The organism is Faecalibacterium sp. An121, assembly GCF_002160915.1.
Classification (GTDB): Bacteria; Bacillota; Clostridia; order Oscillospirales; family Ruminococcaceae; genus Faecalibacterium; species Faecalibacterium avium.
This window is the reverse complement of record NZ_NFLM01000021.1, coordinates 1-42,623: the sequence shown is the minus strand read 5'-3', so window position 1 is coordinate 42,623 and position 42,623 is coordinate 1. Positions and strand designations below refer to the sequence as shown.

The 42,623-nt window shown below is 58.2% G+C and carries 38 protein-coding genes, 3 tRNA genes and 1 riboswitch; of the genes, 28 read left to right on the top strand and 13 right to left on the bottom strand.

The annotated features are described in order from the left end of the window. Nucleotides 1-211 precede the first annotated feature (211 nt). Both B5E66_RS10650 and B5E66_RS10645 read right to left on the bottom strand, forming a co-directional pair. Nucleotides 212-1,513 (bottom strand): McrC family protein, encoded by a 1,302-nt coding sequence (locus B5E66_RS10650; protein WP_087232693.1) that lies wholly within the window; start codon nt 1,511-1,513, stop codon nt 212-214. Continuing rightward, nucleotides 1,510-3,882 carry an AAA family ATPase gene (locus B5E66_RS10645; RefSeq protein ID WP_242958159.1) on the bottom strand — a complete coding sequence of 791 codons (2,373 nt, stop codon included), beginning with the start codon at nt 3,880-3,882 and terminating at the stop codon, nt 1,510-1,512. Before B5E66_RS10645 ends, B5E66_RS10650 begins: the two co-directional genes overlap by 4 nt. A 272-nt stretch (nt 3,883-4,154) precedes the next feature. Between B5E66_RS10645 and B5E66_RS10640 the strand changes: the two genes are divergently transcribed. From B5E66_RS10640 to B5E66_RS10625, 4 genes are all read left to right on the top strand, one after another. Then, the gene (locus B5E66_RS10640) at nt 4,155-4,841 is read left to right on the top strand and encodes a Type 1 glutamine amidotransferase-like domain-containing protein (protein WP_087232690.1); all 687 of its coding nucleotides are present in this window, start codon (nt 4,155-4,157) and stop codon (nt 4,839-4,841) included. A gap of 13 nt (nt 4,842-4,854) precedes the next feature. After that, nucleotides 4,855-5,520 (top strand): DNA/RNA nuclease SfsA, encoded by a 666-nt coding sequence (gene sfsA, locus B5E66_RS10635; RefSeq protein WP_087232687.1) that lies wholly within the window; start codon nt 4,855-4,857, stop codon nt 5,518-5,520. A gap of 1,995 nt (nt 5,521-7,515) precedes the next feature. Then, nucleotides 7,516-8,481 carry a hypothetical protein gene (locus B5E66_RS10630; protein WP_087232682.1) on the top strand — a complete coding sequence of 322 codons (966 nt, stop codon included), beginning with the start codon at nt 7,516-7,518 and terminating at the stop codon, nt 8,479-8,481. A 229-nt stretch (nt 8,482-8,710) separates the two neighbouring features. Then, nucleotides 8,711-10,540: a recombinase family protein gene (locus tag B5E66_RS10625; RefSeq protein WP_087232679.1), complete on the top strand. Its 1,830-nt coding sequence runs from the start codon at nt 8,711-8,713 to the stop codon at nt 10,538-10,540. Between the two features lie 242 nt (nt 10,541-10,782). Here B5E66_RS10625 and B5E66_RS13430 read toward each other — a convergent pair whose 3' ends face one another. After that, nucleotides 10,783-11,118, bottom strand: a complete 336-nt coding sequence (locus tag B5E66_RS13430; RefSeq protein ID WP_242958158.1) for an aldo/keto reductase — start codon at nt 11,116-11,118, stop codon at nt 10,783-10,785. A 175-nt stretch (nt 11,119-11,293) separates the two neighbouring features. Between B5E66_RS13430 and B5E66_RS10615 the strand changes: the two genes are divergently transcribed. The 23 genes from B5E66_RS10615 (at nt 11,294) to B5E66_RS10505 (ending at nt 35,943) form a co-directional block, all read left to right on the top strand. After that, the gene (locus tag B5E66_RS10615) at nt 11,294-12,037 is read left to right on the top strand and encodes a sigma-70 family RNA polymerase sigma factor (protein ID WP_087232676.1); all 744 of its coding nucleotides are present in this window, start codon (nt 11,294-11,296) and stop codon (nt 12,035-12,037) included. Further along, on the top strand, nt 12,034-12,909 hold the full coding sequence (locus tag B5E66_RS13115; RefSeq protein ID WP_158098354.1) for an anti-sigma-I factor RsgI family protein: 876 nt from the start codon (nt 12,034-12,036) through the stop codon (nt 12,907-12,909). The genes B5E66_RS10615 and B5E66_RS13115 overlap by 4 nt, the downstream gene beginning before the upstream one ends. 325 nt (nt 12,910-13,234) lie before the next feature. Next, nucleotides 13,235-14,350: a glycosyltransferase family 2 protein gene (locus B5E66_RS10605; protein ID WP_087232670.1), complete on the top strand. Its 1,116-nt coding sequence runs from the start codon at nt 13,235-13,237 to the stop codon at nt 14,348-14,350. Nucleotides 14,351-14,406: 56 nt separating this feature from the next. Further along, on the top strand, nt 14,407-15,843 hold the full coding sequence (locus B5E66_RS10600; RefSeq protein ID WP_242958157.1) for a lipopolysaccharide biosynthesis protein: 1,437 nt from the start codon (nt 14,407-14,409) through the stop codon (nt 15,841-15,843). Nucleotides 15,844-16,071: 228 nt separating this feature from the next. Further along, nucleotides 16,072-16,169, top strand: a riboswitch (cyclic di-GMP riboswitch). A gap of 70 nt (nt 16,170-16,239) precedes the next feature. After that, nucleotides 16,240-16,968 carry a sugar transferase gene (locus tag B5E66_RS10595; protein ID WP_087232664.1) on the top strand — a complete coding sequence of 243 codons (729 nt, stop codon included), beginning with the start codon at nt 16,240-16,242 and terminating at the stop codon, nt 16,966-16,968. Next, the gene (locus B5E66_RS10590; protein ID WP_087232661.1) at nt 16,892-18,067 is read left to right on the top strand and encodes a glycosyltransferase family 2 protein; all 1,176 of its coding nucleotides are present in this window, start codon (nt 16,892-16,894) and stop codon (nt 18,065-18,067) included. The genes B5E66_RS10595 and B5E66_RS10590 overlap by 77 nt, the downstream gene beginning before the upstream one ends. A gap of 24 nt (nt 18,068-18,091) precedes the next feature. Next, complete coding sequence (locus tag B5E66_RS13110; RefSeq protein ID WP_158098353.1) at nt 18,092-19,435, top strand: hypothetical protein; 1,344 nt, start codon at nt 18,092-18,094, stop codon at nt 19,433-19,435. A gap of 109 nt (nt 19,436-19,544) precedes the next feature. Then, a complete protein-coding gene (locus B5E66_RS10580; protein WP_087232654.1) occupies nt 19,545-20,651 on the top strand; it encodes an aldo/keto reductase in 1,107 nt (368 codons plus the stop codon). Between the two features lie 195 nt (nt 20,652-20,846). Beyond that, complete coding sequence (locus B5E66_RS10575; protein ID WP_242956015.1) at nt 20,847-22,145, top strand: hypothetical protein; 1,299 nt, start codon at nt 20,847-20,849, stop codon at nt 22,143-22,145. A gap of 17 nt (nt 22,146-22,162) precedes the next feature. Continuing rightward, nucleotides 22,163-22,858, top strand: coding sequence for a response regulator transcription factor (locus tag B5E66_RS10570; RefSeq protein ID WP_087232651.1), 696 nt, complete (start codon nt 22,163-22,165; stop codon nt 22,856-22,858). 54 nt (nt 22,859-22,912) lie between these two features. Continuing rightward, nucleotides 22,913-24,334, top strand: a complete 1,422-nt coding sequence (locus B5E66_RS10565) for a sensor histidine kinase (protein ID WP_087232702.1) — start codon at nt 22,913-22,915, stop codon at nt 24,332-24,334. 32 nt (nt 24,335-24,366) lie between these two features. After that, nucleotides 24,367-25,314 carry a DUF1385 domain-containing protein gene (locus tag B5E66_RS10560; protein WP_087232648.1) on the top strand — a complete coding sequence of 316 codons (948 nt, stop codon included), beginning with the start codon at nt 24,367-24,369 and terminating at the stop codon, nt 25,312-25,314. Continuing rightward, on the top strand, nt 25,308-26,282 hold the full coding sequence (locus B5E66_RS10555; protein WP_087232646.1) for a N5-glutamine methyltransferase family protein: 975 nt from the start codon (nt 25,308-25,310) through the stop codon (nt 26,280-26,282). Before B5E66_RS10560 ends, B5E66_RS10555 begins: the two co-directional genes overlap by 7 nt. Nucleotides 26,283-26,386: 104 nt before the next feature. Next, complete coding sequence (recA, locus tag B5E66_RS10550; RefSeq protein ID WP_087232643.1) at nt 26,387-27,577, top strand: recombinase RecA; 1,191 nt, start codon at nt 26,387-26,389, stop codon at nt 27,575-27,577. Nucleotides 27,578-27,580: 3 nt separating this feature from the next. Then, entirely contained in the window at nt 27,581-28,081 is a 501-nt protein-coding gene (locus B5E66_RS10545) for a regulatory protein RecX (protein ID WP_087232641.1), read from the top strand. Between the two features lie 23 nt (nt 28,082-28,104). Continuing rightward, on the top strand, nt 28,105-29,448 hold the full coding sequence (rimO, locus tag B5E66_RS10540) for a 30S ribosomal protein S12 methylthiotransferase RimO (protein ID WP_087232638.1): 1,344 nt from the start codon (nt 28,105-28,107) through the stop codon (nt 29,446-29,448). Between the two features lie 104 nt (nt 29,449-29,552). Beyond that, nucleotides 29,553-30,134 carry a CDP-diacylglycerol--glycerol-3-phosphate 3-phosphatidyltransferase gene (gene pgsA, locus B5E66_RS10535; protein WP_087232635.1) on the top strand — a complete coding sequence of 194 codons (582 nt, stop codon included), beginning with the start codon at nt 29,553-29,555 and terminating at the stop codon, nt 30,132-30,134. 51 nt (nt 30,135-30,185) lie between these two features. After that, a complete protein-coding gene (locus B5E66_RS10530) occupies nt 30,186-30,821 on the top strand; it encodes a hypothetical protein (RefSeq protein WP_242956018.1) in 636 nt (211 codons plus the stop codon). Between the two features lie 80 nt (nt 30,822-30,901). Then, complete coding sequence (locus B5E66_RS10525; RefSeq protein WP_087232632.1) at nt 30,902-31,918, top strand: NAD(P)H-dependent glycerol-3-phosphate dehydrogenase; 1,017 nt, start codon at nt 30,902-30,904, stop codon at nt 31,916-31,918. 199 nt (nt 31,919-32,117) lie between these two features. Further along, nucleotides 32,118-32,840 (top strand): LytR/AlgR family response regulator transcription factor, encoded by a 723-nt coding sequence (locus B5E66_RS10520; protein ID WP_087232629.1) that lies wholly within the window; start codon nt 32,118-32,120, stop codon nt 32,838-32,840. Continuing rightward, nucleotides 32,833-34,101 (top strand): sensor histidine kinase, encoded by a 1,269-nt coding sequence (locus B5E66_RS10515; protein WP_087232626.1) that lies wholly within the window; start codon nt 32,833-32,835, stop codon nt 34,099-34,101. Before B5E66_RS10520 ends, B5E66_RS10515 begins: the two co-directional genes overlap by 8 nt. A gap of 78 nt (nt 34,102-34,179) precedes the next feature. Then, nucleotides 34,180-34,980, top strand: coding sequence for an aldo/keto reductase (locus B5E66_RS10510; RefSeq protein WP_087232623.1), 801 nt, complete (start codon nt 34,180-34,182; stop codon nt 34,978-34,980). A gap of 30 nt (nt 34,981-35,010) precedes the next feature. Next, a complete protein-coding gene (locus B5E66_RS10505) occupies nt 35,011-35,943 on the top strand; it encodes an ROK family protein (RefSeq protein ID WP_087232620.1) in 933 nt (310 codons plus the stop codon). Nucleotides 35,944-36,007: 64 nt separating this feature from the next. Here the strand turns inward: B5E66_RS10505 and B5E66_RS12930 are convergent, their stop codons facing one another. The 8 genes from B5E66_RS12930 to B5E66_RS10470 form a co-directional block, all read right to left on the bottom strand. Then, nucleotides 36,008-36,154 carry a FeoB-associated Cys-rich membrane protein gene (locus B5E66_RS12930; protein ID WP_143406980.1) on the bottom strand — a complete coding sequence of 49 codons (147 nt, stop codon included), beginning with the start codon at nt 36,152-36,154 and terminating at the stop codon, nt 36,008-36,010. A gap of 16 nt (nt 36,155-36,170) precedes the next feature. Continuing rightward, nucleotides 36,171-38,225, bottom strand: coding sequence for a ferrous iron transport protein B (feoB, locus tag B5E66_RS10500; protein WP_242956016.1), 2,055 nt, complete (start codon nt 38,223-38,225; stop codon nt 36,171-36,173). Further along, nucleotides 38,218-38,451: a FeoA family protein gene (locus B5E66_RS10495; RefSeq protein WP_087232617.1), complete on the bottom strand. Its 234-nt coding sequence runs from the start codon at nt 38,449-38,451 to the stop codon at nt 38,218-38,220. The genes feoB and B5E66_RS10495 overlap by 8 nt, the downstream gene beginning before the upstream one ends. A gap of 215 nt (nt 38,452-38,666) precedes the next feature. Beyond that, nucleotides 38,667-38,742 (bottom strand) — tRNA-Thr (locus B5E66_RS10490). A 3-nt stretch (nt 38,743-38,745) separates the two neighbouring features. Continuing rightward, a tRNA-Asp gene (locus B5E66_RS10485) sits at nt 38,746-38,822 on the bottom strand. 135 nt (nt 38,823-38,957) lie between these two features. After that, nucleotides 38,958-39,911 (bottom strand): phosphatase PAP2 family protein, encoded by a 954-nt coding sequence (locus B5E66_RS10480; RefSeq protein ID WP_087232614.1) that lies wholly within the window; start codon nt 39,909-39,911, stop codon nt 38,958-38,960. A gap of 107 nt (nt 39,912-40,018) precedes the next feature. Continuing rightward, nucleotides 40,019-40,094 (bottom strand) — tRNA-Trp (locus tag B5E66_RS10475). A 56-nt stretch (nt 40,095-40,150) separates the two neighbouring features. Beyond that, the gene (locus tag B5E66_RS10470) at nt 40,151-40,621 is read right to left on the bottom strand and encodes an RrF2 family transcriptional regulator (RefSeq protein WP_087232612.1); all 471 of its coding nucleotides are present in this window, start codon (nt 40,619-40,621) and stop codon (nt 40,151-40,153) included. A gap of 360 nt (nt 40,622-40,981) precedes the next feature. Here B5E66_RS10470 and B5E66_RS10465 point away from each other — a divergent pair, with 360 nt between their 5' ends. After that, nucleotides 40,982-41,410, top strand: coding sequence for a hypothetical protein (locus B5E66_RS10465; protein WP_087232609.1), 429 nt, complete (start codon nt 40,982-40,984; stop codon nt 41,408-41,410). A 71-nt stretch (nt 41,411-41,481) separates the two neighbouring features. On the opposite strand, the gene aroD is transcribed toward B5E66_RS10465, so the two are convergent. Both aroD and B5E66_RS13245 read right to left on the bottom strand, forming a co-directional pair. Continuing rightward, nucleotides 41,482-42,249: a type I 3-dehydroquinate dehydratase gene (aroD, locus tag B5E66_RS10460; protein WP_087232607.1), complete on the bottom strand. Its 768-nt coding sequence runs from the start codon at nt 42,247-42,249 to the stop codon at nt 41,482-41,484. 182 nt (nt 42,250-42,431) lie between these two features. Next, on the bottom strand, nt 42,432-42,623 hold a 192-nt coding region (locus B5E66_RS13245; protein ID WP_206393069.1), incomplete at its 5' end, for a hypothetical protein.

The following is a 42,623-nucleotide window of genomic DNA, read 5'->3' as shown; positions in this document are numbered from 1 at the left end:
ATTTTTGAGACTTCCGGCACTTCTTAGACTTCTGAGACCTCTGATCTCATTTGTCTCTTTTTCTTATTCTCTCACTTCTTCCGCCGCTTTGCTAGACGGGGGATTATGGGGCGGTTACAATTCAACAGAACGTCAAGGAGATTTTGACCGGGCCATTTTTTCATCCTAAATACAAAAAGGCTGCTGCGATGTGTTTTCGCAACAGCCTTTTTCAATGCGCAAATGTTTCTGCAAAAGCAGCGATGCTCTGCTTCGCATCCAATAGATCAATCCACCTCAGGTGGACGGTCAGCCCATCCTTAGACGTGAAGGAGACAGGCTTAGACAAATCAACAGAGCTGGATCTTGGATAAAGAAGGGTAACATTTTGGGCGTGGTACTTATACTGATAGACAGCCATTTGGTAGAGATCGGACTGTGAGACGCCATAGTGCGGTTTTCTTACATCCAGCAGCTTCCACTTGGTATCTGCTACAAAAACGGTATTGTCCGTTTTTCTTCGGATCACAAGGTCCGGCCGTAATTGGAATGCTTTTTGGGGGCTGTCAAAGAGATGGTGGGTCGTGTCTTGTATGGAAAGGGAATAGGGTTTTCCAGCAAGTTGCTTCTGAAGAAGCACGGCGATATAACTTTCAAAAAGCTTTTCCATCGGGAAGAGAAGGGCTAACGCCAAGTGAGACCCCGAATAAGAAGTAAAACTCTTGCCCTCCAGAAAAACGCGGCTCCACAACAGAGAATTTTGATATTCACGAGCTGTCCGGTCAGAACTGCATAGGGCGAAGTCGGAGATAAAATCAGTGGAGGGGGACACGTTCAAAAAGGACTGAAGAAGAACTTTGATATCGGTGCGATTTTTCAGAGAGCGGGAATAGCGATATAAATACAAAAGGGTGGCCTTGAGAATACGGTTTTCTGGGCGATTGGCGGTGAACTGGTCATGCTGGATGTAACTTCGCTCCTGATGGGCGAAATTGAGTCGAATGTGCTGGGAAACCATTAGCTTTCCTCGAAAAAATGCGGAGTTTTCCTCTGCAACCTCATATCCACAGGGGAGCCCACGTTTGACCAGCGGAAACACTTCATCCAGGAACATCCGCACAAAAATCTCGAAGAGATTCATTTGGGCGGAGCCAACAGAGGAAATTTGAAAACTCTTGAAGGGAGCCTCCCGTAGGGTCTTCAGCATCTCAATCAGGAGTTTTTTGGTCCGAGCCCCGTCCGGGTCACAGTCCATGGCCGAGTGAATTTTGGGAAGGATCTCTATCAGAGTGCCATCCTCCATTAAGATGACGCCGACGTAATTCTGGACCGTAATGACTTTGCCGAACCCTCTGCGAATGGATAAGGTCATCCAAAAAGTTTCCTCTGACCCGGAAGAGCTGCGCTCCAAAAGAAAATGTTCAAGCTGAGAAAACACAGCAGGGGGCAGGGCATGGTATCCGGGCATTTCTCTGCCGGAGCCTTCTGAGAAAAAAGATTCAAATTCACAGATTTGATAAACCCTTGCTTTCATGGCTCATCCTCAGATTGCCCTTGGGACAGACAGATAGAAAGGTAGGCTTCTGGGTCATAGAAGGCGGCCGAATTGATGCGGTAGAGGCAATCCTCTTCTGTGCCGAGCTCCGCATTGCCAAACAAGGCCGTGTAGTTGACAGGCTCGGCCTGGATAAATTGCTTTGCAGAATCCGGCTTGCGGTTGTCGCCCAAAATCAGTCGTATTTTTTGGTAGTCATCAAAGAAGTATTCCTGCAGTAGAGGAAAGACTTTGTCTTCAAAGATGCGCCCCAGGGTATCCATACTGGGGTCGTCTTTGAGAGGAATAAAATAGGAGTGACCGATGGTGTGCTCGCGGTCGTACAGAACGGCGATTCGCTGGTTCATGGTGGCCAGCATTTCCTGAATGGACATTCCCTCTACGCTGATGCCGGAAAGAAGCTTTGGGTCAGGAAGCATCTCCCGGAAGGAAAAACGACGGCGCAGCGCTGTGTCCAAAGCGGTAACAGACCGGTCTGCGGTGTTCATGGTGCCGATCAAATAAACATTTTTGGGTACGCCGAAAGGTTTCTGAGAATAGGGAAGAAGAGCGAGGATACCCTCTGGCTGTCCCTCCCGCTTGGAAGGCTCAATAAGGGTGATTAGCTCGCCGAAAATCTTGGAGATATTTCCGCGGTTGATTTCATCAATAATGAACACATAACGGGTTTCATCGGGCGAGGCGTGGGAAGTTCCGCCCGACTGGACGGCCTTGGGAGAATATTTTTCAATCATCCGATATACGTCTGCCAGCGTGATGTTGGACATACGGTAGACGGTGGACAGGGTCATGGATACCCCGCCGTTGCTCTCTAGAATGTTTTCCTGGATGTTTTTCACGATCCAGTTCACCTTTCGCAGCCGCTTGTATTGTTTATATTCATTGTGCCATTCATAGTCACCGGTTATAACGCCGATGGCGTCAATGGTAGAAGCGCTGTAGCAAGAGAGAACCACGTCGCCGATCTGCATTCGGTTGATAAAGGCATTCAGAGGATTTTTCCCGCCATATACGGAAAAGTCGGTTTGGTCTGTGATTTTTTCTTTATACTCATCCCATCCGATTCGGATGTGCCCATTTTTCAGACACTCGGTTCGGGTGGGGTTATCCCCGGTTCCTTCGAGCGAAACCTTCCAGATGTTGGGGAGGGAATTCATTCCAAAATCTTTCACCTGGACGGCTGAAGCGGCAGTTGCCTGACAGGCGCGCTCACAAAATGATTTAAAGATGCCGGAGGACACTTTGTAGCGGATTTCTGACGAGCTGCCATCGGAATCATCATCAAGAACATCAGGCTTGATTCCCTCGATAAATTCCTCATACCCATAGGACTGATGGAAGGTTGTAAAGGCGATTTGATGATTTTCTTTGTAGCGGTTGTAGCGCTTGATAACCTCGCTGTAAGGCTCGGAGCGAACCGTGTCCAGTTCCTTGTCCTCAATGATTGCGACAGCATAAATGACTGTATAATAGGTTTTTCCGGTACCCGGCGGCCCGTACAGAATGGTATTCAGGGGAATATCCGTCCCGGATGTGACCGTATCATCGAAAGAATTCTCAGGTACAGCTGCAACTGCAAGCTCTTCCGGTTCATCGGAAGCAGCAAATAAGGTAAAGTCGCTCTCCTGCATATAGTTCGCCCCATAAAATGCGATATCAGCGGCAAGAATGTGCAGGTCGGGATCGTTGTAGGTATGAAATTCTGCGGCGCGTTTCTGGTTGAGCGCAAGGAGTTCCGGGTCTTTTTGAACCTCTTCCAAAATGCGCTGGTGAAGGCGGTTGTTTGCTTCCAGTCTCCAGACGGAAGAACTGCGCTTCGACTTTTCTTCATGATAGCCAACCCGGGCGCAGAATGCAGTGTAAACGCTGTATTTGTAAAAGAAATACCGGTTTGGATATTCAAATGTAAGGTAGACGGAGATGGCATGAAGATCCTGGTAGTGGTTTTTTCCTAGTGGTTTTACATAGCTGTCGAATCCTCTGCGAAAAATTTCATACCGTTCGGCAAGAGGCCGGATCTCATCGTACAACACCAGAAAGGCTTCGCGGGCCTTCTCTGTCATGTCTCGGGCAAATTCGGTTGCCATGGGATAAGCATAGTACATCCGTGCTGCCAGCAGGTTGCCGGATTCGCCCAGCGCAGTTTCAACCATTGTTGGAAATTCGGACAGAGGAACGCTAAGATCCCATTTTTGCCGGTACCAGTCGATGGCTTTCCATTTATAATGTTCCTGTAAATCAAGCTCAGCAAAATGATCTTTATAATGGCGAAGAATAAAACGGATTTTTTCGCTCACCAGATCGGATGAGCCGCGTGGGGAGGAAACGGCGTTCTTTTCGTCTGTCATCGTGTCATCTCCTAACAGGAAATAAGAAACCAGATGTAAATATGGTTTTATTATACTATTTCCTAATGATCCCTTCAAGAAAATCTCTGGTAGAATAGACACACGAGCAGAATTCGATGATAAGGATATAAGAAAAATGTGATATAGCTTGCATGGTCTCCCGATTTTCGGTATGATTTGGGAAACAGGGCCGTTTTGCATGATGCTGTTTTTATACAGGACCGGACAAATCGGTGACGGCTCAAGATTGCATCGAATTGGTGGAGGCCGCCATGATCAATATTTTATTGGATACACTGGATTTTTCCGCCGATTTTCTCTATGAACAGCTCAAGCGCTACATCCATCCAGAGGACAAAGTGGCTGTTCTGGCTTTTTCCTATCGGGACAGGGATGTCAGCTGCCTTGCAGACTGGAATGCGCTTTATAGAAAAAGAGACGGGCTTTATTATCAGAATATGGTGTCCCCGTTCTTACGATACGGGATTCCAGAGGACCATATTAAGTGGATCAATTATTATACAGATTCAAAATCCAAGGCGGCAGAACTCATTCGTGGCGCGGACATTCTTTATCTGCCGGGAGGCCTGCCGGACCGGATGATGGAGCGGATCGACGAGTTCAATTTGAGAAGCACGCTACTTGAGTTCCAGGGAGTTGTGCTGGGATACAGTGCCGGTGCACTCATTCAGTTAGAGGAGTATCATTTGTCCCCAGATCAGGATTACCCGGAATTCTGTTATTTCAAAGGACTTCCGATTCTGAAAGATTTTTATTTGGAAGTGCATTATGAGGGCAGCGATGCCCAAAATGAGGCGATCCAGCGTGTTCTGAAGGAACGCAGGAAAACTGTCTATGCGATGGTTACAGACCGCGCAGCCATCGTTATTGACGGATCAAAAGTGAGGCTGCTGGGGGAGGTAAATGTGTTCACCCCTCAGCTTGAGACTATTGAATGAAAAGGAACCTTCTATGCAATACAAAACCATCCTGGATGCCACCTTTCTCTCCCGCCCCAACCGTTTCATCGCCAAGGTGCTGCTGGAGGGCAGGGAGGAGACCGTCCATGTCAAAAACACTGGCCGCTGCAAAGAATTGCTGCTGCCAGGGGCGGATGTCCGACTGGAAGTGTCGGATAACCCTGCCCGCAAGACAAAATATGACCTGGTAGCAGTCCGGAAGGAAGGCCTGGGCTGGGTCAACATTGACAGCCAGGCTCCCAACAAGGTGGTGAAGGAGTGGCTGGAAACCAAGGACTTCGATGCGATTCACCCCGAGTTCTCCTATGGAAAGTCCCGGATTGATTTCGCTATGGAAAAGGCGGGCCAGCTTTATCTGCTGGAGGTGAAGGGCTGCACCCTGGAAGTGAACGGGATCGGCTACTTCCCGGATGCCCCCACCGAGCGGGGCGTCAAGCACCTGCAGGAACTGACCCGGGCTCAGCAGGCCGGGGTCTGCTGCGGGGTGGCCTTTGTGATCCAGATGGAAGGAATCACCGAGGTGCGGCCCAATGTGGACACGCACCCGGCTTTCGGTGAGGTTCTGGCACAGGCAAAGGCGGTTGGGGTGAAGGTTCTCTTTTTGCTCTGCCGGGTAGGCAGAGATTCTCTGGACATTGTAGATCAGAGAGAAGGATAAAACAAAACGCTGCCCGGTAAGGCAGCATATGGAATACTGGCAGATAGAAGCAGTTTGGATGAGACTGCGACTGTCTGCCGGCATTTTTTGTGCCTGAAAAATGAAAGACTTGGAAGGTGTGACAACCCGTCACAGGAAACTGTGACAGATAGTTACTCCCGTCAAAGAGGAACCTAAGTTATCATTGTAATGGGCACTTTCACAGAAATGTGTACTAAGAGTACCCAAATTGGATGAAAATGGGTACAGCTGGTTACTCCCCAAAAGAATCGTTTTAATGTATAATTTTATCACAGCAAGAGCCTCCCACAAAAAGGGAGGACAAGCCCGAAGCTGGTGGACCTTGAAAGGTGAATAAGCAGCCTCCTGGTACTTCCAGACAATGATACTTCCGTAACTCGCGGCCCGGCCATGAAGAAGGCGGGGCGGCCGAAAGGCCGATGGAGCGGTGCAAATCCGCCGCCAGAAGGTTCCTAACCCTCCCCGGGGCGTCGAGGACAAATGGGGGAGACCCCAGGATCATAAGAGGCAAAACGTGGCGAAATGTGATTGTTTCGTGAAATCTTAAAATTGATGCTATAAAAAGGCCCTTCTCGATGGCTCGTAAGTGTAGGGATCTTTTCTCCAGACCGAAGAAAGAGAAAATTCCAAGAGGTGTCTCCAAAGATAAACGGCTCCCAGGGGGTCTACGAGATCCCCCTAAGGGGTACTACGAGGCACTCCCAAAGAGGAAAACCTTCTGGTATGCTTTTGCCAAAGACCATCGCAGCACCTTGAAAACCGAATAGTTCAGCCTCCTGGTACTCCCAGACAATGGTACTTCCGTAACTCGCGGCCCGGCCACAAAGAAGGCGGGGCGGCCGAAAGGCCGATGGAGCGGTGCAAGTCCGCCGCCAGAAGGTTCCCAACCCTCCCCGGGGCGTCGAGGACAAATAGGGGAGAACCTAAGATCATAAGAGGCAAAACATGGTGAAGTGTGATTGCTTTGTGAAATCCTAAAATCGAGGTTGCGAAAGGGCCCTTCTCGATGGCTCGTAAGTGTAGGGATCTTTTCTCCGGACAGGAGAAAGAGAAATTACAAGGGGTATCTCCAAGATAAACGGGCCCCAGGGGGAACTACGAGTACCCCCTTAAGGGCTCTTAGGGGGTACTACGAGTCACTCCCAAAGAGGAAAACCTTCTGGTATGCTTTTGCCAGAGACCACACGGCACCTTGAAAACCGAATAGTTCAGCCTCCTGGTACTTCCAGACAATGACACTTCCGTAACTCGCGGCCCGGCCACAAAGAAGGCGGGGCGGCCGAAAGGCCGATGGAGCGGTGCAAATCCGCCGCCAGAAGGTTCCCAACCCTCCCCGGGGCGTCGAGGACAAATAGAGAAGAACCCAGGATCATAAAAAGTAAAACACGACGAAATGTGATTGTTTTGTGAAATCCCAAAATCGAGGTTGCGAAAGGGCCCTTTTCGATGGCTCGTAAGTGTAAGGATCTTTTCTCCAGACCGAAGAAAGAGAAAATTCCAAGGGTTGTCTCCAAGACAACCAAAGGCTATCTACGAGAGAGTCCCGCTTGCTGAATAAGTGTGATATCTTGTTTACAGGAATCCGACTTGAACGTCCAACCGTGACAAACAAGCCCGGTACCGTGACAACCAGTCACTCCCGGAGAGGAAAAACTTCTGGTATGCTTTTACCAGAGACCAACGCAGTACCTTGAAAACTGAATAGCTCAACCTCCTGGTACTTCCAGATAATGATACTTCCGTAACTCGCGGCCCGGCCACAAAGAAGGCGGGGCGGCTGAAAGGCCGATGGAGCGGTGCAAATCCGCCGCCAGAAGGTTCCCAACCCTCCCCGGGGTGTCGAGGACAAATGGGGGAGGAACCCGCAAAACCAATTTCAAACCACTGGCCGGAATGGAAAGCTCCAGGGCAGTGGGCCTTAAAGTCCGACTGAAATGGAATTCACACCCGATAAAAGAGAGGAGGCGAAAGCAGATGCTACAGAATTTGCGCATTGACCCGGAGTTTGAGAGCAAGATTCCTCCGCTTCGTGAGGAAGAACTGAAACAGCTGGAGGAAAACATCCTGGCAGATGGGGTGGTTATCAACCCGCTGATCGTCTGGGACGGCATCATCGTGGATGGTCACAACCGCTACCGCATCCTTCAGCAGCACCCGGAGATTCAGTTCACTATCTATGAGAAGGAGTTTCCCGATCGGTACGCAGTCATCGCCTGGATCTGCAAAAACCAGCTGGGGCGGCGGAACCTAACGTCCCAGCAATTCAAGTATCTGATGGGACAGCAGTACAAGGCGGAGAAGATTGCATATGGCGGAGATCGTAAAAACAATGCACCAAAATCAAGTTACCAAAATGGTAACTTGATCTTGAAAGAAAAAACCTGTGAACGCATTGCAGCCGAGAATGGCGTAGCCAGAAATACTGTTATCCGTGCAGAGCAATTCGCCAACGGCGTAGATGCCGCTGAGGAGGCCGTTCCCGGCATCAAACAGGAAATCCTGACCGGCAGCATCAAACCCACAGAGAAGGCTGTGGCGGCCATCGCCAAAGCCCCGCCGGAGGAAAGGCCCGCTCTGATCCAGCAGCTCCGGCAGACCAAAGAACCCGAAAAGCCCGAGGAAAAGCACAAAGACAAAGAAAAGCCCCAAGAGAAGCCCCAGGAAAAACCGAAACGTAAGCGCAGCGTTGCAGAAACCCTGCAAGCCATCCGGGAAGTGTCAGAAAAGATGCTCCAGCCCACCGGGGAAGCCGACGCAGACGATATCTGCTATGAATTGGGAGATGCCCTGGACAACATGATCTTCCGTTGGAACACCTGTTTGCAGAACAACCCGGCGCTCTGTCTCTCGGGGCTGGAGAATATCCGCCGGATCAGTGAACAGGGCATAGATTTTATTAAAAATTTTGAACAATCCATCCGTGAAGCCAACGCCGGATGATTTGAAACATTCCAATCGACATCCTCAACGAAACCAAACGTATGTGATAAGATGGAGGTGCCAGAATCAAGAACAACAAGATTGATGAACGCTATGCAGCGGTTGCCCTGATCGAAATTCTGATGAAGAAAGGTCTGGTCAACCCGGAGACCTATGCTAACGTGGTTCGCAACACAAGCAAAGCCCCTGCCAAGGGGCACAGCATTTAAGAAATAAGGAGGGCGGCATTATGATGCGGGACGATTACAACTATCGCTTTAAGCTGACGGACTACACCCAGCTGGACCGGAACCGGAAGCGGAAAGTGGCCGTCTATGGCCGGGTATCCACCGAGCATGAGGCGCAGATTGCTGCCCTGGAAAACCAGATGCAGTGGTACGACGATCAGGCGCGGTATCATCCCAACTGGGAGATTCAGGGCCGGTACATAGACGAGGGCATTACCGGCACCCAGGCCAAAAAGCGGCCCTCCTTTCTGCGGATGATCGATGACGCCCGGCAGGGCAGGTTCGACCTGATCGTGACCCGTGAGGTCTGCCGGTTCGCCCGGAACGTGGTGGATACCCTGGTCATCACCCGGGAGCTGAAAGGGATCAGGGTGGAAGTCTACTTCATCGAGGACAACATCTGGACCATGGACGGGGACGGCGAACTTCGCCTTTCCCTGATGGCCACCCTGGCCCAGGAGGAGAGCCGCAAGACCTCCGAGCGGGCGCGGGCGGGCCAGAAGGTGAGTCGGGAAAAGGGGGTTCTGTACGGCAACGGCAACATTCTGGGCTACGACCGGGACGGGGACACCTACAAGATCAACGAGGAGCAGGCCGAGACGGTGCGGCTGATCTTCGACCTCTATTTGCAGGGGAGAGGCTCTTTGCAGATTGCCAACGAGCTCAACGCCCGGCACCGGAAAAGCGCCATGGGCTTGGTGCGGTGGAGCGCCTCCAGCGTAGTGCGGGTGCTGAAAAACGCCACCTACACCGGCACCAAGTGCTACAACAAATCCCGGAACAACAACTATCTGGACCAGCACCGGGTGCTGAACCTGGATGCCTCCACCTATTTATATCAGGAAGGGGACTTCCCGGCCATTGTCTCCAAAGAGATTTGGAACAAGGCTCAGAGCATCCGAATCAACCGGCGAAAAGCGGTGGCCCTGCGGGACGGCAAGGTGACCATCAGCAACCGGAGTTCGGAGGACATCTGGGTCAACAAGCTGCGGTGCAGCTGCGGCTATGCCTGCCGCCGGGACAAGTGGCACGTCCGGAAGGACGGCAGCATTTCCTACGGGTACCAGTGCTACAACCGGATCAACAACGGCTCCAAACAGAAGCGGGAGGAGATGGGCCTGGACAGCGAGGGCTACTGCGGGATTCGGATGTATGGGGACTGGAAGCTGGAGATGATGGCCGACACCCTCTTTGAGCAGCTGCTGGGGGACAAGCACCAGATCATCCAGACCGCCCTGGAGCTGCTGAAAAAATACTACAAGGAGACCAGCCGGAAGGACCAGCAGGGGAACAGTGAGCGGAAGATTCAGCTGGAGCGGATCGAGACCCGGCTGCGGAACCTGACCGTCATGCGGGCGGACGGGGAGATCGGGAAGGAGGAATACCAGAAGCTGCGGGACCAGCTGGAGGCCGAGAAGAGCCGCCTGGAAGCGGCACAGAAAGAAGCCGAGGCGGCGGAGTGCCGGGAGGCCATGGACCTGGACCGGATTCAGCAGGCCCTGGAAGAGCTGGTCCACCTGAAAGGGAAGGGGGTCAGCCGGGACCTGGTGGATCAGATCGTCTACCGGGTGACGCCGGTGTCTGAGACCCACTTCGAGTGGTACCTCCATTTGGGGCCCGGAACCGATGCCCAGGCGGGCCTTCTGGTGGAGGGCAAAAAGGGGAATTGTGTGCCGTCGGTGAACGGTATCAGGGAGTTCTTAAACCCTGGTGAAGTGAAAACGGACGTGGCTGCGAATCAAATTTTAGGCTCCCTGCCATCGGAGCAGCTACCCAGGCTGCCATCAAGAACCCGAGGGGTTAAAAATATCTTTCCTTCGGCCTTTTGCTGACGCAGGATGACGCCGCTTATTGCAAGCGGACCGGATATGCGTTTTGCAAGGGTGCATGGAAGGATATGACCGTGAGGGCCTGCATAGACCTGAACTGAATCAGTCTTTAGACGGAGGCAGCGAAAGCTGCCTCCGTTTTAGCGTGTCGCAAAAAGAAAGCCGCTCGATGAGTCGAGCGGCTTTCTTGGATGATGGATGCATTGCTTTTCTGGAGCGGCGCCGGCGCGCAAAGGGCGGGCGGATCATTCGTGGACTTTCATCCGGTGGAGCATCTGGACAAACTTGGGGTCGCTGTGGTCCACGATCTCGCTGTGGCCGATGTCGAGCTGTGCGATCTCTGCCATATCCTCGTCGCTGAGCTGGAAGTCCCAGATGGCCAGGTTCTGCTCCATGCGCTCCTTGTGGATGGACTTAGGGATGACGGTGACGCCGCGCTGGACGTTCCACCGCAGGGCCACCTGGGCGGCGCTCTTGCCGTATTTCTGGCCGATGGCGGTCAGCACGGGATGGGTGAAGATGCCGTGGCTGCCCTCGGCAAAGGGACCCCATGCTTCGGGATGGACGCCGTACTCCTTCATCAGTACTGCGGCCGTTTTGCGTTTGTTTGGAACGCCGCGCCGCAAAATGCGTCTGCCCCCTCGCATCTTTGGCCGTAATCTGGTACACTGGGGGTGGGATCTTGTACAAAAGGGATGGGCGTACCCGAAAACAGAGCGCGGCGTCCGTATCCTGCTGATGGAAGGAGGAGACCGAATGTTATCACAGACCGAACACAGCATCGTGGCCCAGGTCCGGGCAGCCAGGACGGACCCGGCGGCTGCGGATGCCTTGGTGGCGCAGTATATGGGGTTTATACGCAGCGAGACCTATAAATTCACCCACAGCGCCCCCGAGGCGGGCCATGAGGACGAACTGAGCATCGCCATGATGGCTTTTTATGAGGCGGCCCTGGCCTATGACAAGGGCAGAGGCTCTTTTTTGGGCTATGCGGCCCGGGCCATCCGCAACCGCCTGATCGACTACTACCGGGCCGAGAGCCGGCACCGGGGCGCGCTGTCTCTCTCGGCCCCGGGGGACGGGGAGGACGGGCGTATGCTGCTGGAGACCCTGCCCGATACTCAGGACCAGCTGGCCCAATATGAGGTGCGGGTGGCCAGCCAGAGCGAGATCACCGAATTTGGACGCCAGCTGGGGGAGCAGTTCGCCATTTCCTTTTCGGATGTGGCCGACAACTGCCCCCGGCAGGAGCGCACCCTGGCGGCCTGCCGCCGGGTCCTGGATCATGCCCGCGCAAACCCCGCGCTGCTGGACCGCCTGGCACAGACCGGGCGGCTGCCCATCGGGGAGCTGGCCGCAGGCTCCGGCGTGGATAAAAAGACCATCGAGCGGCACCGGAAATATCTGGTGGCGGTGCTGCTGGCTTTTACCAATGGATATGAGATCATTCGGGGGCATCTGTGCCAGATGGTGGCCCTGAAGGAAGGAGTGCGGGAATGAAATATCTTGTGATGGAGACCCACCCGGCCTATGCGGTGGTGCTGGACGAGAGGGGCCGCTTTCTAAAGACGGCCAACCTGCACTATCAGGTGGGCCAGACGGTGCAGGATGTGGTGGAGCTGCGCCTGCCCCCCGCCCGGCGTCCGGTCTGGCTGCAGGCCGCGGTGGCCGCGGCTGCTTTGGCCGCCTGCCTGTGCCTGGGCTTTTTCGGCTATTACCGGCCCAACTTCACCCCCTATGGCACCCTGCGCCTCCAGATCAACCCGGATGTGGAGATGACGCTCAGCCGGAGCGGACGGGTGCTGGACCTGAAGGGTCTGAACGCGGACGGCGCGGCCCTGGTCTCGGGGTTTGCGTACCAGAGGATGGACCGGGAAGACGCGGCCAGCGAGCTGGTGGCCCGGGCCATCGTGATGGGATATTTGACCGACGGGGGGACGGTGTCGGTATCGGTGGCCAGTGAGGATGCGGACTGGCAGGCCCACGAGGCCGAGGAGATCTGGGAAGAACTGGACGAGCACTACGGCAGCACCATCCGGATCCGGATGGGAGAGGCGGCGCCTGACGACGTTCCCCAGCAGGCTGCCCAGAGCACGCCCGCTCAGACGCCTGCGCAGAGCGCCCCGCCTGCCTCGAACACGGCGCCCCCGGTGCAGCTCCCTGACGACTATGACCCCACCGGTTCGGATGCTCCCAGAGATGACGATGACTGGTACGATGACCCCACCGGCTCGGATGCCCCCTATGACAGCGACGACTGGGATGATGACGATGATGACGATGATGACGACGACGATGATGACGACGACGATTGGGACGGCGAGGACCACTGGAACGACGACGATGACGGCGACGACCGCTGGGACGAGTGAGTGACGGAAACCGCCCGGGCATAAGCGATGCGACGCGCTGCATGGGGATCTTTCGGACGAATGGACCTCCGGCCATGTGAAAAGTAAAAACGGTTTTGGCATTGGGAGGGCAGCGTCCGGCGCGCCGCCGGGCGCTCCGGACCGTAAAGCAAAAACAGGCCGCCGCATCCGGAATGCGACGGCCTGTTTGGACGTTCAGACGCACGGAAACGGAAAATTGGTATTGGCAGACAGGTCTGGATACGATATAATAAATGTTGAAAAGAGGATGGATTTGCCCGCCTGGAGGTGGGGGATTCCGTAGGACAGGCAGAGGAGGGAGCGCATGGTGCGTTCTGGAATGAACATGGGGAATGAATGTATGAGTGAGAAAATGGAGAACCCACTGATTTCAGTTATCATTCCTGTTTATAAGGTGGAAAAATGGCTGGAACAATGTGTCGAAAGTGTTCAAAATCAGACCTATCAGAATTTGGAGATCATTCTTGTAGATGACGGTTCCCCCGATCGATGCGGTGAAATCTGTGATCGATTTGCCCGGAAGGATCCCAGGATCAGAGTGATCCATAAGGAAAATGGTGGACTTTCAGATGCGCGAAATTGCGGCTTGGATCTGGCTGGCGGAGAATATATTTGCTTTGTAGATTCCGACGATTATATTGAGCCTGCGATGCTGGAAGTTCTATATCAGGAAATCAAAAAAACATCGGCGTCCATAGCGGTTTGCGATTATGAGTATGCGTGTGATGAGCTGGAAGATTGCCTGGAAAATCCGATGAGTAAGAAAAGAGATCTGGAAGAAGAAATCATTTTGACAGGTCGAGAATTTATACGTCTCAAACAGAGCAAACATAGTATTTGCGTTGTAGCATGGAATAAACTGTATCAGAAAGAAGTATGGAAAAACGTTCGATTCCCAAAGGGGAAAATTCATGAGGACGAGTTTGTCTTTCACAAAATTGTGTATCCGTGTCATCGGATAGTCTGTGTTCCGTATATCGGATACCATTATCGTTTGCGAAAAAACAGCATCATGAGTTATTGTGTGCAGAAAAACGGAATAATATCTACTGGAGGAAATGAAATCCATGTATGTGAAGCTTTTAGAAACCAGTGTGAGTATTTTGCTCAACAAAATGATGCGGAAATGGTGCGAAGTTGTGAAAATGATTGGAGCGCATATATGCGTCAACGATGGATATATGGAGACCAAAAGAATCGAAAAGAAATTCGAAAAGAGTATATTTCAATTGAACAAGGACTGCTTGAAAAAAACTATATCTCCATAATGACATACATAAGGCGGAGAATACTGTTTTATGCTGAGGCATCACTTGAAGTGCTGTATGGAAGCCTCCTTCGGAAATGCCGAAAAAATTTCCCGACAGTATATTTGACCTTAAAACATATAAAACACAGCGTGAAAAGCATAATAAAATAAATTGCGAAAGATAATGTTATAGTTGCTACTTGCTGGGAAAGGAACTGCTAGGTGTTGTGATAAAGAGTAAAGTGATTTTATCAAATATGTTATGGAAGTTTGCGGAACGCGGCGGATCGCAGATCGTATCTTTTGTGGTTTCAATCATTCTTGCACGACTCCTGGCGCCGGAAGAATTTGGTGTGATTTCACTGATTACGGTTTTGACGAATATTCTGGATATTTTCGTGGATAGCGGCTTTAGCAATGCTTTGATCCAAAAGCAGGAAGTTGGACAAAAAGAATATTCCTCGGTATTTTTCTTTAATGTTGGGTTGGGAACGGTATTTTATGCCGGAATGTACGGTTTGGCGCCTGTAATTGCCGATTTTTATGGCCGAAGCTACATGATCCCGTACATTCGAGTGCTTTCGGTCACACTGATCATCGGAGGGTTTAATGTTGTTCAGAGGTCGCTGGTAGCAAAGAGGCTGGAGTATAGAAAATTTTTCTATTCTTCACTTGGAGGTACATTACTTTCTGCGGTTATTGGAATTGCGATGGCATTGTCTGGATTTGGTGTGTGGGCTTTGATTGCGCGCAATTTGATAGACAAATTCATCGATACGGCGATTCTGTGGTTTACAGTTCGATGGAGGCCATCTTTATATTTTTCTTTGAAAAAGTTAAAGCCATTGGCGTCATATGGAATCAAATTAATGGGTTCTGGCTTTCTTTATTCCGGTACAAATAATTTGATGAGCCTCGTGATTGGCAAGGTCTTTTCTGCATCTGCCCTGGCATATTATGAAAAGGGAAGACAAATTCCCAATCTGATGGTCGGTAACGTATATTCGGTGGTGCAGGAAGTCTTATTCCCTGTTATGGCCGAGCAACAAAAAAATAAGGAAAGTGTTTGCAAAATCTTAAGACAATCACTTGCGATATCTGCTTACTGTATCTTTCCCTGCTTGATCGGGATCGCAGCCTGCGCAAAACCGATCACTATCGTTTTGTTCACAGAGAAGTGGCTGGATATGGTTCCTTTTCTCCAGCTCTGGTGTCTGTTTTTTATAACCTATTTAGTTGATTCGGCCAACTTACAAGTAATTCAATCGTTGGGGCGCAGTGATATTTTTTTAAAACTGGAGATCATCAAAGAGATCCTTACAGTCGTTAGTATTTTGGTGACACTGCCTTTTGGCGTATTACCGATGCTGGCACTGTCTGTTTTGGAGCGTCCGATTCATTGGTATATCAATGCGGCTCCATGCAAAAAGCTGATAGGCTACGGGTTTGTTGAAGAGGTAAAAGAACTAAAAAGCATCATACTCTTAAATGGTTTAATGGGTGTGATTGTATGGTGTGTCGGACTTCTGCCACTGGAGACGATTCCGCTGCTTATCGCTCAAGTGATGACAGGAGTGATTGTTTACTTGACGGGTTCCGTCATTTTGAGAGTAGAAACGCTAAAGACAATTGTAAAATTGGCAAAAAACCTTTTATGCATTTAAAAAAGATAAGAAATGATACAAGTGAGGGCTTCTATAAACACAAAAAATGAAACTATTTATTAGATACATTAACTATTGAATCTTACGTTAAAATGTGATAAAATGATGATGAAAGTAAAGGTGACGGCGGGGTGAGCGCGGGCGGGCGAATAAATGTCGCTTGACATCCGCTGGCTGTTCCAGTACAATCAATAAAACCTATATGGGTTTGGGTTTATACAGCAAAAGTGAATCATTTGGCAAACCTGCAGAAATGCAGGGGCGCAAAGCATGAAGCCTTACGTGCGCGGATCGAAAGCGCAGCACAAGGTGGTTCGGCTGCAATTATTCAATGTAAATTGTATAATTGCAGCCTTTTTTGTTTGTCTTGGCAGAGGTGACAGGGGGTGAAACAGAATGAGTGCATCTGAGAAGAGTGCCGTGCAGGAGCCGGATGAATATGGCGAATTCGAGACGGTCAGCGGCTTGAAGGAGATCCCAACTTACTGGTTTGACCAGGACCAGCTGCTGTACCGGGACCGGCATTATTGGACAGGGCGCCGGGTGCAGGATGTCTTTTTCTCCCTGTTGGCGTTACTGGTCCTTTGGCCGGTGATGCTGCTCATTGCGCTGGCCATCTGGATCGACAGCCCCGGTGCTAGTCCGGTTTTTGTGCAGGATCGGGTGGGGCGAGATGAAAAGATATTCAAGCTTTACAAGTTTCGTACGATGGTACCGCATGCAGAGGATAAACTGAATGAATTTATATCGCAAAATGAGATGGATGGTCCGGTCTTTAAAATCAAAGATGACCCGCGAATCACACGCGTGGGTAAGTTCCTCCGCAAAACAGGGCTGGATGAATTGCCGCAGCTGATCAATATTTTGCGCGGTGAAATGAGCATCGTTGGCCCGCGTCCGCCCCTGCCCCGGGAGGTTGCGCAATATACCCCCTACCAGAAGCAGCGGCTTTATGTGACGCCGGGGTTGACCTGTTACTGGCAGGTCCAGCCAAACCGCAATGAAATGAGCTTCGATGAATGGATCGAGCTGGATCTGAAATACATAAATGAGCGCAATTTCTGGCTGGATTGGAAGCTTATTTTTCAAACCATATGGACCATTTTGGGAATGTATGGGGTATGATCTGAGTGGCTGTTCAATTATAAATGATTTCGGTGCTTTGGAAATACAGGTTGAAGATATGCAAAATGATACGAATAAAACAGAAAAGGCGCTTGTCACTGTTGTGATCCCGGTCTATAATGTGGAAAAATATCTGGATCGATGCATAAATAGTGTTGTTAATCAAACCTATACAAACCTTGAAATCATTCTGGTGGATGATGGTTCCCCGGACCGCTGCCCGGAAATGTGCGATGCGTGGGCAAAAAGGGATGCCAGGATCAAAGTGGTCCATAAAAAGAATGAAGGGCTGGGATATGCCAGAAACACCGGCATAGATCATGCGTCAGGGGAATACATTTGCTTTGTGGATTCGGATGACTACATTGCTTTGGATCTGGTAGAGAAGACTTATGCTGCGGCAAAAGAAAAAAATGTGGATATTGTGCTGTATGGCTTTTTTAAAGTCGATCAAGCCGGTAAGATTTGCGGAGAGGTTTGTCCAAATCCAGACAAATGCTATTATGAAGGGGATGAGATCCTGTCCTATGTGCTCCCCAATATGCTTGCAAAAAGCAAAACCAACTTTTTTATGAGTATGAGCGGCGGTCTGTTCTCTTTTGACTTGATAAAAAAGACTGGATGGAGAATGGTTTCGGAGCGGGACATCATATCAGAAGACTGGTTTTCTCTGATGATCCTGTATAGATATGTTAAAAATGTTGCATTTATTCGGGAAGCGCTCTATTATTATTGCGAAAATCCCAAGTCGCTGACGCACACATATAGATATGACCGATATGAAAAAGTGAAATATTTTTACGATGCGTCGATTGCAAAATGTAAGGAGCTTGGCTATTCGAATGCGATTCGATCTGCGGTGTTTGAAGCGTATATCTCGAGCGTGATTGCATCATTGAAGTCGATCGTAGTATCCGACCAGAGCAGACGTGATACATGGAGTGCATTTAAACAGATCATAGACGATGAACATCTGCAGAGAGCACTGAAAGATGCTGATCTCAAAAAGGAATATCTGCAGAGAAGAATTTTATGTACTGCAATGAAGAAAAAATGGTATGCGGCCTGTTATATCATGGTTAAGGCGAAAACGATTTGATTCGGTGGATGGATGATGAAGACGATGAAGCAGATAGAGTCAAACAAAAGATCATTTATAAAATCATTGCTATGGTTTTGTATGTATTATTTGTTTTTCTGCAGCTTTTGCATAGACGTTTTGGGTTTGCCCTCTGCTGTTTCATATGGGATAGATTTTATTTTGTTGTTTATTTTGTTCTTTTCCCTTATATCCAGGAGGATATACGATTTCTCGGGACGGTATTATACGATTTTTCTGATGTGGACTGGTATCCTTTTTGCCTCAACGCTGGCGGGACTGTTTGTTGTGTACGGCTCGCCGCTGCTCTATCTATGGGGGCTCAGAAATACATTTCGCTATTATATCCTTGTCTGGGCCTGCTCGATCTTTTTGGATTTGACAGATATCCCTCGGATGCTGTCCTATTTCAAGATGGCGTTCGTTATAAATCTGGTCTTATGTACCATTGAGTATGCAATGGGATACCGCGGCGATAACATTGGGGGAATGTTTGGAACGGCATCTGGATGCAACGGCTACTTGAACCTTTTTTTGATCATCATTGTTGCCATCAGCATGATAGAATATCTCAATAAAACGAGAAGCATAGGGGAACTGGTGTTTATTCTGCTGGGATCTTTTTATATGATGGCAATAGCGGAACTCAAGGTGTTTGTGTTTGAATTGGCGGCGATCTCGATTTTGGCCATCCTCCATTCAAAATACAGTGCCAGAGACATCGTACTGGTGGTGCTGGGAGTTGCTGGTTTTTTGGGGGGGATTGCAATGCTGGGTTATTTCTTTGAGAATTTTGGCTTCGATTTCTTCTTTTCGGGAGAGATTTTCGATTATCTGGGCGATAGAGGCTATACTGGCTCCGGCGACCTCAACCGGTTCAATGCAGTCCCGGAACTTTACAGAAGGTTTCTTTCTGAAAATGTGGGAGGGATGCTTTTTGGGATAGGACTGGGAAATGCCAGCTATTCCGATGCGTTTTCTTTTTTCAACAGCAGCTTTTATCTGACTTATCGGGATCTGCATTATCAGTGGTTTTCGGATGCACTCGTTTACATTGAGACGGGAGCCATTGGTTTGGTTTTGTTTGAATCCTTTTTTGTGGGCGTATTTTTTGCTTGCAGAAAACTGCGGAAAAACAAAGCGTTATGGACGGAGCTGCCAAACCAAGCCGCCATAGAAACAATGGTACAGGTGGCAAGCGTTGTTGCTCTGATGTCCATTTTTGTTTCCGTTTATAATTCGTCGCTGCACACAGACGCCGGCTATATGGTTTACTTCCTGCTTTCTGTGCCGATTGTGATCGACCGGCAGCTTGCGCTCAAGAAAAGCCCGCCGGAGCACAGGGTTCGGCGGTACAAAAGAGTATGACCTGACAAATGATAGGGATTTGTATCCTTCCCCTCCCTTTCCATCTGTGCTATACTTGAGCCAACCAACAAGCCGGGCATCCGGCGGAGAATGGAAAGGATGAGAGACGATGAGCACAGAAACCAGGCACGCGCCGCTGGGTTTTGGCCTGATGCGGCTGCCCAAGCAGGGAGATCAGATCGACGTGGACCAGACCAGCCGGATGGTGGACGCATTTCTGGAGGCGGGGTTCACCTATTTTGACACGGCCTATGTCTACAACGGCAGCGAGGAGGCGGCCCGCCGGGCGCTGGTGGAGCGGCATCCCCGGGACAGCTATACTCTGGCCACCAAGCTGAACGCACGGGTGGCCCGGAGCGAGCAGGATGCAAAGAGCCAGCTGGAACAGAGCCTGGCCCGCACCGGCGCAGGCTATTTTGACTATTACCTGCTGCACGCCGTGCAGGACTCCAATGCCGGGGACTACGACAAGTGGGATCTGTGGGATTTTGCCCGGGAACAGAAGTCGAAGGGGCTGATCCGGCACTATGGCTTCTCGTTCCATGGCACCCCGGCGCTGCTGGACCGCCTGCTGACGCTGCATCCCGACGTGGATTTCGTCCAGCTGCAGATCAACTATGCCGACTGGGATAACCCCGAGGTGACGGCGGGGGAAAACTACCGCATTGCCCGCCGCCACGGCAAGCAGGTGGTCATCATGGAGCCGGTCAAGGGCGGCGCCCTGGCGGACCCGCCCCGGCCGGTCAAGGACCTGTTCGATGCGGCCCGCCCCGGCGCTTCGTATGCGTCCTGGGCGCTGCGGTTTGCAGCCAGCCTGGACGGCGTGCTGGCGGTGCTGTCCGGTATGTCCGACCTGGCCCAGATGCAGGATAACCTGGCCACCTTCACCCGGTTCGCGCCCATGGGTCCGGAGGAGCGGGCGGTCATCGCCCAGGCCCAGCAGATCCTGGCCCGCTCGGCGGCCATTCCCTGCACCGGCTGCGGCTACTGCGTGGAGGGCTGTCCCCGGCAGATCTTGATCCCCAGGATCTTTGCGGCCGCCAACAAGCAGCTGGCCCAGGAGGACCCCGGTCCGGCAAAAGAGGCCTATGCCCGTGCCATCCAGGACCGCGGCAAGGCTTCCGACTGCATCGCCTGCGGTCAGTGCGAGGCTGCCTGCCCCCAGCACCTGCCGGTGATCCAGTGGCTGCGCAAGTGCGCTGAGATCCTGGAGTGAATTTTATGTGTGTCCCGTCCATCCGCACATGTCGGCTGGACGGGACTTTTTTGATCGGAGGGGAGGGACTTTGTTATAAAAATCGTCACATTTGGATGGTATAATACACCCTAAAACGGCCATTCCGGCGTTGCCTTTGAGAAAAGGGCATGATATACTCATACTGTATCGCTTGGTTTGCAAGGGGGGATAGGGATGAAGCTGCCGAAACGGCTGGCGGCGGCCGTGTGCGCCGCGGCGCTGCTGGCAGGGTGCGCCCTGCCCGGGACCGAACGGGCCGGCGTGGAGGAGCTGCTGCGCGCGCCCCGGCTGGAAGGGGACTACGGCGAGATCCAGTCCGCTTTGAACCAGTGGCTGGAGGAGAGCGCCCAGCTGAAATATCCCATGAACGGGGAGCTGTTGTCCCCCTTTTTGATGAGCGACTTTGACGGGGACGGCCAGCAGGACGCCGCGGTGCTCTATTCCACGGCCGATACCCCCAACATCTGTCTGGCGGTGCTCCAAAAGGACGCCGAGGGCGTATGGCAGGTGCAGGACGCGGTGGAGGGCCTGACCGAGACGGTGGACACCGTCCGCTTTGCCCGCCTGCAGGAGGGGGGCGCCAACCAGATCGTGGTGGGCTACAACGCCTCCCAGGAGGTCAGCTATCTGGCGGTGTACGCCTATACGGAGGGCAGGATCCAGGCCATCCTGGCGGAGCCCTACGACCAGTACCTGATCGAGGACATCACCGGCACCGGGTATGAGGATCTGGTGCTGATGGGCACCGACGAGCAGGGGGCCGACCAGATCAAGCTGCTGATCTCGGACCGGGAGGGCGGCTTCCGGCAGGCGTCGGTGATGGGCCTCTCGCCCGACAAATTCACCGGCTGCGCCTCCCTGGCCGCCGGCATGGGGGCCTATGGGGGCCAGTACCTGGTGCTGGACGGCTGGACCGGGGTGTCCGGCTCCAACCTGGCCTCGGTGCTGCTGCGCTACAACGAGCTGACCCAGCAGATGGAGCCCGCCCGCCAGATCGGGGCCGACGCGCTGTATGAGGCGTCGCTGCGCAATGTGCCCGACCTGACCAGCCGCGATTTGGACCGGGACGGGGTGGTGGAGATCCCCACCCAGCCCGAGGGGGCGGGCCTGATCAATATGAGCCAGGGCCGCCGGATGGATTTTATCCTCTGGATGGACTACACCAGCGCCCAGCCCCGCAAGAGCTTCGGCATCCTGGATGAGGAACTGGGCTTTTACCTGGAGCTGCCGATGGAGTGGTACGGCAGCCTGATGCTCACCGACGGGGCCGGCGGCCGGGACGAGGTGGAGCTGCGCAGCCAGGACGGCCAGCAGCTGTATCTCACCCTGCGCATCACCAGCCTGTCCGACCGCACCGCCGGCTGGACGAGGCTGGGCGTGGTGTCCAACCACCTGGTGCAGGCCCAGTTCGGCCCCGATACCGCCGTGGCAGACCCGCTGTACCGGCTGTCCCGCTCGTTCTATCTGTTGTGATATGGAGGGTAACACCGATGGTAAAAGTGCTAGTTGTGGAGGACGAGGCCAGCATCCGCGAAATGATCGCCCTGAACCTGCGCCGCGCCGGCATGGAAGTGCTGGAGGCGGGCAGCGCCGAGGAAGCCCTGGCCCTGCTGGAGCAGGACCCCGGGTGCAGCACGGCCATCCTGGATGTGATGCTGCCGGGGATGAACGGTTTTTCCCTCTGTGAGACCATCCGCCGCTCCAACCAGAAGATCGGCATCATCATCCTCAGCGCCAAGGGGCAGGAACAGGACAAGATCCGGGGCCTGTCCATCGGGGCGGACGACTATATGACCAAACCCTTCTCGGTCAGCGAACTGCTGGCCCGGGTGGAAGCCCTCTGCCGCCGGGTGGGGCGCAGCGCCGGCGAACCAAACGACGGTCCCACCACCCTGGTCAGCGGCGATTTTATCCTGGACGAGAACCGCCGCCTGCTGCTCAAGGCGGGCCGGCCCATCGAATTGACCCAGGTGGAGTTCCAGATCATGGAGCTGTTTTTCCGCAGCCCCGGCACCGCCCTCAGCCGGGAGCGGATCCTGAAAGGGGTGTGGGGGGAGAACTACTTCGGGGACGTCAAGATCGTGGATGTGAACATCCGCCGCCTGCGGATGAAGATCGAGGACGAGCCCTCCCATCCGGCCCATATCCTGACGGTGTGGGGCTATGGCTACCGCTGGGAGGAGTGACGCGCCCGGATGATGAAACGCCTGAAACACAAACGACACCCCGGGACCGCCGGCCTGCACAGCGGCATCACCCGCCGCTGGATCCGGGGCAGCCTGCTGGTGACCGTGCTGCTGCTGGTGGTGATCGAGGGGATGTTCCTGTACAGCACCACCCGCAGCTATTACGACGGGGTGCAGCAGAGCATGTACCAGCGCTTTTCCTCCATCAGCGGCCAGCTGAAGGTCTATGGCGGGGACACCGCCCGCCGGATGGCGGCCAACCGCAGCCTGGCTCTGCGCCGGATGGTGGAGCAGTTTTCGGACAAAGACAAATACGAGTTCATGCTGCTGGACGGCCAGGGCAGCGTGATCGCCAGTACCAGCGGCACCAGCGCCGCCGGCATCATCAGCGCCCGGGACTTTGAGGAGGCCCAGACCTCCGCCGACGGCTACGGCACCGCGGTCTACACCACCTCCACCGGGGAGCTGGTGATGTCGGTGTGCTGTCTGGTGCCCTATGCTGCCGAGGAGATATCGGCCATGCGGATGGTGACCAGCCTGTCCCTGGTGCGCCAGCAGCTGCTCAACACCGTTCTGCTGAGCCTGCTGGTGGCGGGGGCGGCGCTGGGCTTTGCGGTGACCTCGGGCCTGTACTTCGTGCGCAGCATCGTGGTGCCGCTGGGCCAGGTGGAGCGGGCCGCCGCCGACATCGCCCGGGGGGACCTGGGGGTCCGCCTGCCCGAGACCGATCCTCCGCGGGACGAGATGGACCGGCTGCGGGGCAGCATCAACCGGATGGCCCGGGGCCTGGCCGAGACCGAAAAGATGAAAAACGAGTTCATCTCCTCGGTGTCCCATGAGCTGCGCACCCCCCTGACCTCCATCCGGGGCTGGGTGGAGACCCTGGAGACCCTGGACGACCCCCAGGACGCCAACTACCGCAAGGGGCTGGACATCATCCACAGCGAGACGGGGCGCCTGTACAATATGGTGGAGGAGCTGCTGGATTTCAGCCGGCTGCAAAACGGCGGCATCCACATGGAGTGCCGTCCGCTGGACCTGGTGGCCGAGCTGACCGACGCGCTGCTGTTCTGCGAGCCCCGGATCCAGCAGGAGGGGCTGGAACTCTCCTACGCCGAGCCGGAGGAGATGATCCCGGTCTACGCCGACCCCGACCGGCTGCGGCAGGTGTTCATCAATGTGCTGGACAACGCCATCAAATATTCGGCCCCCGGCGGGCGGATCACCGTCAAGCTGTGGGCCGGGGAGTATAAAGCCTTTGTGGAGATCATCGACCAGGGCCGGGGCATCCCGCCGGAGGATATCGGCAGCGTCAAGTCCAAGTTCGTCAAGGGCAGCAACGCGGTGCGGGGCAGCGGCATCGGGCTGGCACTGGTGGATTCCATCATGACGGCCCTGGACGGCACCCTGGACCTGCGCAGCACCCTGGGCAGGGGCACGGTGGTGACCCTGGGCCTGCCGCTCTACCGGCAATAAAAAAGAAAGCGAACGTAGGAGTAAAAAGACCAATGAACGAGCCCAAAAAAGAATGTTTCAAGACCAGTGTGGGGGGCCAGGCCCTGATGGAAGGCATCATGATGCGGGGCCCCCGGCTGATCTGCTGTGCGGTCCGCCGGCCGGACGGGGAGATCGAGACCAAGACCGACCCGGTGCCGGCGCGCAAACCGTGGATGAAGGTCCCCATTCTGCGGGGGGCCGTGTCCATGATCGAGAGCCTGGTGGTGGGATACCGCTACATGATGTACTCGGCCCAGGTGAGCATGGGGGACGAGTACGACGAGGAAGAGGAGGAGACCGCCTTTGAAAAATGGGTGGGGGAGCATCTGGGCGAAAAGGCCGAAAAGGTGCTGCTCACCGGCGCGGCGGTGGTGGGCGGCCTGGGGGCCATCCTGCTGTTCACCGTGCTGCCCACCCTGGTGGTGGCGGGCATCGGCCATTTTGTGGAGCTGGGCCGCTGGCCCCGGGTGATCATCGAGGGGGTGCTGAAGGTCTGCATCTTCCTGGGCTATATGTTCCTGATCTCCCGGATGAAGGAGATCGAGCGGGTGTTCCGCTACCACGGGGCGGAGCACAAGACCATCGCCTGCTACGAGGCCGGCGACCCCCTGACGGTGGAGAACGTCCGCAAATACACCCGGTTCCATCCCCGGTGCGGCACCAGCTTTCTGATCCTGGTGGTCATCATCAGCGTGTTCCTTTACAGCGTGCTGCCCTGGAGCAGCACCGGCCTGCGGGTCCTGCTCAAGCTGCTGCTGCTGCCCCTGGTCATGGGGATCAGCTACGAGCTGCTCAAATGGTGCGGCCGGTCGGACGGCCTGCTCAGCCGCATCGTGCGCCAGCCCGGCCTGTGGGTCCAGCGGCTGACCGTCTTTGAGCCGGATGACAGCATGATCGAGGTGGCCATCCGCGCGGTGACGCCGGTGCTGCCCGAGCGCCCCGAGGAGGGCAGATGGTGACCGCCGGCCAGCCGCCCCGGGAGGCCCTGGCCGCGGTGGAGCGCTGTCTGGAGGCCGCGGGCTGTCCCGACGCCGCCTGCGACGCCCGGGAACTGTTCCGCCTGGCCACAGGCCGGGACCCCCGGCTGTCCGACCGTCCCCTCAGCCCGGAAGAGGCCGGGCGCCTGGAGGAGGCGGCCCGGCGCCGGGCCGGCCGGGAACCGCTGCAATACATCTGCGGGCGGTGGCCGTTCCTGACCTTTGAACTGGCGGTAGGGCCGGGGGTGCTCTGCCCCCGCCCCGACACCGAGGTGGTGGCCGAAGAAGCGGTCCGCCTGCTGGAAGGGGTGGACTGCCCCCGGGTGCTGGACCTCTGCGCCGGCACCGGCTGTCTGGGGCTGGGGGTCAAGGCCCTGCGCCCCGACGCCCAGGTGACCTGCCTGGAGAAAAGCCCCGAGGCTTTGGCCTATCTGCGGCTGAACGCCCGGTGCGCTCTGGCCGGCCAGCCGGAGGCCCCCGGCGGCATGGAGGACCTGCTGGAGCCGGACGCCTTTGCGGAGGCGGAGGCTCTGGCCCGGCTGGGCCTGCCCGGCCTGGAGACGCCGGCCGTCCGGGTGGAGGAGGGAGACCTCTTTGATTACTGGCGGCAGCTTCCGGCGGGACAGCTGGACCTGATCGTGTCCAATCCCCCCTACCTCACCGCCGGCGAGATGGAACACCTGCAGCCCGAAACGGCCCGGGAGCCCGCCATGGCCCTGGCCGCAGGGGAGGACGGTCTGGATTTTTACCGCGCCATCGCGGCGGATTACCGGGCCGCGCTGCGCCCGGGCGGGGCGCTGGTGCTGGAGATCGGCTGGCAGCAGCGCCGGGCCGTCACCGCCCTGCTGGAGGATGCGGGCTGGACCGCCGTCGCCTGCCGCAGGGACTACGGCGGCAACGACCGCTGCATCACGGCCCGGGCCCCCGGCGGAGCGGAGGATGTGCGCTGACTTTACAACTTACTGTTGTAATTCTGCCGATTTGTGCTATACTATAAAGGAAAGAGATCGGGACATGGTCCTGTATTGGAAAACCGGCAAAGGAGCATCAGGGTATGGCTAAAAATCAGAACAACGCAGCGGCGGCCACGGCGGTCAAAAAGACCGAGCCGGACGCCCGGAAGGAAGCGCTTTCCACCGCGCTGGCCCAGATCGAAAAGCAGTTCGGCAAGGGTGCGATCATGAAGCTGGGGGACAACGCCGCCTTGCAGGTGGAGGCCATCTCCACCGGCAGTCTGGGGCTGGATCTGGCGCTGGGCGTGGGCGGCGTGCCCAGAGGGCGGATCATCGAGATCTACGGGCCTGAATCCAGCGGCAAGACCACCCTGGCGCTGCACATCCTGGCGGAAGCCCAGAAAAAGGGGGGCGAGGTGGCCTTCATCGACGTGGAGCACGCCCTGGACCCCAACTACGCCGCCGCGCTGGGAGTGGATATCAACAGCCTGCTGGTCAGCCAGCCCGACACCGGTGAACAGGCCATGGAGATCTGTGAAGCCCTGGTGCGCTCCGGCGCCATCGACGCCATCGTCATCGACTCGGTGGCGGCCATGGTGCCCCGGGCCGAGATCGAGGGCGAGATGGGCGACAGCCATGTGGGCCTGCAGGCCCGCCTGATGAGCCAGGCCATGCGCAAGCTGACGTCGGTGATCGGCAAGACCAACACGGTCTGTGTCTTTATCAACCAGCTGCGCGAAAAGGTGGGCGTCATGTACGGCAACCCCGAGGTCACCACCGGCGGCCGGGCGCTGAAATACTATGCCTCGGTGCGGATCGACGTGCGCCGGGTGGAGGGCCTGAAGGATTCCTCCGGCCAGTTCATCGGCAACCATACCCGGGCCAAGGTGGTCAAGAACAAGGTGGCGCCCCCCTTCCGTGAGGCCGAGTTCGATATCATGTTCGGCAAGGGCATCTCCAAGACCAGCGAGCTGATCGACGTGGGCGTCAAGCTGGGCATCCTCCAAAAGAGCGGCGCCTGGTTCAACTATGGGGACATCCGCCTGGGCCAGGGCCGTGAGAACGCCAAGCAGTTCCTGACGGACAACCCCGAGATCGCAAACGACATCGAAGGGCAGATCCGCGCCAACGCGGACAAGCTCTATTCCACCGGCCGCCGGGGCGCCATGGCCAAGGGCAGCGCCGCGGTAGCCGCCCAGGAGGCCGCCCCCAAGGCCGCCGCCGAGGGCCCGGTGGTCAAGGCGCCCGCCCCCAGCAGCGAGAGCGAGCTGGACATCATGGTGGAGGATTAAGCCATGGCGTGGCAGCGCGGTCCCCGAAAGCCCCGGGAGCTGTCCGCCGACCCGGCCGAGGCCCGCAACCGGGCTCTGGCCCTGCTGGCCGGGCGGGACTATGCTTCCGCCGAGCTGTATGAAAAGCTGTGCGCCCATCACACCCCCGAGGCCGCCGCACAGGCGGTGGCCGGCCTGGTCCAGGCGGGGCTGCTGGACGATGCGCGCTACGCCCTTCTCAAGGCGCGCAGCCTGCAGCGGGCGCGCAAAAGCCGGCTGGCAGCCGCCATGGCCCTGCGGGGCAAAGGACTGACCGACGAGCAGATCGACGCCGCCCTGGAGGAGGCCTATGCCCCCCGGGAGGACGCGGACCCCGAGCTGGAGGCCGCCTGCGCCCTGGTGGCGGGGCCGTACCGGTCCAAGCTGGCCGCGGGCCGGCGGGACCTGGTGGCCGCCGCGCTGGCCCGGCGGGGCTTTCCCCACCGGGTGATCCGGCAGGCGCTGGACGGGGCCGGCGAGGAATGAAAACAAGAAAGACGAGCGACAACATGAAAATTGCCTGTATATCCCTGGGCTGTCCCAAAAACCAGGTGGACCTGGATGGGATGGTCTACACCCTGCTGGCCGCAGGGCACGAGACGGTGGCCGACATCCAGGACGCCGACATGGTGCTGGTCAATACCTGCGGCTTTATCGAGAGCGCAAAGGAGGAGGCCATCGAGAATATCCTGGAGGCGTGCAGCTATAAGGAGCAAAACCCCGGCCTCAAGGTGGTGGTGACCGGCTGCCTGGCCGAGCGCTACCGCAGCCAGATCCGCGCCGAGATCCCCGAGGTGGACGCGGTGGTGGGCTGCGCCTCCAACCAGATGATCGATCGGATCGCCGCCCGTGTGGCGGAGGGCGAGCAGCTGGAGAGCTACGGCCCCAAGCGGGACTTCCCCCTGGGAGGCAAGCGGGTGATCGGTACGCCGGCCCACTACGCCTACCTCAAGATCGCGGAGGGCTGCAACAACCGCTGCCACTACTGCGCCATCCCGCTGATCCGGGGGCCGCTGCGCAGCCGGGAAATGGATGACTGTGTGGCGGAGGCCCGGTGGCTGGCCAGCGAAGGGGTCAAGGAGCTGGTGGTGGTGGCGCAGGACCCCACCGCCTATGGCGAGGACTGGGGCAGACCCGGCAGCATCTGCGCATTGCTGGACCGCCTGAACGAGATCGAGGGGATCGAGTGGATCCGCATCCTCTACGCCTACCCCGAGCGGATCACCGACGACTTCATCGCGGCCATGCAGCGCAACCCCAAGGTGCTGCCCTACCTGGATCTGCCCATCCAGCACTGCAACGACGAGATCCTGCACAACATGAACCGCCGTTCCACCCGGCAGGAGCTGCTGGATGTGATCGCCAGGCTGCGTGCGGCCATCCCCGGCATCACCCTGCGCACCACCCTCATCGCGGGTTTCCCCGGGGAGACCGAGGCCCAGTTCGAGGAGCTGTGCGCGTTCGTCAAGGAGGTGCAGTTCGACCGGCTGGGCTGCTTTGCCTATTCGGCGGAGGAGAACACCCGGGCCGCCTCGATGGAAGGCCAGATCGACGAGGAGACCAAAAAGCGCCGCGCCGACCTCATCATGGAGATCCAGACCGGCATCATGTCCCGCAAGCAGGCCGGCAAGGTGGGCCAGACGCTGCGGGTGCTGTGCGACGGCCTGGACGATGAGAGCGGGCTGTACATCTGCCGCACCGCCGCAGACGCCCCCGAGATCGACGGGGCGGTGTGCGTCGCCAGCGAGGAACCCCTTTACCCCGGCCGGTTCTACGACGTCCATATCGAGGAGAGCGACCTGTACGACCTGTACGGCCGGCTGGACGGGGAAAATACAGAGGGGAATGCATGACTGAGCTATTCCGGAACGTAAGCTCCGGCAGGGCAGAAGGCATATACAAAAAGGCGTAAACGCCGCGTATATGCCGGAATGGAACGAATCAGGAGGGATCTGTGATGAACCTGCCCAACAAATTGACAATGGCCCGCATCCTGCTGGTGCCGGTGTTCATGGTGTTTGCGTCCATGACCCGGTACAACACGGAAGGGTATACAGCCGCCTGGTATCTGGCGGCGGGCGTGGTGTTTGCGGTGGCCAGCTTCACCGACTATCTGGACGGACACCTGGCCCGCAAGTGGCATTTGATCACCGACTTTGGCAAGTTTGCCGACCCGCTGGCCGACAAGCTGCTGACCACGGTCGCCTTTTTGTATATGATGCGGGACGGGGTGTGTTCGCCGGTGGTGCTGGCGGTCATCCTGGCCCGGGAGTTTGCGGTGTCGGGCCTGCGGATGGTGGCGGCCGGCGCCAAGGACGGCAAGGTGATCGCGGCCAACATGTGGGGCAAGGTCAAGACGGTGCTGCAAATGCTGAGCATCATCTTCTATTACTTTGCCGCCGCCCTGGCCGGGCCCACCGATACCATGGCGGTCTGCCTGATCTCCAGCGCCCTGTGCTGGCTGGTGGCCGCGGTCACCGCCATTTCGGGCATCAAGTACCTGGTGGACAACCGCCATTTCATCAACACGGCAAAATAAAAGGGGGCGGGCTGTCGGGCCCGCTCTTTCTGCTGGGAGGGAGACCGATTGATGCATACCAGCCGCCTGCAGAAGGCGCTTTCGATCCTGGCCAACCTGGCTGTTTTTGGGATGGAGACCGTTGCCATCCCCCTGAGCTGGAGCGGGGTCCGGGAACAGATGTTTCTTTTTTACACCGAGCTGTCCAACCTCTTTGCGATGGCGGTCTGCCTGGCGGTGGCCCTGTGCCAGCTGCGGGCGCTGTGCACCGGGGGCGAGATGCCGGCCTGGGCCCGCACCCTCAAGTATGTCGTCACCTGCTGCCTGATGCTGACCTTTTTGACGGTGGTGTTTGTGCTGGCCCCCATGTATGGCCCCGACGGCCATTATGTCATGCTGCTGACCAGCTCGATGCTGTACAATCACTTCCTCAATCCGGTGCTCGCCTTCCTGTCCTTTACCCTGCTGGAACGCGCCCCGGCCCTGCCCCGGCGCACGGTGCGGTATGCCCTGGTGCCTACGCTGCTGTACGGCAGTGTGGTGCTGGCCGCCAACATTGCCAAAGTGTATAAAGGACCCTATCCGTTCCTGTATGTTTACGAGCAGCCGGTGTGGGTCTCGGCGCTGTGGATGGTGACCATCCTGGGGGGCAACGCCCTCATCGCCCTGGCGGTGTGGAAGCTGGGCGGCGGCCGGCGGGCGTCTTGACGGGCCCTGCGGTTTTGGGGTACAATAGAAGAAGAAATTCGCCCCGCACAGCCGGGGTGAGAATACGGAGGTTGCGAGCAATGGCACGAAAAATTGGTATTTTGGGTGCAGGCACCTGGGGCATCGCCCTGGCCCGGATGCTGGCGGTCAACGGCAGCGACGTGCTGGTCTGGTCGGCCATCCCCAAAGAGGTGGAGGACCTGGCCCGCACGCGGGTCCATCCCAACCTGCCCGGTATGGTGCTGCCCGAGTCGCTGCGCTTTACCAAGGAGATCGCCGAGGTGTGCAGCGGCCAGGATATCCTGGTGTTTGCGGTGCCTTCGGTGTTCGTCCGCTCCACGGCGGCCAAGGCGCGCCCCTATATCCGCTATGGCCAGCTGATCGTGGATGTGGCCAAGGGCATCGAGCCCGAGACCCTGTTCACCATGACCGAGGTGCTGGCCGACGAGCTGGGCAAGGAGGACGGTCCCCGCGGCATCCGCCTGGTGGCCCTGTCCGGCCCCACCCACGCCGAGGAGGTGGCCCTGGACCTGCCCACCACCATCGTGTCGGCCTCTCCGGACGCCGAGGCCGCAGCCATCATCCAGGAGGCGTTTACCAACCAGTGTATGCGGGTGTACACCAACCCCGACATCAAGGGGGTGGAGCTGAGCGGCGCCCTCAAAAACGTCATCGCCCTGGGGGTGGGCATCTCCACCGGCCTGGGCTATGGCGACAATGCCCGGGCGGCCCTCATCACCCGCGGCATCGCCGAGATCGCCCGGCTGGGTGTGGCCATGGGCTGCAACGTCCATACCTTTGCGGGCCTGGCCGGCATCGGCGACCTGATCGTCACCGCCACCAGCCAGCACAGCCGCAACAACCGGGCCGGCCAGCTGATCGGCAAGGGCCGCACCCCCTCCCAGGCCGTGCAGGAAGTGGGCATGGTGGTGGAAGGGATGAACGCCCTGCCCGCCGCCCTGGAGCTGGCCCGGCGCTACCGGGTGGATATGCCCATCGTCCAGACGGTGAACGCTGTGGTCAACCAGGGGATGAGCGCCGCCGACGCGGTGGACACCCTGATGAACCGCGACCCCAAAGACGAGCTGCCCGGCTGAGAAAGCCGCGGCGATCCATCGACAGAACCAAAGCCCCCGCTCTCCGGCCAGGAAGGCGGGGGCTGCTTTTTGGGGTCCGGCCCCGCCCGCCCGGCTTGACAAGCCCTGTAAAATTGTGTATTTTTTATGATAATAAAGGTGCAGGATGCCGGCCCGGCGCGGACCCGGGCGGGCTTTGGGACAGAGGGGAACAGGGTGTATGAAGATCTTGATTTGCGATGACGACCTCGGATTTTGCCAGCGGGTGCAGAAGATGGTGCAGCCCTTTTTTGCGGCCCGGCATCTGCCGGCGGAGTGCAGGATCTGCATCAGCGCGGGGGAGATGATGGCCCTGGAAGGGCTGGAGCTGTACCAGCTGGCGTTTCTGGATGTGGACCTGGTCACCGCCAACGGCATCGAGCTGGGGCGCATCCTCAAGCAGAAAAACCCGTCCATCATGCTGGTGTACATATCGGCCTATCTGGAGTTTGCGCCCCAGGGATACACGGTCAGCGCGTTCCGCTACATCCTGAAAGGGGATATCCGCCGGGCGCTGCCGGCCTGCCTGGAGGACCTGTACGCCGAGATGTTCAAAAAACAGAAGGTGCTGCTGGCGGAAGTCAACCGGGAGATGGTGCGGGTGCCCTACGACGACATCTTTTCGCTGGAGAGCGCGGGGCGCAGGATCCAGGTGCTGGGCCGGGTGCCCCGCCAGCCCCTGTGCATCTTCTACGGCAAGCTGTCCGAGCTGCCAAACGCCCTGTTTGAGAGCGGCTTTTTGCGCATAGGGCGCAGCGCGGTGGTCAATATGCGGTATGTCCGGCGGATCATCGGGTACAAGGTGTGGATGGACAACGGCGTGGAGCTGAGCGTCAGCCGCACCAGCTACGCCCAAGTGCGGAGCATCTATCTGGAATGGAAGGGGCGGTTTGGAGATGTCTGATGCGCTGCAATCGCTGGCGCTGCCCTGCCTGGGGGAGTTTTTGGCTGCACTGCAGATCCAGTACGCCCTGCTGGGCAAGGGCCGGCTGCCCCTGTGGGCGTCGGTGGCTGGCTCGCTGGCCCTGTGGGCCGCCACCCAGGGGCTGTGGGGGCATTACACCGCCTTTTCGTTCTGGGCGCTGTTTTTCAACGCGCTGCGGATGCTGATGGCCTCGATGTTCTTTGGGGGCACGCTGACCAAAAAGGCGTTTTCGGTGGTGGCCTGCGGCGGGATCACCCTGTTCTATGGCAACCTGCTGGGGTCGCTGGTGGCCCGGTTCCGCCAGATCCGGCTGGCCCAGGTCTGGCTGACGCCCGAGATCATGGTGCTGTACCTTCTGCTCAACCTGTTCGTCTACCTGGGCATCCGGGTGCTGAAAAAGCAGTCCTGGGTGGAGGAGCCGGTGCAGCGGCGGCTCAGCGGCCTGTACCTGACCGTGCTGACGCTGCTGAGCGTCATCCTGACGGCGTTTGGGCAGATGTCGCTGCAATATGAGTTTCTGTTTTTGATCTGCCTGGGCCTGGTCATCTCGGTGATGATCTACTTTGCGCTGCTGGCCATCTTCAACGCCCGGCTGGCCCAGGCCAACCAGACCGCCCTGCAGATGAAGATGGAGCAGGAGCGGGCCGACGCCCTGATGGAATCCTACCAGGCCCAGCGCCGCCTGACCCATGAGTTCACCAACCACATGGACGCGGTCAACTTCTACCTGAACAAGGGGGACGCCGCCGGGGCCAGGGAGTACCTGGCCAGCGTGGCCCAGCGCATCTCGGCGGGAACGTCGGTGGTCAACACCCACAACCCCCTGCTGGACGCGCTGCTCAGCCGGGCCTATCACAGCGCCTCGGAAAAAGAGATCATGATGAACTTCGATCTGTGCGACCTCAGGCAGTTCCCCCTCAGCAACACCGACATGGTGACGGTGATCAGCAACCTGCTGGACAACGCCATCCGCGCGGCCGCCCAGGCCGACCCGCCCCAGATCAACGTCCGCATCAAACAGATGGACGGGGAATATGTGGTGTCGGTGCGCAACCGCGTCCGGGAGGATGTGCCCCTTCACGGGGACGAGCTGCCCGCCTCCACCAAGCAGGAGCCGGGCCACGGGGTGGGCCTGGCCAACGTGCGCAGCGTGCTGGTCCGCTATGGCGGCGAGTACGCCATCAGCTGCAAGGACCGCTGGTTCTGCTTTACCTTCACGGTGCCCGTCCCGGCGGCCTGAAAAGGGCCCGGCGCCCTCGACTTGGCCGCGGCGGTGTGGTACAATGGTCCAAAAGCGGAACGTGCAGGAGGGCAGGTCATGGAGTATACGACGCTGAACAACGGGGTACGGATGCCCCTGCTGGGCTATGGCACCTGGGAGGTGCGGGGCGAGGAGGGCTGCCGCTGCATCCGCCAGGCCCTGGAGGTGGGTTACCGCCTGCTGGACACCGCCCAGATGTACGGCAACGAGGAGATGGTGGGGCGGGCGGTGCGCCAGAGCGGCCTGCCCCGGGAGGAGATCTTCCTCACCACCAAGCTCTACCGCCCCAGCGCCAGCTATGAAAAGGCCTGGCAGGGGGTGGAGGATTCCCTGCGGGCGCTGGGGGTGGATTACATCGACCTGATGCTGATCCATGAGCCCTATCCGGAGGCGCCCGCCATGTACCGCGCCCTGGAGGAGGCCTATGACGCCGGCAGGATACGGGCCATCGGGGTGTCCAACTTTGACCAGGCGGCCCTGGAGCGGCTGCTGGCCTGCTGCCGGGTGACGCCGGCGGTGGACCAGATCGAGTCCCACGTCTACCATCCCCGGCTGGAGCTGCAGAAGTGGCTGGCGGCGCGCGGCATCCGGATGCAGTCCTGGGCCCCCTTCACCGAGGGGCGGCGGGACATTTTTGCGCAGCCCGAGCTGGTGCAGGCCGGCGCGGCCCACCGCAAGACGGCTGCCCAGGCGGCCCTGCGGTATCTGGTGCAGAACGGGATCGGGGTGATCCCCAAGACGGTGCACCGGCAGCGGATGGAGGAAAACTTTGCCATCTTCGACTTTGCCCTCACCGAACAGGAGATGGAACGGATCCGCGCCCTGGATGGCGGGCAGTCCCTGTTTGGCTGGTATTGAGGCAGCGTATTTGCAGAAAGGAACAAGGGTATGAAGCGGTATTTGGCGCTGGATATGGGGGGCACCTTCATCAAGTATGCCCTGATGGAGCCCCAGGGCGAGATCGCAGCCAGCGGGAAGGTCCCCTCCCCCCTGGACAGCATGGAGCATCTGCTGGAGGTGCTGCGCGGCATCGGACAGCAGTTCCAGGGGGCGTATGCGGGCGTGGCCGTCTCGATGCCGGGCCGGATCGATACAAAGCGCGGCATCGCCCACACCGGCGGGATGTTCACCTACATCCGGGATACGCCGGTGGGACAGCTGTTTGCCGCGTGTCTGGGCCAGCCGGTGTGCGCGGCCAACGACGCCAAGTGCGCCGCCAGCGCAGAGCTGTGGAGCGGCGCGCTGCAGGGGGTGTCCAACGGCGCGGTGGTGGTGCTGGGCACCGGCACCGGCGGCGGCGTGGTGCTGGACGGCAAGGTCTGGATGGGGACCACCTTTGCGGCCGGGGAGCTGTCGGTGCTGCCGGTGCGGTTTGCGGGGCTGGCGGGGATGGGCAAGGGCTCCCATGACCTGGACACCGACCTGCTGTGGGCCCACTATGCCTCGGCCACCGGCCTGCTGCACCAGTACGCCATCCGCAAGGGGGTGGACCCGGCGGGGCTGGACGGCCTGCAGTTCTTTGCGGCCTACGACGCCGGGGAGAAGGAGGCCGTGGAAGCGCTGGATACCTTTGGCGAGATGACCGCCGCCGGCATCTATGCGGTCCAGTCGGTGCTGGACCTGGAGCGCTACGCCATCGGCGGCGGGATCAGCGCCCGGCCCGAGGTCACCGGCATCATCCGGGAAAAGCTCGGGCAGCTGTACGACGCCATCTTCTTCACCCCCTTCGGCAAGCCCGAAGTGGTGCGCTGCAAGTACGGCAACGACGCCAACCTCCTGGGCGCCCTCCGGTTTTTCCTGGAACGGGAGAAGATGCGCTGAAACAAGAAAAAGCACCGCCTCCGGCCGGGGGCAGTGCTTTTTTGTTGTATAGGGGGGACCGGCCTCAGCGGCAGCGGCCGCGCCAGGGACAGCGGCCGGAGCAGCAGCTGCATCCGCCGTGCGTTTTGCGCCGCCGCAGACGCCGCAGGGCCCAGAAGGTCCAGGCCGCCAGGGCCGCCAGGATCAGCAGGCCCGCAAAGAGGGTGCTCATGCCCGCGCCTCCTTTCTCACAGCAGCAGCATACCGGTCTGATAGACCGCGAAGGTGACCAGCCAGGCCACCGCCAGCTGGAAGGCGGCGGTAAAGACGGTCCAGCCCCAGCTGCCCGATTCCTTCTGGATGGTGGCCAGGGCGGCGGCACAGGGGATGTACAGCAGGCAGAAGATCATCAGGCAGAGGGCGTTGAAGGGCCCGAAGCCGATCCCCTCGAGGGCGGCGGCAAAGGCGGCCATCCCGGCCTCCGAGCTGGCGTTGACGATGCCGAACAGCACCGCGCAGCTGGAGACCACCACTTCCTTGGCGGAGATGCCCGCGATGAGGGCCACCGCGATCTGCCAGAAGCCCAGGCCGATGGGGGCAAAGAAGGGGGTCAGGGCCTTGCCGATGAGGGCGCCGAAGCTGTCCGACATGGCGGGAGTGTAGCCGGCGGGGCCGAAGTTCAGCACCACCCAGATGAGCAGGGTGGCGATGAAGATGGTGGTGCCGGCCTTTTCCAGGTAATCCTTGACCTTTTCCCAGACATAGATGGCCACCGTGCGGGCGTCGGGGAGCTTGTATTCGGGCAGCTCGATGAGCAGGTAGTTGACGCTCTTTTTCCGGTCCATCAGATGGAGCAGCGCCGTGACCAGGATGGCCACCAGAATGCCGATCAGGTACATGGAGTAGGCCACCACCATGGCGTTGTCCCCGAAGAACATCTCGGAGAAGAGGATGTAGATGGTCAGCCGGGCGTTGCAGCTCATGAAGGGGGTCACCAGCATCACCTTGAGCCGGTCGTGCTTGTTTTCCAGCGCGCGGGAGGCCATGACGGCCGGCACCGTGCACCCGAAGCCCAGCAGCATGGGGATGAAGGCCTTGCCCGACAGCCCCAGCTTGCTCATGATGCCCTCCATCACATAGGCCACCCGGGCCATGTAGCCGCTGTCCTCCAGCAGAGCCAGGCAGAGGAACAGGATCAGGATGTTGGGCAGGAAGGTGACGATGGTGCCCACGCCCGCGATGATGCCGTCCACGATCAGGGAGGACAGCACGTCCCCGGCATGGATGGCGGCCAGGGCGGCGGCGGCCCCGTCGGACAGCCAGCCGATCAGCAGCTCCAGATAGCCCTTGAGCCAGTCGCCGATGGTGAAGGTCAAGAAGAAGATGGCCGCCATGATGACAAGGAAGATGGGGATGCTCCACACCTTGCTGGTCAGGAGCCGGTCGGCCCGCTCGGTGAGGATATCCTGCCGCTCCTTGTGGATCAGCACCTCGTCCAGGATCTCCCCGATGAAGTCGTATTTCTGGTTGATGATGTCCGACTCATAGCTGCGGTCCAGCACCTGGGGCAGGTCCACCGGGTATTTCTCGCAGATCTCCTTGTCCCCCTCCAGCAGCTTGAGGGCGTGCCAGCGCTCGTTGGTCAGGCCGGGGTAGCGCGCGTGCAGCGCGGGGATGATCTGGTCGATCTTGTCCTCGATCGGGTCCGAATAGACCATGGTGTACTCGGCGTGGTGGTCGTGCCGGTGATGGGAGACGGTCTTGTGCTGGTGCACCAGGGGGTCGGGCCCGGTGCTGTCCTTGTGGTGGGCGGCGGCGTGGAGCAGCGCGTCCAGGCCGCGGCGCTGCCGGGCCGACACCGGGATGACCGGGATGCCCAGCATCTCGGGCAGGCGGTGCAGGTCGATCTCCATCCCGCGCTTTTCCACAATGTCCATCATGTTCAGGGCCATCACCACCGGCTTGCCCAGCTCCAGCAGCTGCAAGGTCAGGTAGAGGCTGCGCTCCAGGGCCGAGGCGTCCACCACGTTGATGATGACGTCCACCTCCCCGCTGAGGATGAACTGCCGGGACACCGTCTCCTCCATGGTGTAGGAAGTCAGGCTGTAGGTGCCGGGCAGGTCCACCAGATGGATGTTCAGGCCGTGGTGCCGGACGGCGCCCTCCACCTTTTCCACCGTGACCCCCGGCCAGTTGGCCACCTTGAGGTTGGCGCCGGTGTAGGCGTTGAACAGGGTGGTCTTGCCGCAGTTGGGATTGCCGATGAAGCCGATGGTCATGTCGTGTCCGCTGCGCTCAGGCATGGGGCTCACCCTCCTTTACTTCGATGTTTTTGGTAATGTTATACCCCAGCGCGAAGCGGGTGCCCCGCAGCTTGATGATCAGGATGCCCTTGCCCTTGCGGTTGAGCACCGAGACAGGGGTCTCGTTGGTCATGCCCAGCGCCTCCAGCCGGCGTTCGAGCTGGAAGGGCAGGCCGATCTTTTCCACAATGTAGGTCCGCCCGATCTGTGCGTCCTTCAAATACATCTTTCACACCTCCAAACCGGGAAGTTGCATACCGTTAACTTCCCCTTTTTATATTAGCCCTCCGAAGGCCGTTCGTCAATAAAGCCGGCGTTTTTTGGCGCTTTGGGACAAAAGCCGGGGCCGCCGCGGCCCAAAACCGGCAGATGCGCCCATACGGGGCCGGAGGGCAAACAAAAAAGCCCCTCCAAAGCAGACCGCTTTGGAAGGGCTGTGCCTGGAGCTGCTATCCAGATTTGAACTGGAGACCTCATCCTTACCAAGGATGCGCTCTACCAACTGAGCTATAGCAGCATATGGCGACCCGGATCGGGCTCGAACCGACGACCCCCAGCGTGACAGGCTGGTGCTCTAACCAACTGAGCTACCGGGCCATACTTGCGATGGCCGCCGGCGTCTGACCGCCGGAACGTGCTTTATTATACCAGCCGGGGGCGGCGTTGTCAAGGGCCAATTTTCGATTTTTTTAAAAGGACGCGGATACGAAAAAAGCCCCCGAAGGGGCAAGGTCAGCCGGCCCGGCGCGCGCCGCGCTGGATGCGGCAGATGAGGGCGGGGACGGCGGCCATGACGTAGAAAGCCAGCAGCGCGCAGCTGATAAACTCGGCCCACAGAGCGCCGCAGACCGGCGCCAGGGCGCGGGGCAAAAGCAGATACAGCCCCAGCATGGGGATCAGCGCCGCCCCCGCCAGGGCGAACTGCCAGGGCCGGTGCTCCCGGGTGGAAAAGCGCAGCCGGCGCCGCTCGATCAGCCAGCCGGGGTAAAAGCCGAACACCATCCCCGCCGCCATAAAGCCGTCCTCCATCATGGCGAGGGGGTCCACCAGCAGCACGCCGTCTACATAGTCCATGGGATAGCTCTTGCACAAAAACCAGACCACCGCCAGCAAGGCGGCCGCCATCCCGCCGGCGGCCACCGCCGCGTCCAGGCCGGGCTGCCGCTCCACACGCTCCATGAGACGGCCGTTCAGCCACAGATACGCCCCGCACAGCAGGATGCTGGCCGCCACGTCCTGGAAGGTGTGCACCCCCAGATAGTTGCGGGAAAAGGCGGTCAGCAAAACCATGGCCCCCATCAGCCGCGCCAGCCAGGGCCGGTTTTTGCCGTACCACAGGCCGATGCTGCGGTAGATGGCCATGGCGCTCTGGGTGTGCCCCGAGGGAAAGGAATAGCCGGTGGCGGTATCCAGGGCGCCCGGCGCCGGATGGAGCCGCGCGTCGCGCACCCAGGGACGGTAGACGCAGGCGGTCAGCTTGATGACCTGGGTCAGCAGACTGCTGCCCACATAGTTCATCATCAGGAAATTGCCGAAATGCCGGTCCACCGCCCAAAAGACAAAGGCCGCCGCCGCCACCGTCGCCGGACTGGCGGCCAGATCGCTGACAAGCTCCATCAGGGGCGTCAGCACCGCGCCCGCGCTTTCCCGCAGGCGCTGCAACAGCAGCAGATATTCAAGATCCATACCAGCAGCTCCTTCCGTCTGTGCCTCATTCTATGCAGGGCCGCGGGATAGGGTCCGGCCCGGCGGCACAAAAAGAAAAAGCACAGCGCCGGCTGGCACTGTGCTCTTGGCAGGGGTAGTAAGTCTCGAACTCACGGCACGCGGTTTTGGAGACCGCTGCTCTACCAACTGAGCTATACCCCTATACACCCGGCATTCCGTCGAATGCCTGCTTATTATACTTGATTTGGCGGGAAATGTCAAGGTGTTTTTTCGCCCAAAGCCCGATTTTTTGCACAGGCGCAGGCGCCGCCCGGTTTTTCCATCATGCTTTTGGCGATGTCGGCCAGGCTGACGCTCTCGAGATACTGGTTGATCACCTCGTCCAGCCCGGCCCAGAAGGGCAGCGTGGCGCACTGGTCCGAGAGAGGGCACTCGTTGATCTCGCTCTCCAGGCAGGGGATGGGGGCGACGCTGCCCTCCATCACGGCGATGATCTCCCCCGCGGTGATCCGGGCGGGGTCCCGGGCCAGGCGGTATCCGCCCTGGCTGCCCCGCTCGCTCTTGACCAGACCCGCCTTGGCCAGGGGCGTGACCAGCTGTTCGAGATATTTCAGGCTGAGATGCTGCCGCTCACTGATCTCCTTCAAGGGCATAGCACGCCCGGAAGTGGAACAGGCCAGCTCGGCCATCAGGCGCAGGCCGTACCGGCTCTTGGTAGAAAACCGCATCCTTTTACCTCCTCGTCTGGATATGCAAACAGTATAGCACGGGAACGGGGATTTGAAAAGACTCTCGTCTTTAGGGGGAACCCATTTCTGCGCGCAGTCGCGCGACAGAAATCCTTTCCCCCTAATATCCCCCTTTTAGACAAAATTTGCCGTCGAACCGCGCACTCACCGCAAAGCGGCTCGCACACTCTCTCCGTCAAATTTCCCTGTATGTGTCCCGACCGTACGCGCATGTCGTCCGGTCGGGACGATCGTTTTGATTTGTTTATAGCGCCATTTTGGCCCTTGTGAAAACAAAAAAGGTCTGTTATCATAAAAGAAACAGGATCACAGGCGCAGCGAACACAAGGGAGGATTCATATGGGATACGATGCCAAAGACTTTGCCGGCAGGCACTGCGGCTGCCGCTATCAGCAGGATTACCGTCCGGTGCTGGGCCGGGACGGCAAAAAGGAATCGGGCACGCTGGAAGTCATGAAGTTCTACTACGACGGGAAGATCCGCTTTGAGCAGCACTGCTACGGCGAGGCGGCCACCTTTGTCTTTGGGGTGTGGTGCGACGGGATGGACCCCGACGGCACCCTGCACTGGTCCCGCCCCAAGAGAGGCTACTACGATGAGCAGTACCTGCCCAAAAAGCTGACCCGGGTGGGGGAGGACGGGAGCCTCTACTTCGACGACGGCATCTTTCCCTGGAAGCTGGCCGACGATTTCACCGACGACCCGCGCTGGGGCTACCCCCGCTGGAAGGTGGCCCTGGGCAAACTGACCGGCAAGGGCCGGAAATAAACGGAGGGCGGCGGCCATCCGGACACAGACCGAAACACGGCGCGGCGCAAAGGCGGCGCCGCGTTTTGCTTTTAGGACAGCGATTCCAGACGCAGCCGGTCCAGCACGGGGTTCAGGACATCCAGCTCGATCTGGCCGGGCGCGCTGGCCTTGCCCGCGCAGGCAAAGGTCATGGCGGAGCCCATCGCCTCGCCGCAGAGCCGGCTGATGCCGCCCAGCGCCCCCATGCTCATGGTGATGACGGGGGTGGCCGGGTGCTGTTCGGCCATCTCGGCGGTGGCGGCCAACAGGGCAAGGAGGTCCCGGCGGCTCTGGGGCATGACCGCCAGCTTGGGCAGGTCGGCTCCGGCCCGCTGCATGGCGCACAGACGGTCCACCATTTCCCGGCAGGACGGCGTCCCGGAAAAATCGTGGCTGGAGCAGACGACCGCCACCCCCCGGGCATGGGCGGCGGCGATCAGGCCGGGCAGCCTCTCCCCGGCGGGCAGGAACTCGATGTCCAGCAGGTCGGCGCAGCCGCCGGCGCACACCCGGCGGCAGAATGCGTCGTATTCCTTTGGCGCGGCATCCGCCTGGCCGCCCTCCGGCCGGGTGCGCAGGGTGACCAAAAGCAGCTTTTCTCCCACGGCCTGCCGCAGTCCGGTCAGGCACCGGGCCAGGGCGTCCGCATCCCGCCAGCCGCTGAACCAGTCGGCCCGGAATTCCACACAGTCGGCCTCCAGGCCGGCAAAGGTCCGTCCGCGGGCAAGGATGTCCGCCAGGTCCTGTTCTACGATGGGCAGGATGACTTTGGGCCGCCCTTCCCCGATCCGGCATCCCCGTACAGTAACGCAGGGCATACGATCCACTTCCTTCCCTTATTATAGGTATCTGTATCATACCGGGAAGGGGGCGGAAATGTCAAGGGCCAAGAAACTTCCAAAAAGTTGAAAAAAGGGGTTGACAAAAGGAGGAAAGAGTAGTACTATACATGAGCGCCCAGCGGGGCGCCCACAAAACGCAAAAGAGCTTGCGAAAAGCTTCAAAAAAGAGCTTGACAAGCAAAGGCGGATGTGGTAAAATAAACAGGTCGCCGGTCGAAAGACAGCGCGACACAGGACCTTGAAAATTGAACAATATCGAATACTTGTAACGGAACCTTTAAAGTGTTGGAAACACTTAAAATTCCAAAAAAGTAATTCACAGGACGCAAGCGATTGCGTGCTGAGGAACA

What these genes read in the sequence shown, in the direction of transcription:
- B5E66_RS10650 (WP_087232693.1), bottom strand. Translation starts at nt 1,513, where the DNA reads ATGAAAGCAAGGGTTTATCAAATCTGTGAATTTGAATCTTTTTTCTCA.
- B5E66_RS10645 (WP_242958159.1), bottom strand. Translation starts at nt 3,882, where the DNA reads ATGACAGACGAAAAGAACGCCGTTTCCTCCCCACGCGGCTCATCCGAT.
- B5E66_RS10640 (WP_087232690.1), top strand. Translation starts at nt 4,155, where the DNA reads ATGATCAATATTTTATTGGATACACTGGATTTTTCCGCCGATTTTCTC.
- sfsA (WP_087232687.1), top strand. Translation starts at nt 4,855, where the DNA reads ATGCAATACAAAACCATCCTGGATGCCACCTTTCTCTCCCGCCCCAAC.
- B5E66_RS10630 (WP_087232682.1), top strand. Translation starts at nt 7,516, where the DNA reads ATGCTACAGAATTTGCGCATTGACCCGGAGTTTGAGAGCAAGATTCCT.
- B5E66_RS10625 (WP_087232679.1), top strand. Translation starts at nt 8,711, where the DNA reads ATGATGCGGGACGATTACAACTATCGCTTTAAGCTGACGGACTACACC.
- B5E66_RS13430 (WP_242958158.1), bottom strand. Translation starts at nt 11,118, where the DNA reads ATGAAGGAGTACGGCGTCCATCCCGAAGCATGGGGTCCCTTTGCCGAG.
- B5E66_RS10615 (WP_087232676.1), top strand. Translation starts at nt 11,294, where the DNA reads ATGTTATCACAGACCGAACACAGCATCGTGGCCCAGGTCCGGGCAGCC.
- B5E66_RS13115 (WP_158098354.1), top strand. Translation starts at nt 12,034, where the DNA reads ATGAAATATCTTGTGATGGAGACCCACCCGGCCTATGCGGTGGTGCTG.
- B5E66_RS10605 (WP_087232670.1), top strand. Translation starts at nt 13,235, where the DNA reads ATGGTGCGTTCTGGAATGAACATGGGGAATGAATGTATGAGTGAGAAA.
- B5E66_RS10595 (WP_087232664.1), top strand. Translation starts at nt 16,240, where the DNA reads ATGAGTGCATCTGAGAAGAGTGCCGTGCAGGAGCCGGATGAATATGGC.
- B5E66_RS10590 (WP_087232661.1), top strand. Translation starts at nt 16,892, where the DNA reads ATGAGCGCAATTTCTGGCTGGATTGGAAGCTTATTTTTCAAACCATAT.
- B5E66_RS13110 (WP_158098353.1), top strand. Translation starts at nt 18,092, where the DNA reads ATGAAGCAGATAGAGTCAAACAAAAGATCATTTATAAAATCATTGCTA.
- B5E66_RS10580 (WP_087232654.1), top strand. Translation starts at nt 19,545, where the DNA reads ATGAGCACAGAAACCAGGCACGCGCCGCTGGGTTTTGGCCTGATGCGG.
- B5E66_RS10575 (WP_242956015.1), top strand. Translation starts at nt 20,847, where the DNA reads ATGAAGCTGCCGAAACGGCTGGCGGCGGCCGTGTGCGCCGCGGCGCTG.
- B5E66_RS10570 (WP_087232651.1), top strand. Translation starts at nt 22,163, where the DNA reads ATGGTAAAAGTGCTAGTTGTGGAGGACGAGGCCAGCATCCGCGAAATG.
- B5E66_RS10560 (WP_087232648.1), top strand. Translation starts at nt 24,367, where the DNA reads ATGAACGAGCCCAAAAAAGAATGTTTCAAGACCAGTGTGGGGGGCCAG.
- B5E66_RS10555 (WP_087232646.1), top strand. Translation starts at nt 25,308, where the DNA reads ATGGTGACCGCCGGCCAGCCGCCCCGGGAGGCCCTGGCCGCGGTGGAG.
- recA (WP_087232643.1), top strand. Translation starts at nt 26,387, where the DNA reads ATGGCTAAAAATCAGAACAACGCAGCGGCGGCCACGGCGGTCAAAAAG.
- B5E66_RS10545 (WP_087232641.1), top strand. Translation starts at nt 27,581, where the DNA reads ATGGCGTGGCAGCGCGGTCCCCGAAAGCCCCGGGAGCTGTCCGCCGAC.
- rimO (WP_087232638.1), top strand. Translation starts at nt 28,105, where the DNA reads ATGAAAATTGCCTGTATATCCCTGGGCTGTCCCAAAAACCAGGTGGAC.
- pgsA (WP_087232635.1), top strand. Translation starts at nt 29,553, where the DNA reads ATGAACCTGCCCAACAAATTGACAATGGCCCGCATCCTGCTGGTGCCG.
- B5E66_RS10530 (WP_242956018.1), top strand. Translation starts at nt 30,186, where the DNA reads ATGCATACCAGCCGCCTGCAGAAGGCGCTTTCGATCCTGGCCAACCTG.
- B5E66_RS10525 (WP_087232632.1), top strand. Translation starts at nt 30,902, where the DNA reads ATGGCACGAAAAATTGGTATTTTGGGTGCAGGCACCTGGGGCATCGCC.
- B5E66_RS10520 (WP_087232629.1), top strand. Translation starts at nt 32,118, where the DNA reads ATGAAGATCTTGATTTGCGATGACGACCTCGGATTTTGCCAGCGGGTG.
- B5E66_RS10515 (WP_087232626.1), top strand. Translation starts at nt 32,833, where the DNA reads ATGTCTGATGCGCTGCAATCGCTGGCGCTGCCCTGCCTGGGGGAGTTT.
- B5E66_RS10510 (WP_087232623.1), top strand. Translation starts at nt 34,180, where the DNA reads ATGGAGTATACGACGCTGAACAACGGGGTACGGATGCCCCTGCTGGGC.
- B5E66_RS10505 (WP_087232620.1), top strand. Translation starts at nt 35,011, where the DNA reads ATGAAGCGGTATTTGGCGCTGGATATGGGGGGCACCTTCATCAAGTAT.
- B5E66_RS12930 (WP_143406980.1), bottom strand. Translation starts at nt 36,154, where the DNA reads ATGAGCACCCTCTTTGCGGGCCTGCTGATCCTGGCGGCCCTGGCGGCC.
- feoB (WP_242956016.1), bottom strand. Translation starts at nt 38,225, where the DNA reads ATGCCTGAGCGCAGCGGACACGACATGACCATCGGCTTCATCGGCAAT.
- B5E66_RS10495 (WP_087232617.1), bottom strand. Translation starts at nt 38,451, where the DNA reads ATGTATTTGAAGGACGCACAGATCGGGCGGACCTACATTGTGGAAAAG.
- B5E66_RS10480 (WP_087232614.1), bottom strand. Translation starts at nt 39,911, where the DNA reads ATGGATCTTGAATATCTGCTGCTGTTGCAGCGCCTGCGGGAAAGCGCG.
- B5E66_RS10470 (WP_087232612.1), bottom strand. Translation starts at nt 40,621, where the DNA reads ATGCGGTTTTCTACCAAGAGCCGGTACGGCCTGCGCCTGATGGCCGAG.
- B5E66_RS10465 (WP_087232609.1), top strand. Translation starts at nt 40,982, where the DNA reads ATGGGATACGATGCCAAAGACTTTGCCGGCAGGCACTGCGGCTGCCGC.
- aroD (WP_087232607.1), bottom strand. Translation starts at nt 42,249, where the DNA reads ATGCCCTGCGTTACTGTACGGGGATGCCGGATCGGGGAAGGGCGGCCC.